Raw genomic sequence first — 57,671 nt, forward strand, 5'->3', positions numbered from 1 at the left:
GTGTCGGAGATTACCAATGGTGAGTTAGATTCCTTTTGGGAATTTTTACAAGCAAAATTTAAAGATGAGTTTGCGCCTGTCAGTTATCAAACTTGGATTGAAAGTGCCCATCCCATCAAATATGAGAACCAGAAATTTTTTATTGCCGTTCCATCTTCACTACATAAAGAATACTGGGAACGCAATATCAGCACTAAAGTAGTAGAAGCAGCCTACGAATACGGCAACCAAGAAATTGTGCCTGTGATTTTACTAGAAGCAGATTTACAAAAAGAAAGGAACACCCCCGCTGCGACGGAGCCGACTGCCACGCAAAAATCTCCTCTGGCGGCAGCTCATTTAAATAGTAAATATACTTTTGATTCTTTTGTTACGGGTTCAGGTAATCAAATGGCTCATGCCGCGGCGTTAGTTGTCTCCGAAGAGCCGGGAGAGACTTATAATCCGCTCTTTATATACGGTGGCGTCGGTTTAGGCAAGACCCATTTAATGCAAGCCATTGGTCACCGGATGCTTGATCGTAATCCGAATGCCAATGTGAAATATATTTCGAGTGAATCATTTGCGAATGATTTTATTAATTCTATCCAAAATCGAACGCAAGAAGAATTTCGCAACGAGTACCGCACGGTTGACTTATTATTAGTTGACGATATTCAATTTTTCGCCGATAAAGAAGGTACCCAAGAAGAGTTTTTCCATACTTTTAACACTCTTTACAATACTAAAAAACAAATTGTCTTGACTTGTGACCGGCTGCCAAACGAAATTCCGAAATTACAAGAACGTTTAGTGTCACGTTTTAAATGGGGGTTATCCGTGGATATCACCGCACCTGATTTAGAAACTCGAACCGCAATCTTACGCAAAAAAGCCATTGCGGAAAAATTGGAAATTCCAGATGATGCCTTGTCTTACATTGCTAGCCAAATTGATAGTAATGTGCGGGAACTGGAAGGAGCTTTAGTCCGAGTTCAAGCCTTTTCTACCATGAAAAATGCTGATATCACGATTGGCTTAGCAGCAGAAGCTCTGAAAGATTTAAAAGAATCTAAGCATCAAGCTGGTTTAACTATCCCGCAAATTCAAAATCAGGTAGCCAAATATTTCAAGATTTCGTTAGATGATCTCAAAGGGCATAAACGTAATAAAAACATTGTGATGCCGCGGCAAATTGCGATGTACTTATCGCGCGAATTAACGGATAGTTCTTTACCGAAGATTGGCCAAGAATTTGGTGGTAAGGATCATACAACTGTCTTACATTCCTGCGATAAAATTGCTAAATTATTGGAATCAGATTTAAATATTCAACATGATTTAACTAATTTAAAAGCTGCCCTCAAAGATTAGTTTTCCACAGTGGATAAGTTTCAACAAACTAACGACTTTTCCACTGCAGTTATCAACAAGTTTTGCACTGTTAATTTCGGTTAATTTTACTTAAGATCATGAGTAATCCACAAGATCCACAAGACCTACTACTATTACTACTAAGAATTTATTAATTAATAAAGAGGAGACCACGCAATGAAATTCACAATTAATCGCAATCAATTCATTCGGCAAATTTCCAATGTCCAACGTGCAATTTCTACCAAAAGTACCATCCCGATTTTGACAGGAATGAAATTAGTCTTAACTACCGAAGGCTTAACCGTTACTGGGAGTAATGTCGATTTATCGATTCAAACTTTTATTGCGCAAAGTGATTCGGATAATGAATTAACCATTGATTCTCCCGGAGCCATTGTTTTACCGGCACGTTTTTTCATAGAAATTATTAAGAAACTACCGGAAACGCAATTTACCTTTGAAATCTTAAATAATAATCAAGTCTTAATTACTTCCGGCATTTCCAAATTTACAATTAATGGTTTAGATGCTAGTGATTATCCACATCTACCGGAAGTCGAAACCAGCGATCAATTAAAGATTACGGCGGAAATTTTAAAGCAACTAGTTAGTGAAACGGTCTTTGCCGCTTCCACACAGGAAACGCGCCCCATTCTAACTGGATTACATTTAAAAATTAAAGCTGATCAATTATTAGCTGTGGCTACAGATAGTCATCGATTAGCGCAAAGAATTGTCGAAATCACTAATCAAAATCAAAATGAATTTGATTTAGTAGTTCCGGCTAAAAGTTTGATGGAATTAGTGCGTTGTTTTACTGAAAATGAAACCGAAGTGACGATTTCGATTTCCGAAAATCAGATTCTTTTTGAATTTGGGCAAACCCTCTTTTATTCACGTCTCTTAGAAGGTAATTATCCAGGCACTGATCGCCTCATTCCACAAGAATCTACGACTCAATTGGAATTCGAAGCGAAAAACTTGTTAGAGTCTGTGGAAAGAGCTTCTTTACTGTCACATGCGAGCCGTAATAATGTGGTGCGGCTGGAAATTGATACTGCCAACAACAAGGTCACATTAACTGGCAATTCTCCAGAAGTAGGCACGGTGGCGGAAACCATGCAGCCACAAGCGATTAAGGGCGATAATTTAGACATCTCTTTTAATCCGGATTATTTAAAGGATGCGCTCAACGCCTTTGGAGAGACACCAATTAGTCTGGAATTTACTTCCGCTTTGCATCCTTTTACGCTCAAACCTACCACGGACGCTGAAAGTTTTATTCAATTAATAACTCCGATTCGTACTTTTTAAAGTCCCGTCAGGGACTTTTTTTTTCGGTCTCAATGATATTTTTAGATACCAGTATGTTTTATCATTTATAGGTTAAAAACGCTTAAAACGCTTGTAATTGCTTCTCAATCCAAAAAACGGTATAATTAATTAGTATAAAAGTGTGTTTAAAGGATGTGAAATGAGACTGATGGAGCAAACTATTAAATTGCGTCGGGAATATATAACTTTAACGCAAGCGCTCAAAGAAGCGGGATGCATCGGAACCGGCGGCCAAGCAAAATGGTTTTTACAAGAACATCCAGTTAAAGTTAATGGTCAACTGGAACAACGACGGGGCAAAAAATTACACGCTGGCGATCGAGTGACAGTAACTGCTGAGTTAAGTCTAAATATCAGCAGCTAATGGATTTACAACATTTACAACTGCAAAATTTTCGAAATTATCACCAGTTAGACTTACATTTTTCTAAACACACCAATGTCTTTATTGGCTCCAATGCTCAGGGAAAGACCAATTTACTGGAAGCCATCTATGTGTTGGCCTTAGTGCGCTCTCACCGCACAAGTAATAATCAAGAATTAATTCGTTGGGGCACGGATTTTGCCAAATTGCAAGCAACAGTTCAAAAAGCAGCTTCCCGTTTAAGCTTAGAGTTGGTTTTAAGTGCTGCTGGCAAAAAAGCCGCATTAAATCATATCGAAAAAAAACGACTCTCTGAATATGTCGGACAATTAAATGTGATTTTATTTGCACCGGAAGATCTCAATTTAATTAAAGGTGGTCCCGCTTTACGCCGCCGCTTTATTGATATGGAATTAGGCCAAATTGATCATGGCTATTTACAGAATAGTTCCCGCTACCGCCAAGTTTTGAAGCAACGAAATACTTATTTAAAAAAACTCAAGCGCAAACAGGCCCATGATCGAGTTTACTTAGAGGTCATTTCAGATCAATTAGCTGGTTATGGAGCAGAAGTAATTGCTGCCCGGAATAATTTCCTGGGAAATATCCAAAAGTATTTAAGCCCCATTCATCAAGAAATTACAGCGAAGCAAGAACAAATACGTTTAGAATATCAAAGTGGCGTTACGCAAAATAACGTTTCAGTCGAAGAAATATATCAACAACTTTTAAATCAGCTACAAGCTAATCAAGAACATGATCTTTGGGTCGGATCGACGAGTGTTGGTCCCCAACGGGATGATTTTCGCTTTTTAGTCAATGGCAATGATTTGCAAAAATATGGTTCGCAAGGCCAACAAAGAACGGCTGTTTTAAGTTTGAAATTAGCGGAAATCGATCTATTTGGTAATTTAGTGGGCGATCCACCAATTTTACTATTAGATGATGTATTGTCCGAATTAGATCAAATCCGACAGACGCAATTGTTAAAGACTTTAGAAAATCGGATTCAAACCTTTATTACTACTACAAGTCTGGAAAATGTTGATTTGCAGACTATTAAAAATCCACAAATTTTTAAAATTAGAGCTGGAGGAATTGCATGAGTAAAGCAGAAACTAATCAGACTCAGTCAGAAGAGACTTTAGCCCAACGGGCTAAAGAATATGATGCTAGTCAAATTCAAGTGTTATCTGGTTTAGAAGCCGTCCGCAAACGTCCCGGAATGTACATTGGTTCCACCAGTGCTCAAGGCTTGCATCACTTAGTTTGGGAAATTATTGATAATGGCATCGATGAGGCGCTGGCAGGTTTTGCCACTGAAATTAATGTCGTAGTCGAAAGTGATAATAGTATTACTATTACTGATGATGGACGGGGCATTCCTGTTGATATTCAACAAAAAACCGGCAAACCGGCTTTGGAAACTGTTTTTACAGTGTTGCATGCCGGCGGTAAATTTGGCGGCGGCGGTTATAAAGTTTCCGGTGGTCTCCATGGGGTCGGCGCTTCGGTGGTTAATGCTTTGAGCACCGAATTAGACGTGGAAGTTTGTCGTGATGGTCATCGGTATTATATGGATTTTGAACGGGGACACGTCAAAACTCCGATGAAAGAAGTCGGAACTACTTCGCCCCATGAGCATGGAACTAAAGTTCACTTTCTAGCCGATCCGGATATTTTTACGGAAACTACAGTTTACGATGACCATACATTATTAACGCGGATTCGCGAACTAGCTTTTTTAAATAAGGGCTTGAAACTGACTTTCACGGATCGACGGCAAGCTACGGCGGATCAAGAAGTTTTCCATTATGTCGGCGGCATTAAAAGCTATGTCGAATATTTAAATGAAAATAAAGATGTTATTTTTCCCGAACCAATCTACGTAGAAGGCAAACAGGATGGGATTACTGTGGAAGTAGCTTTGCAATACACAGACGATTACCATTCAAATCTCATGACCTTTGCTAATAATATTCATACCTATGAAGGTGGAACGCATGAAGCCGGCTTCAAGGCCGCTTTAACTCGGGTAATTAATGACTATGGCCGCAAAAATAATCTTTTAAAAGAGTCAGAAAAATTATCAGGCGATGATGTTCGCGAAGGCATGACGGCGGTAGTTAGTATCAAACACCCTAATCCCCAATTTGAAGGTCAAACTAAAACTAAATTAGGTAATTCAGATGCCCGCACTGTGACGGATCGCACTTTTTCAGATCATTTCAATAAATTTTTGTTGGAACATCCTACCCAAGCACGACAGATTGTGGAAAAAGGGATGTTGGCTTCACGGGCGCGGGTGGCTGCTCGCAGAGCCCGCGAGGTAACACGTAAAAAATCCGGTCTGGAAATTAGTAATTTACCGGGAAAGTTAGCTGATAATACCAGCAAGGATCCGGAGATCTCGGAATTATTTATTGTCGAAGGGGACTCGGCCGGCGGTTCGGCCAAAGAAGGACGTTCCCGGTTGACACAAGCTATTTTGCCGATCCGAGGTAAAATTCTCAATGTTGAAAAAGCATCGATGGATCGGATTTTAGCTAATGATGAAATTCGGACTTTATTTACCGCGATGGGTACTGGCTTTGGTTCAGATTTTGATGTGACGAAAGCCCGCTATCATAAATTAATTATTATGACCGATGCGGATGTTGATGGGGCGCATATTCGCACCTTATTGTTAACCCTCATCTATCGTTATATGCGGCCTATTTTAGAGGCAGGCTTTGTCTATATTGCCAAACCACCGCTGTATCAAGTGCGGCAGGGAAAATTAGCCAGATACATTGATTCCGACGAAGAATTAAAAGATTTTTTGGTCACCTTACAACCAAGTCCCAAGCCAGTAATTCAACGGTATAAAGGTTTAGGTGAAATGGATGCCGATCAGCTTTGGGAAACAACCATGAATCCCGAAAATCGACGATTAGATCAAGTTACTGGCGAAGATGCGGCAGATGCAGATCGGGTATTTTCTATGTTAATGGGGGATAAAGTAGCTCCCCGACGCAAATTTATTGAAACCAATGCCGAATATGCAGAATTAGATTTTTAAGCCAAAAAAGTGAGGTAATTCAATGAGTGAAACTCAAGATCATCGAATTCAAAAAGTTGATCTGACACAAACAATGCGCAGTTCGTTCCTAGATTATGCGATGAGTGTCATCGTAGCGCGCGCCCTGCCAGATGTGCGCGATGGTCTGAAGCCTGTTCATCGCCGCATTTTGTACGGCATGAATGAATTAGGCGTCACACCAGATAAACCTTATAAAAAGTCAGCACGTATTGTAGGTGATGTCATGGGAAAATATCATCCGCACGGTGACGCTGCTATTTATTCTTCCATGGTCCGGATGGCGCAAAAATTTAGTTACCGTTATGTCTTAGTTGATGGTCACGGAAATTTTGGTTCCGTAGATGGAGATCATGCCGCGGCTATGCGGTATACCGAAGCCCGCATGAGCAAAATTGCTACGGAAATGTTGCGCGACATCAATAAAAATACGATCGATTTTATGGATAATTATGATGGCACCGAGCGCGAACCCGTCGTGCTGCCGGCCCGTTTTCCTAATCTATTAGTTAATGGTGCCACGGGCATTGCGGTCGGGATGACGACCAATATTCCACCACATAATTTGCGCGAGGTTATTAGCGGGATTCATTTATTAATGAAAAATCCCGAGATTACAGTAGCAGAATTAATGCAGGCAATTCCTGGTCCGGATTTTCCTACCGGTGGCGTTGTGATGGGGAAGTCCGGCATCCGACAGGCTTATGAAACCGGCCGAGGCAATATTACTTTGCGGGGTAAAGTTGAGATTGAAACTTCCAAAAGTGGTCGCGAAAAAATTGTAATTACCGAGCTGCCCTATATGGTGAATAAAGCTAATCTGATCAAACGCATTGCACAATTAGCTCATGATCATCGCATTGAAGGTATTACTAGTTTGATTGATGAATCTGATCGAACGGGTATGCGTATTGCCATTGATATTCGGCGTGATCTCAATGCCGACGTGGTTTTGAATAATCTTTATAAATTAACGGATTTACAAACTTCCTTTGGGTTTCACATGGTGGCCATTGTTAAAGGCGCGCCCCAAGTTTTAACTTTAAAAGAAATTTTACAATATTATTTAAAACATCAAGAACAAGTTATTACGCGCCGCACCCAATTTGAATTAGACAAAGCTTTAGCGCGAGCCCACATTTTAGAAGGACTGCGTGTGGCCTTGGATCATATTGATGCAGTGATTCAAATTATTCGCACTTCGAAGACCGCAGAGATTGCCAAAAGTACGTTAATCACCCGTTATCAACTGTCGGATAAACAAGCTCAAGCGATCTTAGATATGCGTTTGGTACGATTGACGGGCTTGGAACGCGATAAAATTGAGGCTGAATATCAAGATTTAATGGCAAAAATTGCCGATTATCGCGATATTTTAGATCATCAAGAACGAATCGATCAAATTATTTATGAAGAATTATTAGAAATTCAAAAAAAATATGGGGACCAACGCCGCACGGAATTATTAGTAGGTGAAGTTCTCAGTTTAGAAGATGAAGATTTAATTGCACAGGAAAATGTGCTCATCGTCTTAACTCACAATGGCTATATTAAGCGGTTGCCAGCGAGTGATTTCAAAGTCCAAAATCGAGGTGGCCGTGGTATTCGGGGAATGGGGGTAAACGATGATGATTTTATTGAGCGTTTAATTTATACCTCCACCCACGACACGCTTTTGTTCTTTACCAATACCGGCAAAATTTATCGTTCCAAAGGTTATGAAATTCCAGAATATAGTCGTAATGCTAAAGGGATCCCGATTATTAATTTACTGGGGATTGACACCAAAGAACGCGTACAAGCAGTTGTACATTTGCCACAACAAGAAGATGAATCCCGCAGTGAGCAGCAATTTTTATTCTTTGTGACAAAGCAGGGTACCGTGAAACGTACGGCCATTAGTGAATTTCAGAATATTCGCAAAAATGGTTTACGCGCCATCACGCTTAAAGACCAAGATTCTTTGGATAATGTGATGTTGACCAATGGCCAGCAAAATATTCTTATCGGGACTCATTTAGGTTATGCGGTCACGTTTGCAGAAACCACTGTGCGGCAGATGGGTCGCACTGCTGCCGGGGTGCGTGGCATCCGATTACGCGAGCAGGATTTTGTCGTAGGTTCGGCGATTTTGAAACCGAATAGTGAAGTCTTAGTGATTTCAGAAAAAGGTTATGGCAAACGAACGCCAGCAGCCGAGTATCCGATTAAAGGTCGCGGCGGCAAGGGGATTAAAACATCTAATATTACCGCTAAAAATGGACCTTTGGCTGGGATTACGACGGTAGAAGGTCAAGAAGATATTATGATTATCACCGATAAAGGAGTTTTAATTCGGTTTGCAGTCAGTGATGTTTCGCAAACCGGACGGTCCACTTTAGGAGTTCGGCTGATGAAGACCAATGATGATGCGATTGTTTCTACCATGGCCAAAGTCGAACCGGAAAGCGATAGTGCTACCGACAATACTACAAAATATTAATAATTTTACAAACTTTGGCGTAATTTTAAATAGCGTTTGAAATTTAAAATGCAACCAAAGTTTTTTTAGTGGAATTTATTGGTAAATGATGATAAACTACTAAGCTGTGGGTATTAGACTATAGATTAGTTAAATACTCCTTGGAATTAATTGTTAATTCCCATCAGTCCAAAAGGAGGTGAGCAATCATGGCTCAAACACATTACGAAATCACTTACATCATTAAACCGGATATTTCCGAAGATGATAAAAAAGCTTTGATTGATCGATTTGATCAAATTTTGAAGGATAATAGTGCCCAAGTGCTGGATTCCAAAGACTGGCAAAAACGGCGTTTTGCCTATGAAATTAATGGTTACAATGAAGGCGTTTATCATGTAGTTAATGTGAATGCTGAGAACCAAAGTGCTATTAATGAATTTGATCGGTTGGCTAAAATCGAAGAGAACATTCTTCGTCATATGATTATCAAACGTGAAGATTAATTGTTTCATGTGAAACATTTAAAAGGGAGATAGGAAATATGATTAATCGCAGTGTCTTAGTTGGCCGGCTCACGCGTGACGTTGATTTACGCTATACTGCTGGCGGAACCGCGGTCGGCAACTTTACAATTGCCGTGGATCGTCAGTTTACCAACAGTAATGGTGAACGGGAAGCCGATTTTATTAACTGTGTAATCTGGCGGAAAAGTGCGGAGAATTTTGCTAATTTCACCCATAAGGGCTCGTTAGTTGGGATTGATGGCCGGATTCAAACTCGTAATTATGAAAATCAACAAGGACAGCGGGTATACGTTACTGAAGTTGTTGTCGACAATTTTGCCTTACTAGAACCCAAGTCCGCTAATGCAAATAATTCTACTAATCCTCAGGCTGCTAATCCTAATTCTTCTTCCACCGCGAATAATTCCAACCCTACCACGAATGATTCGAAACCAGAGGAAGATCCTTTTGCCGATAATACGGAACCGATTAATATCTCTGATGATGATCTACCATTTTAAAATGTAACAATAATAAGTAAGAGGAAGGAAGCGATCAGAATGGCTCAACAACGGCGAGGCGGCCGGCGGCGGCGGAAAGTTGATTTTATTGCTGCCAACCACATTGAATATATTGACTATAAAGATGTTGATTTGTTGAAGCGATTTATTTCGGAACGCGGCAAAATTTTACCGCGGCGAGTTACTGGAACTAGCGCTAAAAACCAACGTCGGTTAACAGTTGCTATTAAACGGGCTCGAATTATGGGATTATTACCGTTTGTAGCAGAAGATTAATCTATCTGAATTGACTAAGCCTGCCATTTGGCAGGCTTTTCTTTTTATTGCGGGGGGTAAATGTTAAAATAAAAATAAGTAGCTTTAAAGAGGATAGTATGGATAAAAAAAAGAATACATTTACCACTAATAGTCTATTATCAATTGATTTACCATTAAAAATCGGTTTAGGAGTCATTCTAGGGCTGGCTTTGCTGTTAATTTTGCTGCAATTGTTTTCTAATGCTTTATTCGCAGGCCTGAGTTTTGTAGTGTTGGCGGCTTTTACCGGGTTAGCTTATTATTCTTTTCGCAGTTTAATTCAACAAACCAATAAATATTTGTATGATTTATCTTTTCGTGCAGATCGCGGTCAACAAGAGGCCCTAATTAATATTCCCATCGGGATTTTGTTGTATCGCGATGATGAAGCCCGGACAATTGAATGGATTAATCCTAAGTTACAGAATTATTTTGGTAAAGAAGATTTAATTGGCATTAGTTTGACTAAAATTAATTCGCAATTAACCAAGTTGACCCAAGCGCCACCTAAGCAGACTGATCAACAAGTCATTACGATTAAAGGTGCCCATTTTCAAGCGTTTATCCAGACCAACTTACGGGTAATTTATTTGTTGGATATTACAACTTATCTGCAAATGCAACAGCAATATGAAGATGGCCGAATCGCAATTGGACAAATTTTTTTAGATAATTACGATGAATTGACCCAGACCATGGCGGATCGGGATCGTTCCAATTTAAATAATTATTTGACCAATAAATTAAACGATTGGGCGAATTTGCATCAGATGTTTATTAAACGTGTGAATGATGATCGTTTTTTGGCAGTTGCCTATGTGAAAAATTTACAACAGATTGAAGCAGAAGGTTTTAAAATTCTAGATACCGTGCGTCAAGATACTTCCCAGCAAAATTTTCCGTTAACTTTAAGTATCGGATTTGCCTATGGTCAAGCTAACTTGGCCCAAATTGCCAGCGAATCCCAAAAGAATTTAGATTTAGCTTTAGGCCGGGGCGGTGATCAAGTCGTGGTACGGAAAGGCGAAGCACCGGCACATTTTTATGGTGGTAATACCAACCCCATGGAAAAACGAACCCGAGTGCGGGCACGAATGATTAGTCAAGCTTTACGGGAATTATTTCATCACGTGGATCAACTTTATGTTATGGGTCATCAAAATGCCGATATGGATTCTTTAGGGGCTTGTTTAGGCATTCATCGCATTGCACAAATGAATGATAAACCCTGTTCGATCGTTATTGATCCGACACATGTGCATACTGATATTCAGCGGTTGTTAAACTTAATTGCCGCAGATGAGAATCTCAAGGACGATGTTTTGACACCGCAGCAGGCTTTAGAAAAAGCTGGGGAGCATGATATGTTAGTTTTGGTTGATGTTTCTAAGCCTTCCTTGTCGATGAGTCCCAAATTATGTAAACGCTTAGCGGACCGCATCGTAATTATTGATCATCACCGCCGGGGAGAAGAATTTCCGGCTAATCCCATCTTGGCCTATATCGAACCGTATGCGTCGTCGGCTAGTGAATTAGTAACCGAAATGTTAGAATATCAACCGCAAAGTAAACAGTCGCTTTCTAAATTAGAAGCCACGGCATTATTAGCCGGAATTAGCGTGGATACACATTCGTTTACTATGCGGGCAGGAACGCGAACATTTGATGCGGCTAGTTATTTACGTTCCATGGGTGCTGACGGCACAGAAATTCAAAATTTGCTCAAAGAAAATATTGATTCTTATTTGCAACGGAACCAGTTAATTGCCGCCGTAGAAATGTTGACACCGCATATTGCGATTTGTGCTGGTGCCGAACAACAGATCTATGATCCCGTGGTGGCAGCCCAGGCGGCAGATACTTTATTATCGTTGTCGCACATTGAAGCCTCGTTTGTCATAACAAAATCGCAAGAAGATCTAGTGCGCATTTCGGCGCGCAGTCTCGGTAATTTCAATGTCCAGTTAATTATGGAAGAAATGGGCGGCGGTGGTCATTTGTCTAATGCCGCTACCCAAATTTCCGGCGCGACTATTGCCCAGGTACACCAAAAATTAATTGCAATTATTCAAAAAAAAGTGGAAGATAAGAAATAACAGTTATTAAGATTCAAAGGAGGTTCCCAATGCGTGTAATTTTTACTCAAGATGTTCGTGGTAAAGGTCAACGTGGTGAAATTAAAGAAGTGGCGGATGGTTATGCACAGAATTATTTAATTAAAAACGGCAAAGCCAAAGCTGCTACACCGGCAGCCATGAGCAGTTTGAAAGCTCAGCAAAAAGCAGAACAACGGATGAAAGATGAAGAATTCGCTCAAGCACAAATGATTAAGAACTTTCTCGAAAAAGATGAAACAGTGGTGGAATTAGTCTCCAAGGCGGGAACCGATAGTCGTTTGTTTGGCTCTATTCCTAGTAAACAGATTGCTCAGGCGTTATCGCAGCAATACCAAATTGATGTAGACAAGCGCAAGATTGTCTTACCGGAGCCGTTGAAAACTTTAGGCTACTTTAATATTCCGGTGAAGTTATATCCCGGAGTGGAAGCTACCATTCGAGTTCACGTGCGTGAAAAATAAAACACTGGGCTTCCTCAAGTTGAAAGCTATCTAAATGATAGATTTCAACTTTTTTTGTAGAATTGAAATGGATTACTGCTTGCTGGAAAAATAGAACAGCGGTGGCCGATGGAGTAGATGCATGTTTAATCTATTAATTTTATTGACTGAGCGTTTAGGACTTATTATGATTTTGGCTTTTTTGCTGGTCAATATGCGCTTTTTCCGGAATTTAATTAAGCAGCGCACCAAAAAATCACAAATCTGGCTCACAATCATTTTTTCGCTCTTTGTTATTTTAGCTAATCTCACGGGTGTCGAAATTACTAATTCGCATGAAGTCTTTATGCCGGCATTAATTACTAGTTTGACCCAGGCGGATTCCATTGCGAATACGCGTACCTTAGTTATTACAACAGCCAGCTTGACTGCCGGACCTTATGTGGGGATGATAGTCGGCCTTGTTGGAGGATTGCACCGGGTTCTTTTCAGTAATTTTTCGGACTATTTTTATATTTTTAGTTCGATTATTATTGGCTTAGTGATTGGTAAAATCAGCGATCATGTAAAGCAGGGCAATTTATATCCCTCTAATGGGTGGGTGATTTTATTAGGGATCACTGCGGACTTGATTCAAATGGGTTTTATTGACCTATTTCGCGGTTTTGCCTTAGTACGTTTGATTTTTTGGCCGATGGTGATTTTAAATACCATTGGAACTTTTTTATTTGTCGAAATTTTAAAAACTTACATGTCCAATGAACAGCAATTACGGGCAGTTCAAACCAAAGATGTTTTAGAATTGGCTAATAAAACTTTGCCTTACTTTCGCCAAGGCTTAGATATGGATTCCGCGCATCATGTATGTAAAATCATCAAAAACTACACTAATTTTGATGCAGTAGGTTTAACAGATCAGGTAAATGTCTTAGCACATGTTGGTGCAGGCAGTGACCATCATATTGCCGGAGAACCGATTTTAACCGATTTATCCAAGTCAGTGATTACTACAGGTCAACGGCGCATCGTTTATTCAGCCACGGCCATTGGTTGCCCTCAACCTCATTGTCCTTTAGCAGCGGCGATGGTGGTCCCGCTGGAAGTCAATCATCAAACCATGGGGGCTTTAAAGGTCTACTTTACCGATGCCCGCAAGCTCACGGTGGTGGAAGAAAATCTCGTCACGGGACTGCAAAATATTTTCTCGGGTCAGTTAGCGATGGGGTTGGCAGAAGAGCAAGCTAGTCTGGTCACGGAGGCCCAAATTAAAGAATTACAAGTTCAAATTAATCCCCATTTCTTTTTCAATGCGATTAATACCATCTTAGCGCTGATCCGGATTAATCCGGATAAAGCTCGTCACGCTTTAATGCAACTGAGTATTTTCTTTCGCTCGAGTTTACAAAATGGGCAAGCGACCCAAATTACTTTGCAAGCAGAAAAACAACATGTGGATGCTTATATGGATATTGAGGAGTTGCGCTTTCCAAACAGATTTATTTTAACTTATGATCTGCAAATCAATGATCAAGTCTTGGTGCCCTCATTTTGTCTACAGATCTTCGTGGAAAATGCGATTAAGCATGCTTTTAAAAAAACGAACCAACCGGGTCATATTAAAATTTCGGCACGGCCCGTAGCGGATAATCAAGTCCAGATTCAAGTACAAGATGATGGTTGCGGAATGGACGCACAGTTATGTCAACAATTGGGCCAGCAGCCTATTAATGAAACAAACGGGACAGGGACGGCTTTGTATAATTTAAATTGCCGTTTACGTAATCTTTATGGCAATCAAAGTACCTTACAAGTGCAATCCAATTCTGCGGGTAGTACGTTTACCATCGTTTGTCCCATTCAAATTGTGAAGGAGGCCCAACCCTATGCAGATTCTCATCGTGGATGATGAACCGTTGGCACGCTCAGAATTACAGTACTTAATCGAACGGAGTTCCGCGTTAGCGAATCAACATGTCCAATTAGAACAAAGTGCCAGCATCAAACAGGCCTTGGAATTATTGCTGCAGAAAAAAAGTGAAATTATTTTTTTAGACATTTCTTTAAATGAAGAATGCGGTTTTGAACTGGCGCACCAATTACAGCAATTAGCCTATACGCCAGCGATTATTTTTGCTACCGCTTATGATCAATATGCGTTAGAGGCCTTTAATGTTGATGCTGTCGATTATATTTTGAAACCCTTCGAACAAGCGCGGGTGGATCAAGCTTTACTGAAAGCCTTAGCCTTTTTAAAATTACAACTAGTGGCGACCACGACGCATTCCGATTTATTAAGTATTGAATTAAGTGATCGCAGTGTGGTGGTCAAGAAGCAGACAATTATTGCTGCAACGGTTAACAATGGTAATTTAACGATTGCGGTGCCGCAAAAGAGCTATCAAACCAAAAAAACTTTGCATTGGCTCAAGCAGCAATTAATCAATTATCCGCAGTTTATGCAGGTGCATCGCAGTGCTTTAATCAATTTGGAAGAGATTGTTGAGGTTCAACCCTGGTTTAATCAAACGGTGTTATTAATCATGAGCAATCATCTAAAAATCCCCGTCGGCCGATCCTATCAAGCCCAATTAAATCAACGGCTGGGACTTTAAAAACAGACAGCAGGGGCTTTTTTAAAGGACGATTTTAAGCACTTCAGCTTCCATTTTAAGTAATTCAGCGACTGGTGGGAATATTTCTCAACTTTTCTTTTATGCTAAAAGCGTATTCAGAGAAAGAAGAGGAATAAATGAGATGAAAACACCACAAACTGATAAAAAATCCGCACCGATACTATTTCAAATGATGATTTATGCTGTAATTCTTTTTGTTGCACAGCTGATTTCGCAAACTTTGCCACCAGCTTTTCCGATCCCCACGCCGGTGATTGGGTTAGTGTTATTGTATCTCTTGTTAACTTGTCGCATTATTAAAATTGAGTGGGTGGATTCCTTAGCCAACACATTAATTGGCCTAATTGCTTTTTTGTTTGTACCTTCCGGCATTTCTTTAACGGCTAATTTAAAAATCATGCAAACGGAAGGTTTAAAATTAGTCTTTGTTATTATTTTGTCGACGATTATTCTTTTAGTAGTGACAGCTTATACTGCGCGGGCTTTATTGTGGTTGAAATCCAAATTGCAGGCACCAGCAAAACCTGTTAAATCGGTCACTTGGAAACAACAAAATGGAGGTCTGCAATAATGATGGCATACTTAACGAATCCACTGTTTGGCGTCGCCTTATCGTTAGTTTTATTTATCATCGGGCAAGGTCTTTTTAAAATATCCAAGGGCTTTTTCTTATTTCAACCCCTCTTTTTTGCCATGGTAACCGGCATTTTAGTGTTGGTTGTAATGGCCCATGGCTTCAATATGAGCCCGGCAGCCTTTTATACTAAGGCTTATAAACCGGGGGGAGATTTGATTTTTTGGTTTTTAACGCCGGCCACGATCGCGTTTGCCGTGCCGCTGTATCAACGTAATGATGTGATCAAGCAGAATTGGGCTATTATTTTATTTAGTCTATTAATTGGAACGCTGGTTTCACTCTTTATTATTACGGGTCTGGCTAAATTCATCGGTTTAAGTCGTGTAGGGGTAGCTTCGATGTTGAGTCAATCAGCCACCACGGCGATTGCCTTACCGTTATCCACGGCTGTCGGGGGTAATGCCGCGGTCACGGCAATGGCCTGCATTTTAAATGCCGTTTTGATTTATGCTTTGGGCAATCAATTTGTGAAATGGTTCCAATTAAGTAAAGATCCGTTAGGAACGGGGTTAGGCTTAGGTACGGCCGGACATACAGTAGGCTCCGCCTTTGCTTTAAAATTAGGTTCCGTACAAGGGGCCATGGCCGCAGTTGCGGTAGTGATTATCGGCTTGGTCGATAATTTAGTTGTACCGCTTTTTGCCAAAATAATGGGACTTTAAAAGCACAAGTTTTTAGTATATATTAAAAAAATAGCGGAAGGGCTGTTTTTTTTATTGTTCTCAAATTAATGATGTTAGAATGGTCAGTAGCGTAATTGGTTGGAGGATACTAGGATGAATAATGAGGTTATTCAGCGCATACCACCGAATAATAAGGAAGCGGAACAAGCTGTTTTAGGGTCGATTCTGTTACGTCCCACGACAATCGTAGAAGCCATGGAATATTTGGTTCCAAAAGCCTTTTACCAGCATGCCCATCAATTAATCTTTAGTGCCATGATAGAATTAAATGAACAAGATACAGCAATTGATGTAGTCACCGTCAAAAATATCCTGACTGATAAAAACCAGTTAGATGATATTGGCGGTGTCAGTTATTTAGGCGAATTAGCCACCGCGGTACCGACAGCGGCTAATATCGTTTATTATGCGCAAATTGTCGCAGAAAAAGCACTGTTACGGCGTTTGATTAATACCGCTACCGACATTGTCAAGCAAGGCTATGACGCCCCTGATGGGGATGTGAGCGCGGTTTTAGATGCTGCGGAACGCGCTATTATGAATGTTGGTGAGGATCAAAATCATAGTGGCTTTCAAAAGATTGCCGAAGTTTTAAATACGACAATTGAAAATATTGATCGGTTAGCCCAAGAAGACTCAACCGTGACTGGTTTAGAGACTGGTTATCCCGAACTGGATCAAGTGACAGCGGGGTTGCATGCAGATGAATTAATTATTTTAGCGGCGCGACCTGGTGTCGGCAAAACGGCTTTTGCGCTCAATGTAGCTGAAAATGTGGCCATTCATAATCCGACCACAGTAGCGATCTTTAGTTTAGAAATGGGAGCAGAGCAATTAGCAAGTCGTTTACTGTGTGCAAAAGGCAATGTCGATGCGAATCATTTACGGACGGGGAATTTAAACGAAGAAGAGTGGCAAAATTTAATTGTGGCCATGGGCATTTTGTCTAAAACTTCTATCTATATTGACGATACTCCGGGGATTAAAATGGCCGAAATTCGGGCGCAATGCCGACGTTTAGCCAAGGAAACCGGCAATCTCGGGCTGGTCATCGTGGATTATTTGCAATTAATTGAAGGCAGCGGTCAAGAAAATCGCCAGCAAGAAGTATCAACCATTTCGCGGCAGTTAAAAAAACTCGCCAAAGAATTGCATGTTCCTGTGATTGCTTTGTCGCAGTTATCGCGGGGAGTAGAACAACGCCAAGATAAGCGTCCGGTTTTATCAGATATTCGTGAATCCGGCTCCATTGAACAAGATGCGGATGTGGTAGCCTTTTTGTATCGCGAAGATTATTACAATAATGAAGCCAGTGACAGTGAGGAACCTGCCAATGATCAGGATCAAAATGTAGGAGAAGTAGAAGTGATTATCGGAAAAAATCGCTCAGGTCCGCGGGGCACCGTTAAATTATTATTTGTCAAATCCTATAATAAATTTGCGGCGCTATCACCTTTACCGGAACCAACTAGTTAAGCAGATATGTTCTGAGCAGCAGAGATTATTTTGGGCTTTGCTATTAAGAAGGAGGATTGCTAAACTAGAGATAGATTTCTTAGAAAAATTGAATTTAAGGGATGATTAGTGAATGACGGGTGTTGTTGTAGTTGGAATGCAATGGGGCGACGAAGGTAAGGGTAAAATTACCGACTTTTTAAGTAAAGGTACAGATGTTGTGGCACGTTATCAAGGTGGTGACAATGCCGGACATACGATTGAAGTAAAAGATCGGGAGTATAAAATGCGTTTAGTTCCTTCCGGTATTTTATATTCAGATAAATTAACCCTAATTGGCAATGGCGTGGTAGTGAATCCTAAGTCTTTAGTTGAAGAAATTACTAATTTAAAAGCACAAGGTTTGAGTTTCGCTAATTTTAAAATTTCCAATCGGGCTCACTTAATTTTGCCTTATCATATTAAATTGGATGGATTACAAGAGCAAAGTAAAGGCAGTGCGAAGATTGGCACGACAAATCGCGGGATCGGTCCAGCTTATATGGATAAAGCTGCGCGCGTGGGAATTCGCATGGCTGACTTATTAGAAAAAGATACTTTTGCTGCTAAATTAAAAGCTAATTTGGAACTGAAGAATCGCCAGTTCACCGCAGTCTATCACAGCACGCCGCTAGACTTTGATGATCTGTTTGAAGAGTATTATCAATATGGACAAGAATTAAAGCCTTATGTAGTGGATACAGCAAAACTTTTAAATGACCAATTAGCTGCTGGCAAAAATGTTTTGTTTGAAGGTGCCCAAGGAATTATGTTGGACATTGATCATGGAACTTATCCGTTTGTGACTTCGTCTAATCCTGCTGGTGGCTACACCGCCGGGGTGGGTGTGGGACCTACTCAAATCCAACGAGTTGTCGGGGTAGCTAAAGCTTATACTTCGCGGGTTGGCGATGGTCCATTTCCTACTGAGTTAACAGATGCTACCGGAGATTTTATTCGGGATGCCGGTCATGAATATGGCGTAGTTACAAAACGTCCCCGTCGGATAGGCTGGTTGGATGCAGTAGTTTTGCAACATGCTCAACGCGTAGCCGGGGTTAGTGATTTAGCATTAAACTGTATTGATGTGTTAAGTGGTTTATCAGAAGTCAAGATTTGTCGGGGCTATCAATTGCCTAATGGTCAAATTATTGATGAATATCCCGCTAGTTTAAAAATTTTAGATCAATGTCAGCCTGTTTATGAGACCTTACCGGGCTGGCAAGAAGATATCCGGGGAGTTACCGATATGCAAGCTTGGCCGCAGGCTGCCCGTGATTATGTGGCGAAAGTCCAGGAATTAACAGGATTGAATATATTAAGTGTTTCTGTAGGTCCCAACCGTGCGGAAACGATTGTTTTAGATGATGCGTGGCATTAAAAAAAAGAAGTTACTTGCTGATCGGGCAAGTAGCTCTTTTTTTTAAGCAGTGGTGGCTTGGGAGTGAATACCATTACGGAAACGGATAAAATGATTAGTATTACGATCGAAAGTCAAAGTATAAGTTAGTTTCTTTTGGCGATTAATTTGGGTGATAATAAAATTTGTTTCACGTGGAACATCGGTGATTTCATAAGCGGAAACAGCGCTATTTTTTTGATCACCCATTAAATTAAGCGCATATTGCTTGAAAGCTGCGCCACTAGCCGAATCTAGGCCAATGTTTTGGGCTAGCTGCTGATATTTGGCCAAAGGTGCGGCTTCTTGATTGTTCAGTCCCGCACTAGCAATACTCAGGTTCATCCGTTCTAAATAACCACTCACTGTGCTAATGCCGGAATTGCCCAGATGTTTAGTAAAACCAATAAATTTGGGGGGCTTATTGTTTTTGGTTTGGGTTAAGTAGGTGGCTTTTGTGAATTGGTGATGCCGATAGATGAGCCGATAACGGTAACTGACAATTTGACGAGTATCATCGTAACGGTTAGCACTCACTACCACATAAGGATCGTGCTGATCTCGGCCAATTAAAATCGGTGTTACACTATATAAATAGCGATGGGGCTTTTTTTCAACCCGGTGGGCTAATTGTCGATTTTGTTGCGCATTTAAAAAAGTAAGCCGGTTGGTTTTAGGATTAACTGTTTCATTAAGGTTGTTTAATTGATTCATCAAGGTTTGATAGTGTGTTGTTGGCTGTTCCTTCAATGTGACAGTTGGGGGTTGTATATTATGCTTCACCGTTTTGGGATTGACTAATAAGTCAAAGGGCAAAGTACGGGCCGTCAACCAATTGGCAGTGGCGGTCAGGATTGGTTGCCGGTTTACATAGCAAGTTAGCAGGACAAAGACTATAATAATTAACGTTATTAAACAGCCCCTAGGTTTTCGGGAAAGTTTCATATTCTACCTCGCAGATTTTGTATTATATAATAGTTGTAATAACAACGGGAAATAATTAAAGAGGATTAGTCCTAATGAAACTCAAGAACCGGTTTATCCTTATTTTAAGACGCAGTGCCTACACCATAGTGATTATTGCAATTTTTTTGCTGGTGGGTAGTGTGGTACATGTGAGCGCGAATGTAGCCACGCAAAAATTTATCAATTCGCAATATCAAAACAAGCAACAAGGAGCCCTGATAACTAATGCGCAACTAACGCGTATCCAACACTTACAAAATTGGTCCCAAAAAGATCGCTGGGCATTAGTTTTTAATCAGCGGACTCAAAAGGGCCTGACGCGATTATTATTTTTAGCCCATAATCGCCAGCAAAACGATCAGACTATTCGACGTTATTATGATGGTCGATTTTATTATGCAAATCAAGTTAACACCACGAAGTTAGATCAAACTGATAATCGCTTACTCTTAGAGCGTAATCAAACGATCTATCAGCGTCAAAAAAATCACTTAGATCAGATTCGAATTTGGTATGATCAAACGCAAGATGCAGTAAAATTTTTGCGTCCTCTTTTGCGCACCTATCATCAGGAAACCTTGACATTGTCTTTTGAACAGGTTTCTCAAGCTAATGCCTATTATAAACTAATTAAAAATCGACGGCTAAAACAAACTTGGCAACCGCAGGTGGCAGATTTAACCAAAACCTTTCGTCAACAACAAAAAAATCAGGATGCGACGAAACGGGCCCAAGAAAAAGCAGAACTGGCAGCTCTTAAAAATGCGCCTTTGAGTCAAAGTTATACGCCGGCCAAAGTTACTATTTTAGATAGTTTTAAAGCAATGGATCAAGCTAGTCAGGATTTGATGAATAACCATGTTAATGCGACCAACGTGCTTTTTTATGCCTCCGCACAAAAAACTTTAACCTTAATGCAGCGCAAGGGTGATCGTTATACGGCTGCTTCAGCAGCGATGGCAGTCCAAGCTAGTTCGATTGCTAGTGGGAGTTATAAAATTGCTAAAGTAGTGACTAATCCGCCGAGCACTGCGGGAATAGTAACGCAACCAGGTCAAGATAATTTTGGGCAATATGTAGCTGATGCAACTAATATAAGTTCTGAAACGAATACAGAAACAGATTTTAATCAGGCACGCCCGATTTTCTGGCTCAAAAACAATCCCGCTTTTCAAACAGCGATTCTCTTTAATAATGGATCGACTTTAGGCTTTATTGTTGCAGGCAGTACATTAAATAATACAATTACCATTAGTAGTGGCGATTTATTATCACTCATTAGTTCGGTAAACGATGGCATTACCTTATATGTCAGTTAAGGAGTCAACATGACCAATAACTTCCGTCATTGGTGGCATAATTTTTTACAACACCCTCTACGAAAACTCATCAAATATTGTGGCTGGCTTTGCCTTCTTGTGGGGCTCATTTGGGGCGGCTGGAAACTGCACCAAGGCGTTAATGCGCTCAAAAAAGATATTACCGATGGTTATTTAATCAGTGACACAGTCTCTAAGCAAACTTTCTATCCTAAGCAACCGACAGTAATTAAGGATAATCAAGGCAAAGTCATGAAGAAGTTAACTCATAGTCAAGCTAACTACATTTCGTTTACAAAGATTAAACCCATTGTGCGCCAAGGAATGGTGGCCAGTGAGGACCGTCGTTTTTATCAACATCATGGTGTTGATCTTTATGGAGTTTTACGAGCCATGGTGCAGTTGGTGTTGCGCCGCCAGATCCAGGGTGGTTCGACTTTAACGCAGCAACTAGTTAAAAATGTGATTCTCAAAGATCAAAGTCAAAATTTTCATCGAAAAATTAAAGAAATGGTCGTTGCCCAGAGTTTAGAGAAAAAGTTCACCAAACAGCAGATTTTAGAATTTTATCTCAATGATGTGTATTTGGGTCACGGGTGTTATGGCATTGGCAGCGCCGCCCGTTATTATTTTTCCAAACCCCAATCACGTTTGAATTATAGTGAGGCTGCTCTATTAATTGGAATTCCTAATAATCAAATTCTTTACGATCCGGTCACACATCCGCAAACAGCTCGGAACCGCCGCAATACCATTTTGTATACTTGGAAACAGCAAAAATTGATTACTGCGGCTCAATTTACGAAGTATTCCCAACAACCGTTAAATTTAAAAATTCATAATTTTCAATATGATAATGATATTTCTCATGATTATGCTTTAAATTATGCAGTCTCGAACGCGGTCAAGCAATTAATGGCCGTACATGGCTTTGAAATGCAGTATTTGTTTGCGGATGATCAAGCCAAAACTAACTATAAAAATCAGTATACCCAAGCTTATGAAAAGTATTATGGGGAATTGTTAAAGGGTGGCTTTATCATTCAAACCACTATTAATCGTGATTTGCAGCAAAAAGTGGTCGCTGCTGTGCAAGCTCAGTACACTAAATATCAAACTCGCGATGCTGATGGGAAATTAGAACCGCAAGTGGCCAGTACGATCGTTGATAATCGTAGTGGCGATGTGTTGGCTTTAGTTGGGGGCCGGACGACTGACGGTGATCAGTTAAATCGAGCAATTGATGCTTTTCGACAACCAGGATCGACAGCTAAGCCGATTATTGCTTACGCACCGGCTTTTGAGCGGGGATATTTCCCGCAAAGTAAAGTTATTGATGGGCCGATTGCTAATGTCCATAACTGGTATTCCGGCTATCGGGGAGCGGTCACTTTACGAACGGCTTTGGCAGATTCCATTAATACTGTTGCTTTTAAATTAGCGGCAAACGATAAAGACTATTCCTTTTATAATGATCTCGGCAAGATGGAATTTTCCGGATTATATCCTGCTGACAAAAACCCCATCACAGCAGTGGGGGGCTTTACTAAAGGGGTCACGACGACCGAAATGGCAGCTGCCTATAGTTCTTTTGCACGGTCAGGGCGTTTTGTGTCACCAAGTAATTTGCGGAGTATTTACGATACTGTCAATAATCGCTGGCTTTATCAAAATACGCATCTGAAAACCGAAGTTTATTCCAAAAATGCCAGTTATATGATGATTAATGCGATGCAAAGCGTGGTTAATTCCGGTTCCGGTAAAGGAGCGCGGCTAGATAATTATCCGTATGTCGCTGGAAAAACTGGAACGACCGATAACAATAATGATAGTTATTTTGTCGGCATGACCCCCAGCTTTACCATTGCTAATTGGACCGGGTATGATCACCAAACTTCTTTAACCGCCGAAGAATTGCAGTTACCAATCAAAACGTTTAAAGCCGAAGGACAATTATTAGTGGATTACCTCAAAGAAGCCAAAACTGATTTTCCGATGCCGAATACGATCCGGCGTGAAGGGGATTATTTATTTGTCCGTAATAATGCCAATCAAAAAACGGTAGCGCAGATCATTGAACAAAATTATGTTGCTTTTAACAGTGCCCAAATTAATGCTAATCAGATGCGTTTAAATAATTTAGATTATCGGTTAATTTATCATCTATCCAAAAAACAAGAACGGCAGCGGGAAAAGCAAGTGGAATTAGCTTTACAACGGTATACCAGTTTGCCTTTCACCCAATTATCGCAATATGATGACAAAGTGGCGGAATTACAAAAAATCCGCTATAAAAATGAAAATGTCAAACGCATGGCAGCTAAAAATGAGTTCAATAAAACAATCATGCAACTTCAAAGTAAGCTCAACTTAACGCAGGCCAAATTACAGGCTCAAAAAGAAAATCGACGGTTAGCTAAATTCGAACAGCAAAAGCAACAAATTCAAGCACAACGTGATGCCAAACGGCGTAGTTTGGTAGATCGCTTAATGCGACAATATTCTACTCAACTACAACGAGTACAAACAGCATATGATAATAACGCCGCAGACAAAGAGCTGCAGCTGCAAAAATTAGAAAATTTAATTAATCAAATCCGTAGTTATGGAGGCACCGTGGATGATCCGGTTATTACCGTCCATCATAATAAAAACAATGGCAATTAGTGGCTTTATTTCCGAGGAAATATTCCGCCTACAAATTCAAAAATCAGTAAGCGAGGTAAAGTAATGCAATTAATACGCAAATGGCTGAAAGCGTATTGGACTATTTGGTCATATCTTTTTTTTGGCGGTTTAACGACTTTAATTAACTTAGTAGTTTTTTATAGTTTATATACTTGGACGCATTGGGTGGGCTATCAAGTCGCAACTTTTTGGGCTTGGTTATTATCAGTAATTTTTGCTTATGTAACTAATAAGTTATTCGTGTTCAATTCCCATCAAACGAGTTCCCAAGGTGTTTGGCGTGAACTAGGCTCATTTTTCTTTTTTCGCATTTTGAGTTATTTATTAGATGTCGTGGTGGTGGCTATCGGGATTGGCTATCTTCATGGAAATAGCTTTTTTGTCAAAATCATTGATAACATCTTAGTGGTAATCGCTAACTACCTTTTTAGTAAAATATTTATTTTTAAACAAAAATAATCCAGATGCCAATATTTTACGTAGTGACCGGAATTGTTAGTGTTCTTCCTTGGATAGCACTAAATAAATCAGCGGACATTGATAGTTAATATTGACGTGATTTACACAACGTGGTTTACTAAAAGATAATTAAGGACGTTAAACAAAGGAGCCTTGCGTAGAAGTTAGTTATATTTGATTCAAAAAAACTGCGTTTGGAGCGGCATGGGTAAGCCAATGAACATTAAACAATAGAATTATTAACAAATATCGCTTGGTGAAAGCGGCTGGTGGTGCTTTTATTTTCTTCAGTTGCATTCTAAGTTCTTAGTACAAAATTTTTTATTTATGATTCCTAATATATGTTTAGTACCAGAACCTAGGATTAGCTAATCTAGTGAACTTAATAATGGTGATTTGAATAAGTCAAAAACTGTCTGCCAAGTTGAAACGTATTGCAATCGACTATTTGGAAGCTGTCAGAAATATGCCCGGGACAATACTTTGTTCTAACACCTTAATTGCATTATATCCGGCCTCCAGGCTAGTTTATGTTTTTGGTCGGGCTGCTCTGTCTGGTGCTGAAACCCAAATTACAAGGAGGATAATCAAGATGAGACGCACTTGTGCCAACCTATGGGGGTTGTTTTTTATTGGCGCCGCAATTTTACTAATTGTAAGTCAATTTACTCCCCTTAAATTTGATGGCGGCCAATTCTTTGGAACAGTTTTATTAGCGGTGATCTTTATTTGGAGTATCGTGAATTTATCTATTGCGGGGACGGTTTATTCGTTAGCTTTTTTAATTATTATTAATGCTGCCACTTTGAAAATTGGCTTCATTTCGCCTTGGGTGATACTAAGTATCGCGCTCCTTTTACAAATTGGCTTAACGATTCTTTTAGCTCCTTGGCGTTGGCAATGGCCTATGTGGCGTCACCGTCATGGCCGTCGTCAAACTACGGGTTTAGGAGCAGAATCCCGAGGTACAACTGCGAGTTCTTTCATGCACGATTCAGGAATAGTCGATATTAAGGCGCATTTGATGAATTGTGTTCGCTATTTAAAAAATGTCGATTTACGCCGAGTAAAAGTCAGCGCCTTTATGTCCGGCGTCAAATTATACTTGGAGAATACCGAATTAGAAAATGATGTAGTCATTGATATTAATTCTGAGATGAGTAACATTGAACTTTATGTTCCTACGGGCTATCCCATAGTTAATCAATTGGGATTCGTGGGTGGCAATCTTAATTTACCCCGCGAAGAACCCGTCACTTATACTGATGGTGTGCAAATTATTTTGCAAGGTAATGTCAACTTGGGGAATATCAATTGTCATTATGTTTAAATAAATGATATAGAACTTATTGATAATTTTTTTCTTGGAGAATCATTAAAATTTACTAAAATGCTTGTATTTTTTCTTAAAACGTCTAAAATAGCAAACAAGTATTGAGGCCAACTTCACCTCCGTACTGAGTTGAGAGGACTTTATCAATGGACCACTCCTCTATCTGATGAAGAATGATAGATTGCCTATTTATCGTTGAACCTCTCATGTGAAATCCATCCCGTTCTTGGACGAGGGTGGATTTTTTTGTGCTGCATTAATTGGGATGACGACAGTTGGACGCCAGCAGTACAATTCGTAAAAGTATTAGCAAAAAACTATCAATTGAATAAGAAAAGAGAGAAGTTATAATGTCTATCCTCTGTCACTTCTTGCGATTTTTAACGCATATCGTTTAAAAAAAGCAAAATATTTAATCTTGATTTGACAAACAAGCTCACTTCCAGTAGAATGACCATAATTTAAATATTTGAAAGCTAAACCAATTAATTGTTTTCCGTGAGAAACAAATCGGTTTGCGAGTCTAGTGGAAATGAACTTATAACATCTAGGTTCTTGCGAACAAGTTGGCAAGATCGCTAGATGTTTTTTTGTGGATTGGAAAAGGGGCATATCGCAATGATGCATGATTTAGTCAGCGTAGAACAATTAACACCGGCCGCTGTATCGCATTATGTGCAGTTAGCGCAGGCTTTTAAACAAGGAGCACAGATTCAATTGGTCCATCCGGCGTATGCAATGAATCTGTTTTTTGAAAATAGTACGCGGACTCATACCAGTTTTGAAATGGCCGAGCGGCGATTGGGGATTGAAGTCTTAAGTTTTGTAGCAGACACCAGTTCGGTGACCAAAGGCGAGAGCTTATTAGATACTTTGAAAACAATTCAAGCCATTGGCGTCAATATTGCCGTGATTCGTCATTCACAAAATGAGTATTATCAAAAATTATTACAAGCCCAGTTAGATTTAAGTATTGTCAATGCGGGTGACGGCAGTGGACAACATCCCTCGCAATCATTATTGGATATGCTAACAATTTTTGAGGAATTTGGACACTTTGCCGACTTGCGCGTCGCCATCGTCGGGGACTTGGCACATTCGCGTGTGGCTCGCTCTGATGCTCAATTATTGCACAGTTTAGGGGCAAAGTTGTTCTTTGGTGGTCCGCCACAGTGGTTTTTGCAGGATTTAGCGCCCCTAGGGACTTATGTCGCCGATATCGATCAATTATTGCCCCAAGTGGACGTTTTAATGCTGCTGCGCGTCCAGCATGAACGGTTAAGTACGGCCACGGAAACGAATTTTCAAGAAGAACAATATTATCAACGCTATGGTCTGACCCCGCAACGGCTAGCTTTATTACCACCGCAAGCGATTATTATGCATCCAGCACCAGTTAATCGCGGAGTAGAAATCAATTCTGCATTGGTGGAAGCCCCACAATCTCGGATTTTTCAACAAATGCACAATGGGATGTACATGCGGATGGCGATTTTAGCCAAGATTTTACAAAGTCAACAGCTGCTAGCAGCTCCTCAATTGGAGGAATTAATTTGGTGAAAACAGTATTAAAAAACGGCTATGTTTTAATAGCAGGACAATTACAACGAGCCGATGTGTTAATTGATGCCGGGATGATTCAAGATATTTCCCCGGAAATACCGGCTTCCCAAAACCAAGTCGTATCGATAGCAGGACAAGTCATTTTACCTGGATTTGTAGATGTGCATGTACATTTCCGTGAGCCGGGCTATACCGATAAAGAAACTATTGCTACGGGTAGCTTGGCCGCCGCCCATGGGGGATATACGACGGTCTTTTCGATGCCTAATGTCCAGCCCGTTCCGGATACCCCGCAACGCTGGTTGCAAATGCAGCAGTTAAATCAGCAAAAAGGGTGCATCCATATTCAGCAATATGCCAGCATTACTCGTCAACGGACAGGCAACGAATTAGTGGATTTTAAAGCCTTAAAACAAGTTGGTGCTTGCGGCTTTAGTAATGACGGATCCGGAGTTCAAACAGCCGCGACAATGTATCAGGCGATGCAAGCGGCCGCTCAAGTGCATTTGCCGATTGCAGCACATATTGAAGACGACAGTTTAGCGCACGGAGGCGTAATGAATGCCGGATTATCAGCGCAAAAGCTGCATTTGCCAGGCATTCCGGCTGTCAGTGAAACTGCGCAATTGGCACGGGATTTAGAATTGGCTGCCGCAACAGGGGTGCATTATCATGCCTGTCATTTATCAACGGCCGCGAGTGTGGAATTAGTTCGGGCAGCTAAAAAGCGTGGTGTCAATGTTACGGCGGAGGTCACGCCCCATCATTTATTATTAGACGAATCAATGATTACTACGGATAATCCGTTGTTCAAAATGAATCCACCCTTACGTACCTTGGCCGATCGACAGGCCCTTTTGAGCGGTTTATTGGATGGTACTATTGATTGCATTGCTACGGATCATGCTCCGCATACAAAACTTGATAAACAGGGATCGATGCTTACAGCGGCATTTGGTATTACTGGACTGGAGACTAGTTTTGCAGTGTTATACACCTCTTTGGTTCAATCCAATTTATGTTCTTTAGCGCAGTTAGTTAATTGGATGAGTACCCAACCGGCCCGGATTTTTCATTTAACACAAGCGGGGCGCATAGCCATCGGTGCCCCGGCGGATTTGACAGTAGTGGATTTAAATCATTGGACGACGATTACTGCGGCAAACATGTTATCCAAAGGCAAAAATTCACCTTTTATTGGAAGGAAGGTTGCAGCACAAATTAAAGCAACAATGGTTCACGGACAGTGGGTTTATCAACAGGAGGCAAAGTGATGCAGCGTTATTTGGTTTTAGAAGATGGTACGATTTATCCCGGTGACGCTTTCGGCGCCCAATGTAGTGCTGTAGGGGAATTAGTGTTTAATACCGGCATGTCGGGCTATCAAGAATCCATTACAGATCAATCTTATAATGGAGAAATTTTAATGTTTACTTATCCGTTAATTGGCAATTACGGCATTAATCGTGATGACGATGAATCAATTCAGCCGACTTGTGCAGGTGTCGTAGTGCATGAATTAGCCAGATGTCCCAGTAATTGGCGACAAGATCGCACGCTAGATCAATACTTAACTGACCACAATATTCCCGGCATTCAAGGCATCGATACGCGCGCCGTCACACGTCATATTCGGCAAAAAGGAGCTTTAAAAGCGGCTTTGGTCGATCAAATTACGACAGATACCGTCGCGCAATTACAACAACAAACGCCCGATCGTCATCCAGTTTGGAGCAGTTCAACGAAAAATCCTTATCCAGGTCCTGATACCGGCCATAAAGTCGTGGTTATTGATTTTGGTTTAAAATATTCAATTTTACGCGAATTATCACAACGTCATTGTAATTTTACCGTGTTACCTGCCACGGCTACCGCGCAGCAAGTATTAGCATTAAATCCGGACGGTGTTTTATTAAGTAATGGTCCCGGCGATCCCAAGGATGTGCCCGCCGCGCTTGCCATGATTCAAACCATACAAACAAAAATACCTCTATTTGGTATTTGTTTAGGACATCAGTTATTTGCACTAGCCAATGGGGCCGATACATTTAAATTGAAGTTCGGACATCGGGGATTTAATCATCCGGTTCGCGATTTATTAAGCGGCCGTATTTATTTTACAGCCCAAAACCACGGCTATGCCGTTGACCGAGAATCGCTCAAGCAGACCAATTTAACGGTAACGCAAGAAGAAATACATGATCACACGGTGGAGGGGTTACAACATCAACAATTTCCGGCCTTTTCTGTGCAATATCATCCTGATGCTGCTCCCGGGCCGCACGACACGCAATTTTTATTTGATCATTTTATGCAATTAATGGCCAAACAAGCAGAAAGGAAGACAAATTAATGCCGCAACGTACAGATATTCAAAAAATAATGGTTATTGGTTCAGGTCCGATTGTTATTGGCCAAGCGGCAGAATTTGATTATTCCGGTACCCAAGCTTGTTTGGCTTTGAAAGAATTAGGTTATCAAGTAGTTCTGGTGAATTCCAATCCAGCTACGATTATGACCGATAAAGAAATTGCCGATCGTGTTTACATTGAACCATTGACTTTACAATTTGTAGCCCAAATTTTACGGAAGGAATTACCCCAAGCGATTTTACCCACATTAGGCGGACAGCAAGGGTTGAATATGGCAATGGAATTAGCCCATTCGGGAATTCTGTCAGAATTGAATATTGAATTATTGGGTACCAAATTAAGCGCGATTGATCAAGCTGAAGATCGGGAAAAATTTCGAACCCTGATGCAACAATTAAAAGAGCCTGTCCCGGATTCTGCTGTAGCCACCACTGTTGAAGAAGCGTTAAATTTTGCAGATCAAACAGGATTTCCCGTGATTGTACGGCCCGCTTTTACGATGGGCGGTACTGGTGGCGGAATTGCGCACAATGATGCCGAATTGCAAGCCATTGCTGCTAATGGTTTGAGTTTGTCACCGGTCCAACAAATCTTAGTGGAACAAAGTATTGCCGGTTTTAAGGAAATTGAATTTGAAGTAATGCGGGATCATGCCGATAATGCCTTAGTCGTATGTAATATGGAAAATTTTGATCCGGTTGGGATTCATACCGGTGATTCGATTGTATATGCACCGATTCAAACACTGACTGATCGGGAAGTACAAATGCTGCGTGATGCCGCATTAAAAATCATTCGAGCACTACAAATTGAGGGTGGTTGTAACGTCCAGTTAGCTTTAGATCCTAATAGCTATCAATATTACGTCATTGAAGTGAATCCGCGCGTGAGTCGTTCAAGTGCTTTAGCTTCCAAAGCTACCGGCTATCCGATTGCCAAAGTAGCCGCAAAAATCGCGGTCGGTTTGACTTTAGATGAGATTGCCAATCCGGTCACCCAAACCACTTCAGCAGAATTTGAACCGGCATTGGATTATGTAGTTTGTAAAATTCCACGCTGGCCGTTTGATAAATTTACCCAAGCTGATCGCACTTTGGGCACACAGATGAAAGCGACCGGCGAGGTGATGGCCATCGGGCGCAATCTCGAAGAAGCAACGCTCAAAGCCATTCGTTCGTTAGAGATTGACTCCCAAGATCTTACTGATGCTCATTTATCATCTTTAACTGCTGCCGAATTAGAACACGGTTTGATACACCCGCAAGATGATCGCTTATTTTATCTGGGAGAAGCTTTAAAGCGGGGCTATTCTCTGCAGCGTTTAAATCAACTCACGCAAATTAATTTGTTCTTTTTGGATAAATTACTGCATATAGTCGAAATCGAGCAGCAATTACAAGCACATCCCCAAGATTTAGCAGTTTTAACACAAGCTAAAAAGTATGGTTTTAGTGATGCGAGCGTGGCTCGTTGTTGGCAGACTTCCAGTGAAAAGATTCGAGAAGTGCGCCAACAACATCAGCTCCAGCCTGTTTATAAAATGGTCGATACTTGTGCGGGAGAATTTGCGGCCGCTACGCCATATTTTTACAGCACATATGAGCAGGAAAATGAGAGTCAGCCTAGTTCGCAACCAACGATTGTAGTCCTAGGTTCCGGACCAATTCGAATTGGCCAGGGAGTGGAATTTGATTATGCGACTGTTCATTGCGTGCAGGCGATTCAACAAGCAGGTTATCAAGCCATTATTATTAATAATAATCCCGAAACGGTTTCGACGGATTTTTCCATTTCAGACAAATTATACTTTGAACCCTTAACGGTTGAAGAAGTGTTGAATGTGATTGATTTAGAGCATCCTTTAGGGGTTATTGTGCAATTTGGCGGCCAAACAGCGATTAACTTGGCAGCTCCTTTAGCTCAACACGGGGTCAAAATTTTAGGGACTGCTGTCGCAGATGTGAATCGGGCTGAAGATCGGGATGAATTTGATCAAGTAATTAAGGCAACGCAGATTCCACAACCACAAGGTCATACGGCTAATGATCCAGCCGGCGCCTTAAAAATTGCGGAGCAGATTGGTTATCCGGTGTTGGTTCGTCCAAGTTATGTTCTCGGAGGTCGGGCGATGGAAATTGTCCATCGGGCGGCCGATTTAGAATACTATATGGCTAATGCCGTGCAAGTTTCACATGAACATCCGGTCTTAATAGATCAGTATTTAGTGGGTCAAGAATGTGAAGTGGATGCGATTTGTGATGGCCAAACTGTGTTAATTCCCGGTATTTTGGAACATATTGAACGAGCTGGGGTCCATTCAGGGGATTCTATGGCGGTTTATCCTAGTCAAACTTTGTCAGCCAAAGTGCAAGCGCAGATTGTCCGCTACACTGAAAAACTGGCCCAAGCCTTACATTGTAAAGGACTTATGAATATTCAATTTGTTATTCAAAAAGAGCAAGCCTATGTCATTGAAGTCAATCCCCGAGCCAGTCGGACGGTACCTTTTCTCAGTAAAGTGACCAATATTCCGATGGCGCGCGTAGCCACCCGTGTGATTTTAGGAGATAGTTTACAGGATCAAGGCTATTCTTCCGGGCTTGTACAGGCGGGATCTTTAGTGCATGTTAAAGCTCCGGTATTTTCGTTTACCAAATTAAATCAAGTCGATAGCTTATTAGGCCCGGAAATGAAATCGACCGGCGAGGTAATGGGAACCGATCAAACTTTAGCCAAGGCTTTATATAAAGCTTTTGAAGCCACTAAAATTCATGTACCGCAGCATGGAACCGTATTGTTTACTGTCCGAGATGAAGATAAACGCGAGGCGGTCCAGTTAGCACGCCGTTTTCATGAACTAGGTTATCAATTAGTAGCTACGCAAGGGACCGCCCGCACTTTCAAGCAAGCTGGTCTGCGGGTACAACCGGTAGCTAAAATTACGGAAGATACCGGTTTATTAGATCAAATTAAGCAACATCAAATTCAAGTAGTCATTAATACCATTTCTACTCAAAAAGCTAGTGCTGTCGATGGTGCCCTGATTCGCCAGACGGCGATTGCCCACGCCGTACCTTTATTTACCGCTTTAGATACAGTCACCGCCATTTTACAAGTATTAGAGTCACGTTCCTTTGTGACCCAAGCATTATAGGAGGTTTCGATGAATTCATTAGCTGTTCAATTACCGCAAATCACTTTAAAAAATCCCGTTATGCCCGCTAGCGGCACTGCAGCTTACGGACGCGAAATGGCGCAACATATGGATCTGAATTGTTTAGGGGCCTTTGTCATTAAATCTACCACCCAAACACCACGAGCCGGGAATCCACGACCCACGACGGCCCCAACTAGTGCAGGTTGGCTCAATGCGATTGGCTTGAAAAATCCCGGCATTCAAAGTGTTTGTCACCAACAATTGCCCTGGCTGGCCCAACACTACCCGGATTTACCGATTGTCGGTAGTGTAGCGGGAAGTACCTTAGATGAATATGTGACCGTCGCCCAACAACTAGCTGCCGTACCAAATGTGGCGTGGTTAGAGCTGAATATTTCTTGTCCGAATGTGGAGCAAGGAGGGCTGGCTTTTGGAACTGATCCTAAGATCGTAAAAAAATTAACTCATGCTGTCCAGACAGCCGTTAACAAGCCCGTTTTTGTGAAGCTGACGCCCAATGTGACCGATATTGTCACGATTGCCCAAGCGGCGGAACAAGGCGGAGCTGCCGGCTTAACTTTAATTAATACATTGACTGGTTTGGGTTTTAATTTGGATACCCACCAGCCCCTTTTAGCGCACGGCACAGGCGGCTTGTCTGGCAAAGCCATTCATCCCTTGGCAATTCGGATGATTCGGCAAGTACGAACGGTTTCGCGGTTACCGATTGTTGGTGTCGGAGGCATTTTTTCAGCCGATGATGTTATAGAAATGTTTATTGCTGGTGCGAATGCCGTGCAAGTCGGTTCCGCTAATTATGGCCAAGCAGATGCTTGTCAACAAATTATTACAGCTTTGCCAGCAGCCTTGAAGCAACACCATCTGACAAGTTTGCAAGCCTTAGCGGATCATATTTTGGCCACCGTTGCTCCCGAATAAGTGGTTCATTGTCAGCCCCTAAAGTTTAACTTTAGGGGCTTTTTGGTCTTAGGAATAATCGGAGGCTCAAAGGTTTACAATTTTAGAACTTGATTATTATGTTCATGCTTATTGAAGCTGAAACACCGTAATTACGTGCAAGGTCAGCGCAGTTAATATTTTTAAGTGCATTTTATTATAAAAATTAAACCTATTAGTGTTAATATTAGGCGTAGCTTCTGATTATTATTTAATAAAAAATGTTATATTATTCATGTAAAAAATTTACTATTTTTCATTATTAAATAAAGAGATTTGTATTTTTTAGCTCAAAGTGCAATAATATTTACTATTATAAAATAAGTATTACTAAAATAATATATTGTAACTATAAATAAGTTTTTCCATAGTATATTATATTAGTTTGACAAGGACACTAATAAATTAGAAAGGGGTACTTTACTCGTTCAATCAATAATCTCAAAAACCAAAAATGATAATCCGGGTCAATTAGGTTAGCTAGGGGAAAGGGAGTGTTGATTAATGGATAAACGTAATGTTCGTCAGCGGATCATCAACTTAGCTATCAAACAAATTCGAACTGCGGGTTATCAAAGTATCTCACTGCGTAAATTAATGAGTAAACTGCATTTAACTACAGGTGCATTTTACAAACATTTTCGTAATAAAAGCGAATTGTTTTATGCAGTTTTTGATCAAATATCAACGCAAATTTATATTAATATTTATGATCAAGTAGGTGGTTTAGTCGATTCCAATCCCAAAAAAGCCCTGTATGGCGTGGCGAAAATCTTGTTAGATTACTTTGTGAATGAGCCCTATTTAGTGGATTTTTTTCTGTATAATTCGCAGATTGAAAATGGACACGATTTTTTAAAAGGGGGTCAAGCAGTAGTTAATATCTTTGATTTAATTCGGCTGATATTAAAAAATTTAATTGAACAATACCAATTGGCAGTAACTATTGAAGAATTATACGTGCAGGCATGGGCTTTTTTAAATGGCTACGGGATGTTATTACGTAATGGTATAATTACGGTAGAAGATCAACTAATTAAAAAGACCATTACTATGTTAATCAAGGGTCAAAAAAGCCATCCCGAGTAAAGCTTCAGCCGCCAATGGCGACAATGATGGCAATAGTACCACAAGAAGGATTTTGGAGTAGTTCCCTAGTGGTCAAATTCTAGTGTCCACAGCCACTGAAAGAGACTTTGCTGTGTTCATTCATTAGAAGAAGGTCAAACATGGATATTTTTATTGATTTTTTTGAAGTGCTGGGAGAATGGTTGTTATTTACTTTTCCTATCTACCAAGGATTAATTGAATTATATGATTATGAGCATTTTTTGGAAGATTTTAGCCAAAGTAGTCAATTATCGGGTAAAATTTCTCCCTGGTATTGGTTGCTGCCCCCAGTGAAGATTTATTTGGAAAAACAGCGAGCCTTAAAAATCCTCAAACATGTCATTAATGGCGATGAGAACCAATTTCGGACCGCGATGAGTTTTTTAGATAAAGCGACGGCGTGGTATTTTGTATCTTTAGGTGGCTGGTTAAACTTTGTATCGGCTTTTTATTCCTGGTCCGAGCATTTGCATTGGCAACATGGCGAAATTATTGTTTTGATTCTGGTACTTTGTGCCACTGCCACCGGTATTTATTTACCGATTTACCGGGTTGGGGCACATCACCAAAAAGTCATTTTGGAAAAATTTCGCAGATAATGACGAAATCATTTGCAGAACACAATTTCCAAGACAGACTAATAGGGGAGTTGTGATACTTTTACGTTCTTTAAGATCGAGGGTTAATTGCTGTTGTGGCAGATTTGGTTGCTGAGCAGCAATTTTTTTGATGGACAGACATTTGATGTGGTGTATTAATTGATATCTCAGTTCAAATAGTCGATAGCCCTTGGCAGCGTGGCAGGATTTATGGTCTAGCTGTTTCACATTGCTGCGAACCTTAGGATGGCTGAGCATGAGCTGCTCCAACTTTTCGCGTTGCGTAACTGGACACTTTTAGACAGCAATTAACCTGCTGAGAAGCTATTTCGATTCTTCCAAGCATCAGGGATGAAAAAACTTTTCCACAGTGGATAAGTCAGCCGTTTCTTTCTAGATAGCAACATTTTAAAGAATCACAAAAAGATGTTGATTTTGAAAGTATTACTACTTTATGTAAACAGTTTGGTTGTAAAGTTAATAACGCAACCGGTGGATCACATTATTCTATTACACCTCCTGCAATGGAAAGAACCCTAGTAGTGCCATGACACAAACTTGTAAAAAGCCTTATGTAGTAGATGTCTTAGAATTGATTGATATTATAAGAAAGGACGCTAATAATGAATAATCTAGACAAATATATGAATGAGAACTATCAATTGAATGTTTTAAAAATCCAGGATGATGGAGATACTTATTATAAGGTCTCTGTACCTGATTTACCTGGATTAACAATATATGTGGATAATTTGGAGGATATTAAAGATGAATTGGAGGAATCAAAAAGAGAATGGTTTGCTTCTAGATTAGAAGAAAAAAAGAACATTCCATTACCGCATAATTTGAAAAAAAGTGGACGAATAACTTTGAGAATTCCTAAAAGTTTACATGAAGAACTAGAGAATAAAGCGTCTGAAGAAAATGTAAGTTTAAATAGTTATATAAATCATTTAATTGAATGCGGCTTAAGAAATTCATAATATGCTCAAGCTCTGTCGTATATTAAAGTTATCGATAATATTGCTAAATCTGGTAAAACTAGTAAATTTGAAGAGAATAACGTAATTTCATCTGGATCAACAACAATTGGGTTGATAATTTAACTGAAAATTTTAGTAAGGAACTATTATTATGAAAATGTCTATGTTTCTAAACTTGAATTTCAAATAATTGACGAAGTGAACGAAGATGATAAAAAGAACCTTAAGAAAGAAGATCGTGATGTAAATAAACTTCAATTATCTACTACTAAAGATAAAGCGAGGCTTATAAAAGTAGCCTATAAATATTTGATAACAACAGAAAAGTTTATTGTTTTGGCTATAGTTAATGAATGCTATTGTTCAAACAGACAAACAATACAGTGGATTTATAAGGGAAAATAAAAATGATAAGAATAATAATCACTTAAGGAAAGATCTTGCCGAAATCGTTTTAAGTACTTGGTATTCTATGAACGATAAAATTTTTGTTTACTTTGCCTTTTCATCTTCAGAATGTGATTTACCCTCCTTCTTATTACCCCGTATCAAACATATTGACGTAGATGATCATAATTTAAACAATAATAAATTTTGGAAGAATTAGGAAATTTAAAGTTTATTTTCAGCACTCGCAGGAGTGCTTTTTTAATACTTAAAATCCAATTACAAGATGGGAAAAACTGGGAAGGCCAATCTTAGTACCAACATAAACAGCCCTATACAGATTGAACTAGCTAGAACCTCATTGAGCATATTGCTCAAGAACATAACTTTGTGCTTCATAGAGCTAAGCTAGTCAGTTCATCTGGGATTTGATGCACTGAAGATTTTTACAAACAACTCAACAGCGCAATCGATGCTTTAGTCATCGTCTATGCAAGTATTTGCGCTTTTAATTTAAGATAAAAACATAGATTTTCTTATTATTACCACCAAATGTCCTTGAAACTATTTTTGCTGAAAGAAAATTTCAGCAAATTTTTTTGTAAAATCACTTGAAAATGGGAGACAATCGTATTAATATTACACATTGTAATTTTAAAGCTACAAGATGAAGGGGTGATTTAAAACGAGTAATCAACGTATTAACCGACAGCAGATTATTACCACGGCACAACAAATCTTGTTTGAAGAAGGTTTGAGTAGTTTAACTTTTCAAAACTTGGCCAAAAAATTAGACGTCCGTTCGCAGTCTTTATATAATCATTTTAAAAATTTGGATGATCTTTTGGGTCAGGTGGGAACTATTTTTATGAATGATCTATATCAATTAGTAGTCGAAGGACTCGTTGGTTTATCTGGCAAGGCGGCTTTTAAAAAATACGCTGAAATTGCTCATGATTACTTCGAGAGTCAAGGCCGCATGGTGGAATTAGTCTATGATGTGCATAATTTTGCACACGATAGTAGTTTTTATCAGGCCATGGCGCGGGTCTTAGATTTACTCAATAAATTAGTTGCCAGTGTCAAATTGCAACGAATGCATAATGATGCCTATGTACAAACCCTCATTAGTTCAGTTCTGGGCTTTACTTTAATCGAAATTATGGGTTTTTTGCCCACCGATCCCAAACAGCGCCAACGGGAATTTGAAGAATTACTCACTTTGCAACTGAGTGAGATTCAGGAACAATAAAACTTATTCAGGGAGATCTGGATTTAATATGATTAAGAACGAGTGGAAATTCATTGGACGGAATAAATTAATTTTATTATCAGTCATTGTGATGACAATTATTCCGTTTTTGTATTCAATTTTCTTCTTAAAATCAGTTTGGGATCCATATGGTGATACTAAAGAACTTCCCATTGCCGTGGTCAATGAAGATCAGCCAGTCAAATATGCTGGTCACACGTTAAATGTGGGAGATCAGACCATTGACAAACTCAAAAATAATAAGCAATTAGGTTGGCGTTTCGTTTCGAAAACGCGTGCACGACAAGGGTTGAAAGATAAAGAGTATTACACTATTATTACGATTCCTAAAGATTTTTCGAAAAATGCCACAACAGTTTTATCTAAGCATCCCAAGAAGATGGAATTGAAATATGAAACCAATGACTCTTTGAATTATATCGGAGAAGTCATTAGTGGCATTGGGGTCAGCAGTTTAGATAAACAAATTCGAACAGCTGTAACGAATGCTTATGCCAGTGCAATGTTTCAGGCCTTGAAAATAGTGGGCAAAGGCATGGATAAAGCTGCTAAGGGAGCTAATCAACTAGATAGCGGCACAGTTACTTTAAATGATGGTTTAAATCAATATACAGCAGCCGTATCGCAGGTGAATAACGGAGTCCAGACGCTCAATGTTAAAGTGACACCGATGGTCAATGGTTTAAATCAATTACAGCAAAGTACCGCTCCTTTAGCTACAGGTATCGGCCAGCTGTATAATGGTTCCGGCCAATTAAGCGCCGGTTTACAACAATTGCAGCAAGCTGTAGCCGCCAGCAATTCTGGCGACCAACAAGCTCTGTTGCAACAATTGACCGCTGCTTTGCCTCAGATTAATGCAGGCTTGCAGCAGTTAAATAGTCAATTGCAAGGACAACAGTTTGATTTTAGTGCGATTAATGGCTTGAAAAATCAATTAGGCAATGTCGGCACGCAGGCAACTACGATTGGCGACAATTTGACGCAAGCCGGCCAGACTTTGCAATCCTTGCAAAATAGTGGTAGTCAAACCATGGATACGCAAGCCATGACAAGTCAAATGATGCAAGCCATTAATGACAATTTAGGGGCGGATAATCAATTAACCCCGCAACAACAAGCAGTAGTGCAAGGGGTCGTGGCTCAAAGCTTGAATCAAGCTAGTGACCAAGGTAAGCAACAAACAGCTCAGGTGCAAACGGCTTTGGCCAGTGTCGGTAAAAATATTCAAGCAGCAGGTACTGCCGATGCTCAAATTGGCGAGACCTTAACCAATGTGCAAAAGCAAACTGCTAATTTAAACTTAAATAGTATTCAAGGTCAATTGCAGCAACTACAAGGAGCGGTAGCTCAATTATCGCAAGCATCTAATGTAGCTTTACCGGGAGCCACAAGTGCTATTACGCAATTATCAGGGGGCGTCTCCAGTATTCAAGGTGCTTTGAATGGTACCAGCACACAACCTGGCTTAGTTGGGGGTGCCAGTCAATTAACCTCTAGTTTAGGACAGTTAAATGCCGCCGTACCAACTTTGACTGGCGGTATCAATCAATTAGCTGCCGGTGGTAGTCAATTAACCGGTGGTATTAATCAATTAGCCGCCGGTACAGCGCAGTTAGACAGCAAGTCTGGCGAGCTACTAGCTGGTAGTCAAAAATTGAACCAAGGAACTAATCAATTAAGTCAATCCTTAACTGATGGTGCCCAGACTGTCAATGGGATCAAGATCAGTCCTAAGAATTTAGCAATGTTTGCCGCTCCAACTAAACAAAAGCATACCTCATATAGTCATGTGCCTAATTATGGGCATGCTTTAGCACCTTATGTATTGTCAGTTGCCTTATATGTGGGCTGTATTGTCTTCAACTTTGCTTATCCGATCCGTAAAGTTTCCGAAGCCGGCAAATCCGCGACCGCCTGGTTCTGGAGTAAAGTGGTGGTCGGAACCGTTGTAGCGATTGCTATGGGTGTCTTAGAGGCTAGTTTAATCATGGTCGGCGGTTTAACAGTTGATCATGTGGGACAATTTTATCTCACGGCCATCAGTTTTGCCTTGTGCTCGATGTTCATTATTATGTTCTTGTCAATGGCACTGGACAATCCGGGACGTTTCATTGCCATGGTCTTATTGATGTTACAATTAGGTGGTTCCGGCGGAACCTTCCCAATGGAAGTGACCAATCATTTCTTTAACGTAATTCATCCTTATCTGCCAATGACGTATTCTATTTTAAGTTTCCGGCAAGCTATTACTTCCGGTTTGGGGACCAGCACCGTTACTAGTTCGATAGCGATCTTACTTTTAACCACGTTGGGTTCCTTAATCTTATTGTGGATCACAATGCAGGTCTTGCAAAAAATTCATTTAATGGGAGTTTCCCAATTAGATGACAATCAAAAACTACAAGAAGTAGCAGAATAAGGTAATCCTTGATAGGCGGCTTAGAAGCCGCCTATTTTGATCTCATAAATGCGAACTTTTTGTTGTAACCAACCCTAGCTTTCAAGTAGAACTGTTGTAATTTAAAAACCCGCAACTGAGCTTTTTCATGCCAGTTGCGGGTTTGTGATTTTTACTATATGGTTTAAACTTTCGAAGAATGATGAGTCAGTTTCATAATGAAGTAAACCGGAACACCGATTAATAAAGCTCCTAAACCAATGAGAAGTTGGGTGTGGTCCACTTGAATTAATAGCCATAAACTCACTAAAATAGCCACAATGGGAATGACTGGTCCCCAAGGTAAATTAAAATCTTCAGGCCGACGTTTTTTAGTTTTGGCAAATACCAATACAGCTAAACAAGTAGGGATATATTGGGCAAAACGAGAAATGGCACTGATTTGAGCGAGAAATCCAAAAGTCCCCGACCAGGCAATTAATAAGGTAATCACCATGCCTACTAAAATAGAAACCCAAGGGGCGTTAACACGGTTACGTTTGCCTAAAATAGGTGGCATAATACCAGATTCTGCCAAAGCCACACCCGAACGCGGGGTAATGTAACTGGAAGCGACTAACAGTCCGCCCGTAGAAAGTAAAGTCCCCGCAGCCACTAAGGCATTACCGAAACCGCCGGCAATTTGTGCAAACGCCATTTGAATTGGAGCCGGTGATTGCGCAAGTTTGCTGCCTAAAATTCCGGTGCTCACAATTTGAATCAAAATATAAAAAGTAGTAACACATAACATCACCACCAGTAATGCTTTAGGTAGATTTTTTCGAGCATTTGTCATATCTCCGGCAGCCACCGACAAACCTTCGAAGCCGGTAAAGGCATAAAACATCACCAGAGCGGCTTTCGCAAAGGAACCCGATTGATAATGTCCATGAGGGAAAAGTGGAGTAAAGTTACCACCCTTAATGAAAAAGATACCAATTGCAACGAATAATACCAGAGGAATTAATTTCGAAACCGTAATCACATCAATCACAATTTTGGAAGTATGCGTGCCAGCAATATTCATTAAAGCCAACCCGATAATTAAAATTGAGACAATCAAAACTTTATAAGGAGCCAAATTAGGGAAAGTGGCTACCAAAGCAGTTTGAAAAGCCACCGCCATCGTCGCTTCGGCAATTATACGGACTGCCCAAGTAATAAAGCCGACTTCAAAGCCGATGAACTCACCAAATGCGTCCTGAGCATATAAGTAAGGTCCGCCATCGCGATCAAAGTAATTAGCGGCTTGGGCAAAACACATTGCGATACTGACTACTAAGAGACCATCAAAGATTAATACAAAAATGCTGGCCGTTCCCATTAATTTAGCAGCTTGATTGGGTAATAGAAAAATCCCCGAACCAATAATGCCGTTAATTCCTAATAAAATAATACTCCAAAATCCTAATTGATTTTTTGCTTTTTCTTCAACCATTTTATTCTCCCCTAAGATCCAGATTAATTATGCTTGCGCTTGTTGTACTAATTGAGCGAACAGCTCTAATTGCTCGGGATGCTCGGGCCACATGTTTTCGGGGTGCCATTGGACACCAATAATCGGTACCTCTGAGGTACTTTCGACTGCTTCAATGACGCCATCGTATGCGGTGGCAGTTACTTTTAATCCTGGTGCTACTTGGTTGATAGCTTGATGATGCCGCGAATTGACGTAAGCTTGGGTGCCAAATATTTGAGCCAAAGCGCACTCCGGTTGGATTTTAATATGATGAGTGGGATATTGACCCGGTGCGGCTTGGGCATGGCGAATCGTGGATTGGGGATTTTGGGCCGCTAAATCTTGATATAAAGTTCCCCCTAAAGCCACATTTAAAATTTGGATGCCCCGGCAAATAGCTAAAATCGGTTTCTGAGCTGCGATAGTGGCTTTAATTAAAGCCAATTCGAAAAGATCTTTCGGATAAGTCGCCCGGCCCATTTGGGGAATAGGTTCTTCGTGATACAAGGTGGGATCGACATCTGGCCCCCCTGGTAAAATCAGACCATCAAAAGTAGCAACAGCTGCCTGGGCCAGTGTGTCTGATAAAGAATCATCTTCGGGGAACGGTAAAATAATCGGCACCCCTCCGGTTTTGACAATGGCATTTTTAATCATATTGGGCGCCATATCGGCGTTCCTTAAATTAATAATGGCGGAAGGTTCCACTAAGGAGTCGCCCGTCATGGCAATAATTGGACGCATATAGTAACCTCACTTTTTGTTTTTTTAATTTTAATGTTATTTTAATTTACTGTCAATTTTCTGCTTGTGGAATACTGCACATAGAGGCCCAATCAGGAACTACAAACAATTATGGTTTTTCAATATCTTTAGCAATTTGTTGCAACCCCACTTCAATATCGTATAGTTTTTGGGAATAATCTTTCAATTTAGCCGTATGTGCCGCGGCACGTTCATGATTGGCAAAGTTTTTATAATGTAATTTATGCTCTAAACTGGACCACATATCCATGCCAATGGTCCGGACTTGTACTTCTACGGGAATTTCTTTATGCGTGTTATCTGCCAAAAAGACGGGCACAGTCACTACAATATGCACACTGCGATAACCATTGGGTTTAGGATGGTTGATATAATCTTTGCGTTGGAGTAATTTGATGTCGTCTTGCTGTATTAAAGTTTGCACTACTTGATAAATATCATCCAAATAGTTAGTAATTACCCGGATTCCCGCAATATCAAGGACATTTTTATTAATACTCTCAATAGTAAAGTCCCAGCCTTTGCGAGTTAATTTTTCAAATAAACTGCTGGGACTTTTGATACGTTCTTCAATTAAGTGAATTGGGTTATGCTGGTGAGCGATCGAATATTCGTCATCTAAATTTTCCAATTTTGTACCAATTTCTTTGATGGCGGCCCGGCGTAAGAGATATAAATGCATTAAGGCTTTGAAATCTTGTAAATTAGCTTGTAAGTCGGAATCGCGTAACTGATTTTCCATCTGGTGAATATTAAATAAATTGTTGCGTTCTAAAATCATAATGTACCTCCTAGTGAACGGTGATTTTCTATATGAATTCTCGCTCAATTGCGATTTGCACAAACGTTGGGGCGATTGCCGGATTAATTATTGCTATAAAAACAACCACTTCTAACGAATTAGAAGCGGTTCTGATGTGGTTGAAATTTAAGACCAAGAATTTATAGGCAAATTATTAAAAACGGATAAACTGTAAGGCATTAGTGGTAGAGATAATAGCATCTTACTATTAAGCACCTCCTGAGCCTTATTATATAGAACTTACCGTTATAAAGAAACTCACTGACGTTGCAGAGCACGGCGGAGGCTGGGGGTGTCCCATTCAAATTTTCAAACAATGCGGCCGGAGAGAAAAAACCGACATCAAGCCTCGTAGATGTACTAGTTGGCAGGTACTTGCCAAGGCGTTTGAAGCATCTGTTGGACAGTGGCTGGATAATCTGAACTTTGGGCCAACATGGAAATAACGGCACTGCCGGCAGCCTTGGTGGCAGCAATGGCTGGTAAGTCTCCACTCGTAATGCCACCAATAGCCACCACTGGGCGATGGGCGGTTTGGACTAATTGCTGTAAGCCATTTAAACCAATCACCGGGTTAGCATCGGCCTTGGATTGCGTAGCAAAAACGGGGCCACAACCATAATAAGCAATGCCTGCAATCTGATTGGCGGCTTGCACTTCGGTGAGATTGGAGCAAGAATAACCAATAAACATTTGGGAGCCTACTTTGTCAATGACTTCTTGGATAGCAGTATCGTTTTGCCCGAGGTGAAGTCCATCTGCTTGCAGCGTTTGAGCTAATTGCACATCATCGTCGACAATGAAAGGAACTTGGGCTTTTTGACATAATTCTCGTAATTGCGCTGCCACTTGCGCTCGTTGATCCATATTATAAGAAGAGTGGGGACCTTTATCGCGAAATTGATAGGCAGTGATACCGGCCGCCAGAGCTTGTTGAACCACTTTAACTAAATCCAAACCGGGCACATCTTGACTGCCACAAATAAAATAAGCTTGTAAAATCCGGGGATTAAATTTCTGCATGCGTCAGACCTTCTTTCTGGCCCGCCCAATGATTCAGCGGTCCGTGACCATGTCCTACTTGAATCGTATGTTTAATGGCGGCGGTGACATATTGTTTGCCGCAGCGAATGGCAGTAGTTAAATCATGGCCTTGTGCCAATTCAGCGACAATACAGGCTGAAAGAGTGTCCCCGGTACCATGAGTCCGATTCGTGTCTACGCGCGGGGCCTCTAACCAAAAGTCGGAGCCATCTGCCAGTAAGACATAATCTTGCACTTGTTGTGCCAGATGATGTCCGCCTTTAATTAAAACATTTTGGGCGCCTAATTCTTGGAGCTGGTGGGCAGCTTGTTGGATATTTTTTTGGGTAGTGATTTTTTGATTAGTTAGTTGCTCAGCTTCTGGGAGATTGGGGGTAATTAAGGTAGCTAAGGGCAGTAATTGTTGTTGAACGGTTTGAATGGCATCAGGATCTAACAGCACGGCACCGCCTTTAGCCACCATTACGGGATCTACAATGACCGGTCCCCAATTATATTTTTTTAAATTAGCAACGACCCAGCGGACATGCTGAGCATCACCCAACATGCCGGTTTTACAGGCACGAATATGCAAGTCGTCTGCTAAAGCAGCAAATTGATCATCAATCATGGCTTTAGGTAGCATGAACGAATTTTGGACGCCTAAAGTATTCTGGGCAGTGACAGCTACGACCACCGCTGTACCAAAGACATGGCGCGCTTGAAAAGTCTTCAAATCAGCCATAATCCCGGCCCCACCACCTGAGTCGGTTCCGGCAATAGTTAAGACTTGCGGGAAACTATTGATTTCATTATCCATAAAATTAGCTCCTTACTTCTTGAAAATCCGCCATTTGTTGCAGTTCTTCTACTTGAATTTGATATAATTGATCCAAAAAAGCAGGAAGAAAACTACCCGGTCCGCAATCGGGCTGGTGTTGCATCACTAATTGCCCGCAAGTACCAAAGGTTAGAGTGGCCATCCGGGCGGCTTCATAATAATCCTCACTCTGAACAGCAGCAAAGGCTGCGGTGACACTGGACAGCATATCGCCAGAACCGACATGTACAGCAAGCATAGGAGTACCATTATAGATTTCAGTGACTCGTTGACCATCAGTTACGATATCAGTAGCACCACTTAAAATTACAACACAGTGAAAGCGTTGGGCGGTTGTTTGCGCGATTTCAATTAAATCGCCAGCTCCTTGACCGGCATCGATACCTTGACTTTGCCAAGCAAAACCACCTAGTGCTGCAATTTCACCGGCGTTTCCCCGAATAATATTGACGTGCATTTCCTGTAGTAATTGTTGTGCGACTTGTAAACGATAGGCAATTGCTCCCACAGCGACCGGATCTAAAACAACGGGCCGTTGCGCTTGATTAGCAGTTATTCCCATTTGGCGCAAATGGGCAACTTCTGTTTGGGTAAAAGCCCCTAAATTTAATTGCACTGCTTGAGCAATATCCACCATAGCGGCCGTTTCTTTTATTTCCTGGGACATAATGGGAGAAGCTCCTAAAGCGTTTAAACCATTAGCCACATCTTGAACAGTGACAAAATTCGAAATGTTCAAAACAACTGGATTTTGTTGTCGTAATTGAGAAAGTAGTTCATATTCCATGAGTGATCCTCTCTTTCCAATCATAAAAAAAAACTGTCATCTCTTCGGGGATGACAGTAGTTATACAAACACGTACACGTCCCTCCGCAAGTCTTAACTTAACAGGTTCAAAGGGTCTTTCTCAGCCGTAAGGCACCCCTCGTGTATTACTTACCTTTAGCATACGCTTTCAGCATCCAGAAAGCAAAAAATTCTGGAAATAGCTCCTACAAATTGGCGGTTCGCCCTCCTAGCGCCAAGACTGCGGGTCCCGAGGTGTAGCTTGCCAACAGCAATTCAAAGATGAAACTCTCGAGCAAAGTTGACTGCGGGATAATATGTAGCAATTAATTTTCTAATAATGCCATTCTTTTTAGCGAACTCACAGCGTATCCTTTTTGTAAGCGACTCATTGATTAACTGAATGGCTTTTAAAATATCCAAGGAAACTAAAAACGCAATTGTTGTTATCAAACAGCAATTGCGCTTTTTTTATCCAATGACAAGCTACCGATCTCAAGGTTAAATGGTTGTGCTTCTAGGAAGTCATTAGACCAATAGTCGATGGATGATACTAATAATGACATTGGGCAGATTATATCCAAAAAAGCCATCTGTGACCATGCCAGAAACTTTAATACCTGTAGCATGCATCATCGCCGTTGCTTCAGGTGAAAAGACATTGGCTCCGATTTCAGATATCAACAGCATAATTACACTGCCAATTATTGTCTTGAATAAATCTCCTTTACAGGCTAAAGAAACCAGCGGAATCATATACACAATACTGGTTAACATGCCCACTGGAAAATAATTCATATGAGGGATCAAAAAAGCAAATAAAATAGCCACGGGAATCAACAAGACCGAAACGGTGACATTCGTCGGATCACCCAGTGATAAGGCCACATCCATGCCAATATATAATTTGGAATCCGAACCCACTTTTTTACGCATAAAGGTTTGTGTTGCATCGCCAATTGCCGATAAACCTTCCATCATAACGCTAACCATTTTGGGAATCAGCACAAGCACAGAACTAATGCCCATCGCAATAGTTAAATCAGTTTGCCATGATTGTTTGGTCATAATGCCTAAAAAAATACCGACAATGACCCCGATCACGGCGGGATTACCTAAAAAGCCTAATTTTTTATCGATTTGTCCCATGCTAATGTGAATTTTATTCAACCCCGGAATATGTTCCACCAGCCAATTAGTGAATAGTCCAATCGGGTAAGCCAGAATAATATAGGATAAAGTGGTGCAAGTAGTACCCTCTAAACCGTAGTATTTTTCCCATTTGGGGGCCACAATCTGCCCCGCAATTAATGAAATGACAGAAAGGCCGACCGTAATAATTAAACCTAACCAAAAACTGCCTGACAGCGCATAGGCCAAGGTCCCCGGGACTAAAAAGTGAATATAGTTCCAAATGTCAATGTTCATCACCTTGGTGACTTTCGTCATGATCAAAATGAAATTAATTAAGACAATTAATAAAACAGCTAACGCGGCAAAAGGAACTCCCCAAGAAGCGGCGCCGACCGCTGCCCAACCGACATCGACTGTCGTAAAGCCTTGGCCTAAATGTTTGTAATAAGCCACCGCCGGCCGGACAGATTTAGTTAATAAATCGATGGTTAATGAGAGGCCTTGAAAACCAATACCGACCAGCAGCCCAGATTTGAAAGCGTTACCAAAACTCATCCGAAAAATAAGCCCTAGGATCGTGATCACAATAGGCAGCATGACTGCGGCACCAAGATTTAATATATTTTGAATGACATCCAAAATCTCTTTCATTCAGATCATTTCCCTTCTTTATTATTGATGTCCGTGATGGTTTGAATAATTTGATTTTCAATAGCGGCGGTGTTAATGCCCGTTAACAATCCGAAAACTTCAATAATCGGCTTGCTTATGGGACTGGTATATTTAGAAGTCACCAAAATTAAATCCACATCCTTTTCTAAAGAAGGAATTTGCGAAATAGAACTTTTTTGAATGGCATAACTAATATTGTGCCGATCCAGAATGGTTTTAACTTTTTCTTGAGCTACTGTGGAAGTGGCAATTCCGCTGCCACAAGCAATGAGGATTTTGATAGGTTGTTTATGCATGATCTTTACTCCTTACGCAATTAATTTAGATTCAGTATAGAAAGTCCCCAAACCACTCACAAGCACAAATCTACAAATCTTAGATTTGAAAAACGTTACTTTATAATCAAAATTAGCTTGAATACAATAAATTTATGAAATCTAATAATCCAAAGCAGGTGTTTATTGGTGCAAGCAATAATTGATCCATCTTTGATATTTACTGATATCAATTTAACAACGCAAACCGACTTGTTTCGGTTTATGGCTGACGTTTTGCAACAAAAAAAGTATATTGAAAAGCCATTTTTGAAAGCGGTTATCCAGCGGGAAGCGCAGTTTCCTACCGGCATGCAGCTCCAAGGTTGCGGAGTGGCTATCCCGCATACTGATCCACAATTTATTAAAAGAAGTTTTATTTTTTTCGTCCGGCCACAACAACCATTACTCTTTCATAAAATGGAAGATCCTCAACAAACTTTGAATGTTTCCTTTGTTTTGTTGTTAGGACTGGATAATAGTGGCAATCATTTGAAAATTTTACAACGTTTAATGACCATGTTTCAAAAGCAAACTTTAATTCAACAATTGTTAAGTTCTGCCAATAATGCAGCCATTTGTGATTTGTTAAAAAATAATTTGATAACAACGAATTAGAAAGGAAGGTTTTCCATGAAAGCTGGTTTAATGTATGGTCCGAATGACATCAGGATTGAAGAAATACCTGAACCCTCGATTGACGCAGGTGGTCTGCTATTAAAAGTGGAAGCGGTCGGCTTATGTGGTTCGGATATTAGAAATCTAACGACAGATTCTTGTGCCGGGAAGTATCCGCATATTTATGGTCATGAAGTGGTGGGCACCGTGACGCAAGTCGGCGCTTTATGTACTAAATTTCAACCTGGACAGCGGTTATATGTCTATCCGGGAGTGCCTTGCTTACATTGCCAATACTGTCGGGCTGGTTTGAGTAATTTATGTGCTAATTATCGGACTTATGATCAAACCCAAGGTGGTTTTGCACAATACATGGCGGTACCTTCCTGGGGAGTGGAAGGACCGAATATTTATCCTATTCCGGATGATGTTCCTTTTGTACAAGCCGTTATGTCCGAGCCACTGTCCTCGGTGTACGCTTGCCAAGAAAATGTTCAAGTGCGCCTGGGACAAACTGTGGTCATTATTGGCGCCGGCCCGATCGGGTGTTTACATGCCGAAGTCGCCCGCATGCGAGGGGCGAGTCAGGTGATTATGATTGAACTGAATGAACAGCGGTTGCAAGAATCTCAGGCTTTCGGAGTCACTCACATGATTAATAGTCAAACCCAAGATCCCATTCAGGCAGTGCATGAATTGACCGATCAGCAGGGAGCAGATGTGGTCATTTCGGCTAATCCCTCGACCAAAGCCCAAACCAGTGCGGTTTATTTAGTCAAGCCCAATGGTACTTTAGTGTTCTTTGGCGGTGTTGCTAAAAAGGCCTTAACCCAAATTGATACCAACTATTTACATTATCATGGCATTTGGGTTTATGGACATTATGGCGCCAATACACTGCAAGTAAAAAAAGCGTTTGACATGGTGGTTTCCCATCAAATTAACGCTGAGAAATTTATTTCCCAGACGATGCCTTTAGATCAGTTAGCTACAGCCATTCATTTAATGAAAACAGGGCAAGCCAATAAGATTGTCTTACAGCCTTGGGCTGATGATACCAAAGGAAAAGAGGGATAGTTATGAAATATTTAGAAGAAAGAAAAGATCTTTGTCGGATTGCTAAATCCGTTTATGACCGCCAATTAACCAATGCAGTAGGGGGCAACTTTTCCATCCAGGTAGCAGAGAAGGAATTTTTAGTTTCGGCGACCGGGATGTCCGTGCATAAATTATGGGATATGCAGCCAGAAGACGTTTTATTAATTGATGATCAAGCCCACATCTTAGAAGGAACTGGCAAATTAACGCGCGAAATTAATATGCATCAACAATTTTATCAGCGCGATCCGCGAATCAAGGCAGTCATGCATGCTCATCCCAAAGACTTAATGGTCTTTGCTGCTAAGGGTGAAAGTATGCCGGTAGTTACCGAAGCTTTGACTTATTTAGGTGCCGATCAGATTCCGTGTTTGCCTTATCAACCGGCTACAACCCAATTATTGGCTGATGAAGTCGGCAAATTTATTCAACAAAGTACCCAACTTACCAATTTAGAAATTATGGCCTATGGGGCTATTTTAAATAAACACGGCATTATTATTGGCGGCGCTTCCCTTTATGACTGCAATGAACTCTTAGAAATGATGGAAACTAATGCGTATTGCGTAAATGTGACACGCTAATAGCAATCCTTAATATTGTTTAAGTAAAGGAGCGGTTTATGAATCGCAAATCAGCAATAATGCTTGAGGAAATGTTAAGTATGAACGTGGAGACTGTTAATGTTGATACTTTAGCAACCTTGTTGAATTTGAATAAATCTTCCATATACGACTATTTAAAAAGTATTAATATTTTTTTAAAAGCAGCGCAAATTACCGAGCTGACTTTGAAAGATAGTCTGATTGTGATCCCTAAAAAAGAAAAACAGGCCATTTATGCGGCCATTAAACAAGATACTTATTATTATGCTTATGATAATTCGGAACGGCTATACCTAATTTTTGCTTATCTGAGTGTTTATCCCGTCATGACCATGGCGCAAGTGAGTCAAAAATTAGCTGTCAGTCGCAATACGATTATTAAAGATATTCGTCATTTAAAAGTTCAACTACAACAAAAATATGCCACTGATTTAAACATTGTCTCGGAAAAACGCAAGGGGATTCGTTTACGATATAGCTCCGAAGAAATCATCCGCCATGAGATCAATGAACAATTGCAACAAATTTTGATGAATACTAATAGTCTCTTTTTAAAAACAGCCGTGCTCAAGATCTACACCGTCAACCAAACGCTCAGTTTACCTATTCTTGTACAAAAAATTAAACAATTGCATCCAAAACAATCCTCCCAACTGAACTATACGCAAATTGCGGTAACCGTTTTTGTAACATTAAATCGGGTAGCCAGTCATAAAAACCTTGCAGCTGACTCCTCGCAGCCGGTGTTGAACCAACAAATATTGCAGTTAGTGCAAGCCGATTTACATCAGACACAGCTGGCCGTGCCCTTAGCGGAAGAATGCTACTTGGCTAATCAATTGTATCGGTTATATTTACAGATCCAACAAACTAATGACACTTATAATAAATCCGAATTATCTGTCATGGTGATTCATTTCTTGAGTGCTGTAGATCAAGATTTAGAAATTGAAACGGTACAGGATCAAAAATTAATTGCTGATCTGACAGAACATATTCGCTCTTTTACACAAACGACTAATAGTTTTATCCAACATGTGACCAGTTTTGCGGATTTTTATAACGATTACGGCTATGTTTTACAAAGTGTTTATCGCAATAAACAAATCATTGAAGATTTTTTGGGTTTTAAAATTTCTCATTCCTTAGTTTTATCCATTACAGTGCATATTGCCTCGTCGTTGTATCGAACTTCCAATGACCGCAATCCGGTCAAAGTGCAGGCGGCAGTTTTAACCACTGTCAGTTATGCCGAAGCCAAATATATTCGCTTACAAGTCGAAAATATTCATAATTTAGAAATTATTGGGGTTTATACTCTCAAAAAATTAGATGCCCAGGCGCGAGCTTTATTACAACAGGTTGATTTAGTCATTTGTACCTTTAATTTTCAGTTGGAAAATACCTTCTGTGTACAAGTATCGCCGACTATCAATATTGAAGATATTGGACTTGTTAAGTATCACGTTTTAGCCACTTTGATTAAAAAACAAAAGAATCAAAAAATTGAGCGCCACAAACAAGATTACCAATTACTGACTTCCTCAAATCCTTTTTTACGGTTATTACACCCTGAAAATACTATTTTTACGTCGCAGTTTTTAAATTGGGAAACCGCATATTTAATGATTGGAAAATTGTTACAAAAGCACGCATATATTAAGCATTCTTATTGGACAGCGGCGATCAATAATATTGTGAGTTATGGTCCGTATATTGTTTTGCGCGATAATTTAGCGATTGCGCATGCTCAAAACAACCATTCGGTCTTGGCAGATACGATTGGTTTAGTCTATGCCCAAAAAGGGATTGGTTTTGACTCCAAAAATAAAGTGCAATTTTTACTCTTTGTCGCTTTGCAATCTGATGATGATTATCTAGCGGTCATTAATGCCATTTTAAATGTATACGATAATTATAATTTTTTTGAAACAATACAAGATACACACAAATACCCTTTTTTTAATATGTGGAGGCAATCTTATGAAAGCAGCAGTGCTCGAAGCTTTAAACCAATTTTCAATTAAAGATATTCCTCAGCCCGACATAGGGCCCCAAGAAGTCCTCGTCAAAGTCATGGCTGCGGGGACTTGCGGCTCGGATAGTCATAAGATGATTCAGGGTTGGAAATATGGTTATCCGGCGATTATGGGCCATGAATTTGCAGGTCAAATAGTTGCTTTAGGAGCGCAGATTAGTACCTTCAAAGTTGGACAACGGGTCGCCGTGATTCCGTTTAAGCCGTGTTTTCATTGTTATTATTGCCAAAGTGGTTACTTTCAAATGTGCCCGCACTATTCGATGCTCGGCCAACAAGAACCCGGCGGTTTTGAACAGTATGTGGCAGTACCTGCCCGGAATGTATTAGATATTGGAACCATGAGCTATGAAGAAGGAGCCTTGATTGAACCCTTGGCAGTAGCAGTGCATGCGCTGCTCAAAGCTCAGCCGCAAGTGGGGGATACGGCGATTGTTTTTGGTCTGGGCACTATTGGTGACTTAATCGTGCGGTTGCTGCAAGCCAGTGGTGTGACCAATATTATCGGCGTGGATATTGATGCGCAAAAATTACAAGCCGGTTTGAACGAAGGTTGTAGTCATGTAGTCAACTCCCGGCAAGAAGATTTAGAAAAACAAATTCAACAATATACCGCCAATTTAGGTGCGGATATTGTTTTTGAATGTGCGGGTTCGCAAATTACCGAAGAACAAACCCTACTGGTCACCAAACGAGGCGGTAAAATTTTGTATGTAGGCATTGCCTATGCGGATGTGATGTTGCATCAACGAGCCTTTGAAAATATTTTCCGACATGAATTAACGCTGCATGGCTGCTGGAATTCTTACAGTGCACCGTTTCCAGGCAAAGCTTGGAGTGCAGCCATTGCTTTGGTAAATAAACAGACAATTACGCTCCAAGATTTAATCTCGCATAAATTTGCCCTGGATGATATTCAAGCTGCGTTTCAAATGATTACAACCCATGCGCAAAGCTACAATAAAGTAATGTTTTATCCGCAAGGACTTCCTTCTACGGACTAAAAGTAAATTCGGCCTGCGGCTGCCTGGTTAAACCCGAGGGGAGCAGGCTAGCTTTTGGAAACTGAGACAAGTTAACTGTCCAAGTTGTGGCTAGAGGCTCCAGATCAGCATCATCGTGGCAGTTATTTTTGCCTAACACTGAGCGCTCACTAGCAACTTTATCTCCAGCCCAGGGTATGAAATAGATTTTTGATTTTTTCCAGGAAAATTAATAGCAAAAACACCCCACTGATTTATTAATTGGTACGGGCGTTTTTTGATGTATGAAATTTTTCATTGTGCTACAGACTCTTTAAACCAATATAAAGCCTATGAAATCAAGCTATTGTGTATTTTTATAGTGTTTTTTTCTGCTTAGATAATTGAAAAAATTGGGAAAAAAGCGATAAAATATTCAAGCTGAATAGCGGTATTTGTAACAATTTCACTTGTGGTCATCATTTCCCAAGTGCCCCTGCTAAATGCAGTTCTCAAGCCATCTCTTTAAGAATAAGAAGAACGCTTCATTGAATCTGTATACCGGTTTTGTAACATTTTCTTAACAATGCCGCGAATTTATAACCTGATTTAAACATTCTTGTAACATTGGTCTGATACTATATGTGCTGTTGAAAGTTAGCAAGGCTTTCATAAACCTCTATTCTAGATTGATAGTTTTTAAAGGAGAGAATTCAACTATATGAAAATTAAACAGTTAGCAACTGTTGCAGCTTTAAGTATAATGACCTTTTTCGGTGCTGCCAGTGTTGCTCATGCTGATACTATCTATACGGTTAAATCCGGGGATACCCTATCGGAAATCCTAACAGCAACCGGTAAGGGTTTAGGTTCGATGGATCAAGTTGCTGCCGATAATAATATTGCCGATGTCAACTTGATTTATGTAGGTCAAAAGTTAATCTTCAAAGATGATGGTCAAGTAGCTGTTGCTACTCCAAGTGAAGTTCAATCAACACCTGAAGCCAACACAGTACAACAAGCTGCAGCCCAAGAAAATACTGCCGCTACCACAACAGCTGCCGCTAATCAACCAGCAGCTCCGGCTGCCAACACTACAGCGGCTGCTACGACTGCACCGGCTACCAATTATGCTCCTGCAGCTGATTATCAAGGTGACGATGCTGCTGCCCGGGAATGGATTGCAGCTCGTGAGTCTGGTGGTTCTTATACTGCTAATAACGGTGCTTACATTGGCAAGTATCAAATGTCTGCCGCTTATTTAAATGGTGATTATTCACCAGCTAACCAAGACCGGGTAGCTAATAATTATGTTTCTTCTCGTTACGGTTCTTGGACAGCTGCTAAGCAATTTTGGCAAGCTAATGGCTGGTATTAATCCAAAACCAGTTAATTTTTTTACAAGTCGTCTATTAAGACGGCTTTTTTTGTATCTTCGATACTTGGCTGCTAGAAGATTCATCTGGAGTCCAGCCATTCTCAAAAGTTCATCAATCCTTCTAAGTCGGGGGCCTTTTTGGTGGAGGCATAATTAAGGCGATCATTGACATCTTTGGTGTAAGCGCTTAACCTAATATTGGGAAGGCAGAGAAGTTCACTAAATTCAAAATAAAGTGAGGTAATTTTATAGGCTACAAAAAGTTGTCCAGAATAATATAGTTTTTGAAGGATAGTTCGTCGTAGTTTACGGTCTTGGAGTTACATGCGTAAAGACCATTTCAGTGAAGGAGCAAAGCTATGGAAACAGTAGGAGTGATTGGTTTAGGCATTATGGGCGGACCCATGGCAAAAAATTTAGTCGCAGGTGGTTTTACAGTCTATGGTTTTGATGTAGCCGAAAAGGCATGTCAGCAGGCAGCCGCTAATGGGGTGCAATTAGTGCACCAAGCTAGTGATTTAGGGGCGAAGACCCAGTGGATAATTACCATGTTACCTACGGCCCAAATTGTTAACGATTCCTTATTTGGAGCAGCAGGGGTGGCTGCTTCTTTACAACCAGGCAGTACCGTGATCGATGAAAGTTCGATTACACCAACCGAGTCACGCGCAATTGCCCAAAAATTAGCCAAACAACAAGTGCGGTTTTTGGACGCACCGGTAAGCGGCGGCGAAACCGGCGCGCAAGCTGGTAATCTAGCCATCATGGTCGGCGGTGAAGAATCAGTCTTTAAGGAAGCTTTGCCATTGTTACAAACTGTTGGTGGTGAAGTGACGCGTGTGGGTGATACCGGAGCCGGCACGACGGCTAAATTAGCCAACCAGGTAATGGTTAACTTAAATATTGCCGCCATGTCGGAAGCATTAGTTTTGGCCAGCAAGGCGGGAATTGATATTGATAAAATGTATCATGCCATTCGGAGCGGTCTAGCCGGCAGCAGTGTCTTAGATGCGAAAGTCCCGTTGATTTTAGACCGGCAATTTAAACCCGGCGGTTCCATTAAAATCAACATGAAAGATCTTACTAACGTCATGAAAACCGCCCACGATTTAGATGTGCCGATGCCTTTATCGAGTGAATTGTTAGAAATTTTCCACTCTTTGAAAGCCCAAGGGCATTTGAATGAAGATCATGGGGCAATTGTTAAATATTTTGAACAAATTGCCGGTGTCACCGTTCAACGAGGACAATAATGCATATGACTGATCAAATACAAAATAAAGAGCAATTACTCCAAAGTCTACCGCCAGAGCATCCGCAAACCGCCCACGCGCTCATTACCCAGGCCTTGAAGCACTTGCATCAAAAAATTGTGGTTTTAGATGATGATCCGACAGGGACCCAAACCGTCCATGATATCTTTGTCTACACTCATTGGGATCCAGCTACTCTGCGGCAAGCGTTTAACGATTCACATCAAATGTTTTATATATTAACGAATTCGCGCAGTTTAACGCCGGCAGAAACTAAAGCCCTGCATACGACCATTGCTCATAATTTAGTGCAGGTTAGCCAGGAATGCCAACAAGATTTTATTTTAGTGAGTCGCAGCGATTCTACTTTACGGGGTCATTTTCCATTAGAAACAAAAGTTTTGAAGGAAACCATTGAAGCTCAATCCAATAAGAAGTTTGATGGCGAAATTTTAATGCCTTTCTTCTTAGAGGGCGGGCGTTATACGATTAATGATATTCATTATGTTTTAGATGGTCAGCAATTAATTCCCGCAGCGCAAACCGAATTTGCCCACGATCGCCAATTTGGGTACCATTTTTCTAATATGAAAGATTACGTGGCCGAAAAAACTGACGGCCAGTTTCCGGCTGATCAAGTGCAAAGCATCAGTATTGCCGCGGAACGCCAATACGATTTGAAACCCTTAGTGCATCAGCTGCAACAATTGCAGAATTTTAATAAATTAATTGTCAATGCGGCCAGTTATGCGGATGCCCAAGTGGCGATTGCCGCTATTGTAGAAGCCATGGCGCAAGGCAAAAACTATCTGTTCCGCACCGCAGCAGCTTTTACCAAAGTCATTGGTAATATTGCAGATATTCCTTTATTGCAACGGAAGGATATTGCAGATGATCAAGTGACAACCGGCGGCTTGGTGATTGTCGGCTCGCATGTCCAAAAAACGACGGAGCAATTAAAAGCTTTACTGCAATTACCGAACATTACGGGTAT

49 protein-coding genes and 1 riboswitch (1 of these 50 running past the window's edge) are annotated in these 57,671 nt (G+C 40.6%); of the genes, 40 read left to right on the plus strand and 9 right to left on the minus strand.

What is annotated here, in order from left to right; all coding sequences use genetic code 11:
- Positions 1-9: 9 nt before the first annotated feature.
- The 17 genes from dnaA to JG30_RS00085 all read left to right on the plus strand — a co-directional run bounded on the left by dnaA (position 10) and on the right by JG30_RS00085 (position 19,304).
- Positions 10-1,353: a chromosomal replication initiator protein DnaA gene (dnaA, locus tag JG30_RS00005; RefSeq protein ID WP_046317068.1), complete on the plus strand. Its 1,344-nt coding sequence runs from the start codon at positions 10-12 to the stop codon at positions 1,351-1,353.
- Positions 1,354-1,530: 177 nt separating this feature from the next.
- On the plus strand, positions 1,531-2,670 hold the full coding sequence (gene dnaN / locus JG30_RS00010; protein ID WP_046315081.1) for a DNA polymerase III subunit beta: 1,140 nt from the start codon (positions 1,531-1,533) through the stop codon (positions 2,668-2,670).
- Positions 2,671-2,839: 169 nt separating this feature from the next.
- Positions 2,840-3,055, plus strand: a complete 216-nt coding sequence (gene yaaA / locus JG30_RS00015) for a S4 domain-containing protein YaaA (protein WP_046315083.1) — start codon at positions 2,840-2,842, stop codon at positions 3,053-3,055.
- Entirely contained in the window at positions 3,055-4,161 is a 1,107-nt protein-coding gene (gene recF / locus JG30_RS00020) for a DNA replication/repair protein RecF (RefSeq protein ID WP_046315085.1), read from the plus strand. Before yaaA ends, recF begins: the two co-directional genes overlap by 1 nt.
- A complete protein-coding gene (gene gyrB, locus JG30_RS00025) occupies positions 4,158-6,116 on the plus strand; it encodes a DNA topoisomerase (ATP-hydrolyzing) subunit B (RefSeq protein ID WP_046315086.1) in 1,959 nt (652 codons plus the stop codon). The genes recF and gyrB overlap by 4 nt, the downstream gene beginning before the upstream one ends.
- Positions 6,117-6,216: 100 nt before the next feature.
- Complete coding sequence (gene gyrA / locus JG30_RS00030) at positions 6,217-8,616, plus strand: DNA gyrase subunit A (RefSeq protein WP_417281809.1); 2,400 nt, start codon at positions 6,217-6,219, stop codon at positions 8,614-8,616.
- A gap of 188 nt (positions 8,617-8,804) precedes the next feature.
- On the plus strand, positions 8,805-9,101 hold the full coding sequence (gene rpsF, locus JG30_RS00035; protein WP_046315088.1) for a 30S ribosomal protein S6: 297 nt from the start codon (positions 8,805-8,807) through the stop codon (positions 9,099-9,101).
- 38 nt (positions 9,102-9,139) lie between these two features.
- Positions 9,140-9,622, plus strand: a complete 483-nt coding sequence (ssb, locus tag JG30_RS00040) for a single-stranded DNA-binding protein (RefSeq protein ID WP_046315090.1) — start codon at positions 9,140-9,142, stop codon at positions 9,620-9,622.
- 39 nt (positions 9,623-9,661) lie between these two features.
- A complete protein-coding gene (rpsR, locus tag JG30_RS00045; protein WP_046315091.1) occupies positions 9,662-9,898 on the plus strand; it encodes a 30S ribosomal protein S18 in 237 nt (78 codons plus the stop codon).
- A gap of 98 nt (positions 9,899-9,996) precedes the next feature.
- Positions 9,997-12,015: a DHH family phosphoesterase gene (locus JG30_RS00050; protein WP_046315093.1), complete on the plus strand. Its 2,019-nt coding sequence runs from the start codon at positions 9,997-9,999 to the stop codon at positions 12,013-12,015.
- A 29-nt stretch (positions 12,016-12,044) separates the two neighbouring features.
- Complete coding sequence (rplI, locus tag JG30_RS00055) at positions 12,045-12,497, plus strand: 50S ribosomal protein L9 (protein ID WP_046315094.1); 453 nt, start codon at positions 12,045-12,047, stop codon at positions 12,495-12,497.
- A gap of 121 nt (positions 12,498-12,618) precedes the next feature.
- Positions 12,619-14,382, plus strand: coding sequence for a LytS/YhcK type 5TM receptor domain-containing protein (locus JG30_RS00060; RefSeq protein WP_046315096.1), 1,764 nt, complete (start codon positions 12,619-12,621; stop codon positions 14,380-14,382).
- Positions 14,360-15,088, plus strand: coding sequence for a LytTR family transcriptional regulator DNA-binding domain-containing protein (locus JG30_RS00065; protein WP_046315098.1), 729 nt, complete (start codon positions 14,360-14,362; stop codon positions 15,086-15,088). The genes JG30_RS00060 and JG30_RS00065 overlap by 23 nt, the downstream gene beginning before the upstream one ends.
- A gap of 142 nt (positions 15,089-15,230) precedes the next feature.
- On the plus strand, positions 15,231-15,680 hold the full coding sequence (locus JG30_RS00070; protein ID WP_046315100.1) for a CidA/LrgA family protein: 450 nt from the start codon (positions 15,231-15,233) through the stop codon (positions 15,678-15,680).
- Between the two features lie 2 nt (positions 15,681-15,682).
- A complete protein-coding gene (locus tag JG30_RS00075) occupies positions 15,683-16,408 on the plus strand; it encodes an LrgB family protein (RefSeq protein ID WP_046317069.1) in 726 nt (241 codons plus the stop codon).
- Between the two features lie 114 nt (positions 16,409-16,522).
- Entirely contained in the window at positions 16,523-17,905 is a 1,383-nt protein-coding gene (dnaB, locus tag JG30_RS00080) for a replicative DNA helicase (protein ID WP_046315101.1), read from the plus strand.
- Between the two features lie 112 nt (positions 17,906-18,017).
- Positions 18,018-19,304, plus strand: a complete 1,287-nt coding sequence (locus JG30_RS00085) for an adenylosuccinate synthase (RefSeq protein WP_046315103.1) — start codon at positions 18,018-18,020, stop codon at positions 19,302-19,304.
- Positions 19,305-19,346: 42 nt separating this feature from the next.
- On the opposite strand, the gene JG30_RS00090 is transcribed toward JG30_RS00085, so the two are convergent.
- Entirely contained in the window at positions 19,347-20,267 is a 921-nt protein-coding gene (locus JG30_RS00090; protein ID WP_046315106.1) for a hypothetical protein, read from the minus strand.
- A gap of 74 nt (positions 20,268-20,341) precedes the next feature.
- Between JG30_RS00090 and JG30_RS00095 the strand changes: the two genes are divergently transcribed.
- The 14 genes from JG30_RS00095 (at position 20,342) to JG30_RS00165 (ending at position 40,910) form a co-directional block, all read left to right on the plus strand.
- A complete protein-coding gene (locus JG30_RS00095) occupies positions 20,342-21,607 on the plus strand; it encodes a hypothetical protein (RefSeq protein WP_046315108.1) in 1,266 nt (421 codons plus the stop codon).
- Between the two features lie 9 nt (positions 21,608-21,616).
- Positions 21,617-24,274 carry a transglycosylase domain-containing protein gene (locus tag JG30_RS00100; protein WP_052725135.1) on the plus strand — a complete coding sequence of 886 codons (2,658 nt, stop codon included), beginning with the start codon at positions 21,617-21,619 and terminating at the stop codon, positions 24,272-24,274.
- 63 nt (positions 24,275-24,337) lie between these two features.
- Positions 24,338-24,754, plus strand: coding sequence for a GtrA family protein (locus tag JG30_RS00105; protein ID WP_046315111.1), 417 nt, complete (start codon positions 24,338-24,340; stop codon positions 24,752-24,754).
- 592 nt (positions 24,755-25,346) lie between these two features.
- A complete protein-coding gene (locus tag JG30_RS00110) occupies positions 25,347-26,084 on the plus strand; it encodes a hypothetical protein (protein WP_046315113.1) in 738 nt (245 codons plus the stop codon).
- Positions 26,085-26,705: 621 nt separating this feature from the next.
- Entirely contained in the window at positions 26,706-27,647 is a 942-nt protein-coding gene (locus JG30_RS00115) for an aspartate carbamoyltransferase catalytic subunit (protein ID WP_046315114.1), read from the plus strand.
- Complete coding sequence (locus JG30_RS00120) at positions 27,644-28,924, plus strand: dihydroorotase (protein WP_046317073.1); 1,281 nt, start codon at positions 27,644-27,646, stop codon at positions 28,922-28,924. Before JG30_RS00115 ends, JG30_RS00120 begins: the two co-directional genes overlap by 4 nt.
- On the plus strand, positions 28,924-30,003 hold the full coding sequence (locus JG30_RS00125) for a carbamoyl phosphate synthase small subunit (protein ID WP_046315117.1): 1,080 nt from the start codon (positions 28,924-28,926) through the stop codon (positions 30,001-30,003). The genes JG30_RS00120 and JG30_RS00125 overlap by 1 nt, the downstream gene beginning before the upstream one ends.
- Positions 30,003-33,176, plus strand: coding sequence for a carbamoyl-phosphate synthase large subunit (gene carB / locus JG30_RS00130; protein ID WP_046315119.1), 3,174 nt, complete (start codon positions 30,003-30,005; stop codon positions 33,174-33,176). Before JG30_RS00125 ends, carB begins: the two co-directional genes overlap by 1 nt.
- A 9-nt stretch (positions 33,177-33,185) precedes the next feature.
- Positions 33,186-34,118, plus strand: a complete 933-nt coding sequence (locus tag JG30_RS00135; RefSeq protein WP_046315121.1) for a dihydroorotate dehydrogenase — start codon at positions 33,186-33,188, stop codon at positions 34,116-34,118.
- Positions 34,119-34,640: 522 nt separating this feature from the next.
- Complete coding sequence (locus JG30_RS00140; protein WP_046315122.1) at positions 34,641-35,225, plus strand: TetR/AcrR family transcriptional regulator; 585 nt, start codon at positions 34,641-34,643, stop codon at positions 35,223-35,225.
- Between the two features lie 140 nt (positions 35,226-35,365).
- Positions 35,366-35,845, plus strand: coding sequence for a hypothetical protein (locus JG30_RS00145; protein WP_046315124.1), 480 nt, complete (start codon positions 35,366-35,368; stop codon positions 35,843-35,845).
- A gap of 623 nt (positions 35,846-36,468) precedes the next feature.
- Positions 36,469-36,828 carry a toxin-antitoxin system HicB family antitoxin gene (locus JG30_RS00150; RefSeq protein WP_046315126.1) on the plus strand — a complete coding sequence of 120 codons (360 nt, stop codon included), beginning with the start codon at positions 36,469-36,471 and terminating at the stop codon, positions 36,826-36,828.
- A gap of 1,105 nt (positions 36,829-37,933) precedes the next feature.
- The gene (locus JG30_RS00160; protein WP_282433259.1) at positions 37,934-38,467 is read left to right on the plus strand and encodes a TetR/AcrR family transcriptional regulator; all 534 of its coding nucleotides are present in this window, start codon (positions 37,934-37,936) and stop codon (positions 38,465-38,467) included.
- Between the two features lie 28 nt (positions 38,468-38,495).
- Positions 38,496-40,910: a YhgE/Pip domain-containing protein gene (locus tag JG30_RS00165; protein WP_046315132.1), complete on the plus strand. Its 2,415-nt coding sequence runs from the start codon at positions 38,496-38,498 to the stop codon at positions 40,908-40,910.
- 163 nt (positions 40,911-41,073) lie between these two features.
- On the opposite strand, the gene JG30_RS00170 is transcribed toward JG30_RS00165, so the two are convergent.
- The 3 genes from JG30_RS00170 to JG30_RS00180 all read right to left on the minus strand — a co-directional run bounded on the left by JG30_RS00170 (position 41,074) and on the right by JG30_RS00180 (position 43,933).
- Positions 41,074-42,366 carry an APC family permease gene (locus JG30_RS00170; RefSeq protein ID WP_046315134.1) on the minus strand — a complete coding sequence of 431 codons (1,293 nt, stop codon included), beginning with the start codon at positions 42,364-42,366 and terminating at the stop codon, positions 41,074-41,076.
- A 27-nt stretch (positions 42,367-42,393) separates the two neighbouring features.
- Complete coding sequence (locus JG30_RS00175) at positions 42,394-43,131, minus strand: gamma-glutamyl-gamma-aminobutyrate hydrolase family protein (RefSeq protein ID WP_046315136.1); 738 nt, start codon at positions 43,129-43,131, stop codon at positions 42,394-42,396.
- Between the two features lie 109 nt (positions 43,132-43,240).
- Positions 43,241-43,933, minus strand: a complete 693-nt coding sequence (locus JG30_RS00180) for a GTP pyrophosphokinase (RefSeq protein WP_046315137.1) — start codon at positions 43,931-43,933, stop codon at positions 43,241-43,243.
- 32 nt (positions 43,934-43,965) lie between these two features.
- Here JG30_RS00180 and JG30_RS09230 point away from each other — a divergent pair, with 32 nt between their 5' ends.
- Positions 43,966-44,100, plus strand: a complete 135-nt coding sequence (locus tag JG30_RS09230; RefSeq protein ID WP_282433250.1) for a hypothetical protein — start codon at positions 43,966-43,968, stop codon at positions 44,098-44,100.
- 214 nt (positions 44,101-44,314) lie between these two features.
- Here the strand turns inward: JG30_RS09230 and thiE are convergent, their stop codons facing one another.
- The 5 genes from thiE to JG30_RS00205 form a co-directional block, all read right to left on the minus strand.
- Complete coding sequence (gene thiE, locus JG30_RS00185) at positions 44,315-44,977, minus strand: thiamine phosphate synthase (RefSeq protein ID WP_046315138.1); 663 nt, start codon at positions 44,975-44,977, stop codon at positions 44,315-44,317.
- Entirely contained in the window at positions 44,964-45,797 is an 834-nt protein-coding gene (gene thiD / locus JG30_RS00190) for a bifunctional hydroxymethylpyrimidine kinase/phosphomethylpyrimidine kinase (RefSeq protein WP_046315139.1), read from the minus strand. The genes thiE and thiD overlap by 14 nt, the downstream gene beginning before the upstream one ends.
- 4 nt (positions 45,798-45,801) lie before the next feature.
- Entirely contained in the window at positions 45,802-46,605 is an 804-nt protein-coding gene (thiM, locus tag JG30_RS00195; RefSeq protein WP_046315140.1) for a hydroxyethylthiazole kinase, read from the minus strand.
- Between the two features lie 62 nt (positions 46,606-46,667).
- Positions 46,668-46,755: riboswitch (TPP riboswitch) on the minus strand.
- 378 nt (positions 46,756-47,133) lie between these two features.
- Complete coding sequence (locus tag JG30_RS00200) at positions 47,134-48,390, minus strand: PTS transporter subunit IIC (RefSeq protein ID WP_046315141.1); 1,257 nt, start codon at positions 48,388-48,390, stop codon at positions 47,134-47,136.
- 5 nt (positions 48,391-48,395) lie between these two features.
- Complete coding sequence (locus tag JG30_RS00205; protein WP_046315143.1) at positions 48,396-48,707, minus strand: PTS sugar transporter subunit IIB; 312 nt, start codon at positions 48,705-48,707, stop codon at positions 48,396-48,398.
- A gap of 168 nt (positions 48,708-48,875) precedes the next feature.
- On the opposite strand from JG30_RS00205, the gene JG30_RS00210 reads away from it, so the two are divergent.
- From JG30_RS00210 to JG30_RS00245, 8 genes are all read left to right on the plus strand, one after another.
- On the plus strand, positions 48,876-49,343 hold the full coding sequence (locus JG30_RS00210) for a PTS sugar transporter subunit IIA (RefSeq protein WP_179854002.1): 468 nt from the start codon (positions 48,876-48,878) through the stop codon (positions 49,341-49,343).
- Positions 49,344-49,358: 15 nt separating this feature from the next.
- Positions 49,359-50,420, plus strand: a complete 1,062-nt coding sequence (locus tag JG30_RS00215) for a zinc-binding dehydrogenase (protein ID WP_046315147.1) — start codon at positions 49,359-49,361, stop codon at positions 50,418-50,420.
- Between the two features lie 2 nt (positions 50,421-50,422).
- A complete protein-coding gene (locus JG30_RS00220) occupies positions 50,423-51,025 on the plus strand; it encodes a class II aldolase/adducin family protein (protein WP_046315148.1) in 603 nt (200 codons plus the stop codon).
- Between the two features lie 38 nt (positions 51,026-51,063).
- Positions 51,064-53,073, plus strand: a complete 2,010-nt coding sequence (locus JG30_RS00225; RefSeq protein WP_046315150.1) for a BglG family transcription antiterminator — start codon at positions 51,064-51,066, stop codon at positions 53,071-53,073.
- On the plus strand, positions 53,030-54,088 hold the full coding sequence (locus JG30_RS00230) for a galactitol-1-phosphate 5-dehydrogenase (protein WP_046315151.1): 1,059 nt from the start codon (positions 53,030-53,032) through the stop codon (positions 54,086-54,088). The genes JG30_RS00225 and JG30_RS00230 overlap by 44 nt, the downstream gene beginning before the upstream one ends.
- 679 nt (positions 54,089-54,767) lie before the next feature.
- Positions 54,768-55,424 (plus strand): aggregation-promoting factor, encoded by a 657-nt coding sequence (apf, locus tag JG30_RS00235; protein WP_046315152.1) that lies wholly within the window; start codon positions 54,768-54,770, stop codon positions 55,422-55,424.
- A 359-nt stretch (positions 55,425-55,783) separates the two neighbouring features.
- Positions 55,784-56,677 carry an NAD(P)-binding domain-containing protein gene (locus tag JG30_RS00240; RefSeq protein ID WP_046315154.1) on the plus strand — a complete coding sequence of 298 codons (894 nt, stop codon included), beginning with the start codon at positions 55,784-55,786 and terminating at the stop codon, positions 56,675-56,677.
- A 5-nt stretch (positions 56,678-56,682) separates the two neighbouring features.
- Positions 56,683-57,671, plus strand: partial view of a four-carbon acid sugar kinase family protein gene (locus JG30_RS00245; RefSeq protein ID WP_046317076.1) — the 5' portion only. 445 nt of this gene lie beyond the right edge of the window; 989 of the gene's 1,434 nt are visible here — the first part of the coding sequence; its start codon is at positions 56,683-56,685; its stop codon lies off the right edge, out of view.

Source organism: Bombilactobacillus mellifer (assembly GCF_000970795.1).
Taxonomy (GTDB): domain Bacteria; phylum Bacillota; class Bacilli; order Lactobacillales; family Lactobacillaceae; genus Bombilactobacillus; species Bombilactobacillus mellifer.

Coding starts and splice junctions, on each gene's coding strand:
- apf (WP_046315152.1), top strand. CDS start 54,768: ATGAAAATTAAACAGTTAGCAACTGTTGCAGCTTTAAGTATAATGACC.
- JG30_RS00200 (WP_046315141.1), bottom strand. CDS start 48,390: ATGAAAGAGATTTTGGATGTCATTCAAAATATATTAAATCTTGGTGCC.
- yaaA (WP_046315083.1), top strand. CDS start 2,840: ATGGAGCAAACTATTAAATTGCGTCGGGAATATATAACTTTAACGCAA.
- rpsR (WP_046315091.1), top strand. CDS start 9,662: ATGGCTCAACAACGGCGAGGCGGCCGGCGGCGGCGGAAAGTTGATTTT.
- JG30_RS00230 (WP_046315151.1), top strand. CDS start 53,030: ATGAAAGCAGCAGTGCTCGAAGCTTTAAACCAATTTTCAATTAAAGAT.
- gyrA (WP_417281809.1), top strand. CDS start 6,217: ATGAGTGTCATCGTAGCGCGCGCCCTGCCAGATGTGCGCGATGGTCTG.
- JG30_RS00110 (WP_046315113.1), top strand. CDS start 25,347: ATGAGACGCACTTGTGCCAACCTATGGGGGTTGTTTTTTATTGGCGCC.
- JG30_RS00150 (WP_046315126.1), top strand. CDS start 36,469: ATGAATAATCTAGACAAATATATGAATGAGAACTATCAATTGAATGTT.
- JG30_RS00175 (WP_046315136.1), bottom strand. CDS start 43,131: ATGCGTCCAATTATTGCCATGACGGGCGACTCCTTAGTGGAACCTTCC.
- JG30_RS00180 (WP_046315137.1), bottom strand. CDS start 43,933: ATGATTTTAGAACGCAACAATTTATTTAATATTCACCAGATGGAAAAT.
- dnaB (WP_046315101.1), top strand. CDS start 16,523: ATGAATAATGAGGTTATTCAGCGCATACCACCGAATAATAAGGAAGCG.
- thiE (WP_046315138.1), bottom strand. CDS start 44,977: ATGCAGAAATTTAATCCCCGGATTTTACAAGCTTATTTTATTTGTGGC.
- JG30_RS00165 (WP_046315132.1), top strand. CDS start 38,496: ATGATTAAGAACGAGTGGAAATTCATTGGACGGAATAAATTAATTTTA.
- JG30_RS00205 (WP_046315143.1), bottom strand. CDS start 48,707: ATGCATAAACAACCTATCAAAATCCTCATTGCTTGTGGCAGCGGAATT.
- JG30_RS00065 (WP_046315098.1), top strand. CDS start 14,360: ATGCAGATTCTCATCGTGGATGATGAACCGTTGGCACGCTCAGAATTA.
- JG30_RS00100 (WP_052725135.1), top strand. CDS start 21,617: ATGACCAATAACTTCCGTCATTGGTGGCATAATTTTTTACAACACCCT.
- JG30_RS00170 (WP_046315134.1), bottom strand. CDS start 42,366: ATGGTTGAAGAAAAAGCAAAAAATCAATTAGGATTTTGGAGTATTATT.
- JG30_RS00215 (WP_046315147.1), top strand. CDS start 49,359: ATGAAAGCTGGTTTAATGTATGGTCCGAATGACATCAGGATTGAAGAA.
- JG30_RS00075 (WP_046317069.1), top strand. CDS start 15,683: ATGGCATACTTAACGAATCCACTGTTTGGCGTCGCCTTATCGTTAGTT.
- JG30_RS00070 (WP_046315100.1), top strand. CDS start 15,231: ATGAAAACACCACAAACTGATAAAAAATCCGCACCGATACTATTTCAA.
- JG30_RS00225 (WP_046315150.1), top strand. CDS start 51,064: ATGAATCGCAAATCAGCAATAATGCTTGAGGAAATGTTAAGTATGAAC.
- JG30_RS00220 (WP_046315148.1), top strand. CDS start 50,423: ATGAAATATTTAGAAGAAAGAAAAGATCTTTGTCGGATTGCTAAATCC.
- JG30_RS00240 (WP_046315154.1), top strand. CDS start 55,784: ATGGAAACAGTAGGAGTGATTGGTTTAGGCATTATGGGCGGACCCATG.
- JG30_RS00095 (WP_046315108.1), top strand. CDS start 20,342: ATGAAACTCAAGAACCGGTTTATCCTTATTTTAAGACGCAGTGCCTAC.
- carB (WP_046315119.1), top strand. CDS start 30,003: ATGCCGCAACGTACAGATATTCAAAAAATAATGGTTATTGGTTCAGGT.
- JG30_RS00050 (WP_046315093.1), top strand. CDS start 9,997: ATGGATAAAAAAAAGAATACATTTACCACTAATAGTCTATTATCAATT.
- JG30_RS00105 (WP_046315111.1), top strand. CDS start 24,338: ATGCAATTAATACGCAAATGGCTGAAAGCGTATTGGACTATTTGGTCA.
- ssb (WP_046315090.1), top strand. CDS start 9,140: ATGATTAATCGCAGTGTCTTAGTTGGCCGGCTCACGCGTGACGTTGAT.
- JG30_RS00085 (WP_046315103.1), top strand. CDS start 18,018: ATGACGGGTGTTGTTGTAGTTGGAATGCAATGGGGCGACGAAGGTAAG.
- rplI (WP_046315094.1), top strand. CDS start 12,045: ATGCGTGTAATTTTTACTCAAGATGTTCGTGGTAAAGGTCAACGTGGT.
- gyrB (WP_046315086.1), top strand. CDS start 4,158: ATGAGTAAAGCAGAAACTAATCAGACTCAGTCAGAAGAGACTTTAGCC.
- rpsF (WP_046315088.1), top strand. CDS start 8,805: ATGGCTCAAACACATTACGAAATCACTTACATCATTAAACCGGATATT.
- JG30_RS00060 (WP_046315096.1), top strand. CDS start 12,619: ATGTTTAATCTATTAATTTTATTGACTGAGCGTTTAGGACTTATTATG.
- JG30_RS00125 (WP_046315117.1), top strand. CDS start 28,924: ATGCAGCGTTATTTGGTTTTAGAAGATGGTACGATTTATCCCGGTGAC.
- thiD (WP_046315139.1), bottom strand. CDS start 45,797: ATGGATAATGAAATCAATAGTTTCCCGCAAGTCTTAACTATTGCCGGA.
- JG30_RS00140 (WP_046315122.1), top strand. CDS start 34,641: ATGGATAAACGTAATGTTCGTCAGCGGATCATCAACTTAGCTATCAAA.
- dnaN (WP_046315081.1), top strand. CDS start 1,531: ATGAAATTCACAATTAATCGCAATCAATTCATTCGGCAAATTTCCAAT.
- JG30_RS00115 (WP_046315114.1), top strand. CDS start 26,706: ATGATGCATGATTTAGTCAGCGTAGAACAATTAACACCGGCCGCTGTA.
- recF (WP_046315085.1), top strand. CDS start 3,055: ATGGATTTACAACATTTACAACTGCAAAATTTTCGAAATTATCACCAG.
- JG30_RS00145 (WP_046315124.1), top strand. CDS start 35,366: ATGGATATTTTTATTGATTTTTTTGAAGTGCTGGGAGAATGGTTGTTA.
- JG30_RS00135 (WP_046315121.1), top strand. CDS start 33,186: ATGAATTCATTAGCTGTTCAATTACCGCAAATCACTTTAAAAAATCCC.
- JG30_RS00090 (WP_046315106.1), bottom strand. CDS start 20,267: ATGAAACTTTCCCGAAAACCTAGGGGCTGTTTAATAACGTTAATTATT.
- thiM (WP_046315140.1), bottom strand. CDS start 46,605: ATGGAATATGAACTACTTTCTCAATTACGACAACAAAATCCAGTTGTT.
- JG30_RS09230 (WP_282433250.1), top strand. CDS start 43,966: ATGAATTCTCGCTCAATTGCGATTTGCACAAACGTTGGGGCGATTGCC.